Source organism: Rhizobium leguminosarum bv. viciae (assembly GCF_012276115.1).
Lineage (GTDB): Bacteria > Pseudomonadota > Alphaproteobacteria > Rhizobiales > Rhizobiaceae > Rhizobium > Rhizobium leguminosarum_T.
Genome location: NZ_WIEU01000007.1, coordinates 1 through 55468, shown reverse-complemented (window position 1 = coordinate 55468; position 55468 = coordinate 1). Strand labels below are relative to the sequence as shown.

Annotated in this window: 57 protein-coding genes and 1 pseudogene (1 of these 58 cut by a window edge); 20 read left to right on the top strand and 38 right to left on the bottom strand. The window is 60.3% G+C overall.

Features of this window, described 5'->3' with window-relative positions:
- The 8 genes from GFM02_RS14870 to GFM02_RS14835 form a co-directional block, all read right to left on the bottom strand.
- On the bottom strand, nucleotides 1–1294 hold the 5' portion of the coding sequence (locus tag GFM02_RS14870; protein WP_168322016.1) for a pyruvate dehydrogenase complex dihydrolipoamide acetyltransferase. The gene continues 71 nt to the left of window position 1, outside the view; the window shows 1294 of its 1365 coding nt (coding positions 1–1294); the start codon lies at nucleotides 1292–1294; the stop codon falls past the left edge of the window.
- A complete protein-coding gene (locus GFM02_RS14865; RefSeq protein ID WP_131663949.1) occupies nucleotides 1294–1596 on the bottom strand; it encodes a hypothetical protein in 303 nt (100 codons plus the stop codon). The genes GFM02_RS14870 and GFM02_RS14865 overlap by 1 nt, the downstream gene beginning before the upstream one ends.
- A gap of 10 nt (nucleotides 1597–1606) precedes the next feature.
- On the bottom strand, nucleotides 1607–2998 hold the full coding sequence (locus tag GFM02_RS14860) for a pyruvate dehydrogenase complex E1 component subunit beta (protein WP_168322015.1): 1392 nt from the start codon (nucleotides 2996–2998) through the stop codon (nucleotides 1607–1609).
- Nucleotides 2999–3013: 15 nt separating this feature from the next.
- Nucleotides 3014–4060 carry a pyruvate dehydrogenase (acetyl-transferring) E1 component subunit alpha gene (pdhA, locus tag GFM02_RS14855; protein ID WP_168322014.1) on the bottom strand — a complete coding sequence of 349 codons (1047 nt, stop codon included), beginning with the start codon at nucleotides 4058–4060 and terminating at the stop codon, nucleotides 3014–3016.
- Between the two features lie 145 nt (nucleotides 4061–4205).
- The gene (locus tag GFM02_RS14850) at nucleotides 4206–4526 is read right to left on the bottom strand and encodes an FtsB family cell division protein (protein WP_168322013.1); all 321 of its coding nucleotides are present in this window, start codon (nucleotides 4524–4526) and stop codon (nucleotides 4206–4208) included.
- A 137-nt stretch (nucleotides 4527–4663) separates the two neighbouring features.
- A complete protein-coding gene (eno, locus tag GFM02_RS14845; RefSeq protein ID WP_163876657.1) occupies nucleotides 4664–5938 on the bottom strand; it encodes a phosphopyruvate hydratase in 1275 nt (424 codons plus the stop codon).
- 244 nt (nucleotides 5939–6182) lie between these two features.
- On the bottom strand, nucleotides 6183–7028 hold the full coding sequence (kdsA, locus tag GFM02_RS14840) for a 3-deoxy-8-phosphooctulonate synthase (RefSeq protein ID WP_168265230.1): 846 nt from the start codon (nucleotides 7026–7028) through the stop codon (nucleotides 6183–6185).
- Nucleotides 7025–7921, bottom strand: a complete 897-nt coding sequence (locus GFM02_RS14835) for a VOC family protein (RefSeq protein ID WP_168322012.1) — start codon at nucleotides 7919–7921, stop codon at nucleotides 7025–7027. Before GFM02_RS14835 ends, kdsA begins: the two co-directional genes overlap by 4 nt.
- A gap of 199 nt (nucleotides 7922–8120) precedes the next feature.
- On the opposite strand from GFM02_RS14835, the gene lexA reads away from it, so the two are divergent.
- Nucleotides 8121–8840: a transcriptional repressor LexA gene (lexA, locus tag GFM02_RS14830; protein ID WP_017960289.1), complete on the top strand. Its 720-nt coding sequence runs from the start codon at nucleotides 8121–8123 to the stop codon at nucleotides 8838–8840.
- Here lexA and GFM02_RS14825 read toward each other — a convergent pair.
- Nucleotides 8821–11253, bottom strand: coding sequence for a ComEC/Rec2 family competence protein (locus tag GFM02_RS14825; RefSeq protein WP_168322011.1), 2433 nt, complete (start codon nucleotides 11251–11253; stop codon nucleotides 8821–8823). The genes lexA and GFM02_RS14825 overlap by 20 nt on opposite strands.
- A 290-nt stretch (nucleotides 11254–11543) precedes the next feature.
- On the opposite strand from GFM02_RS14825, the gene gltA reads away from it, so the two are divergent.
- Entirely contained in the window at nucleotides 11544–12833 is a 1290-nt protein-coding gene (gene gltA, locus GFM02_RS14820) for a citrate synthase (protein WP_003539304.1), read from the top strand.
- Between the two features lie 33 nt (nucleotides 12834–12866).
- On the opposite strand, the gene lpxB is transcribed toward gltA, so the two are convergent.
- The 18 genes from lpxB to GFM02_RS14730 form a co-directional block, all read right to left on the bottom strand.
- Nucleotides 12867–14045 (bottom strand): lipid-A-disaccharide synthase, encoded by a 1179-nt coding sequence (gene lpxB / locus GFM02_RS14815; protein WP_168322010.1) that lies wholly within the window; start codon nucleotides 14043–14045, stop codon nucleotides 12867–12869.
- A complete protein-coding gene (locus GFM02_RS14810; protein WP_168322009.1) occupies nucleotides 14042–14923 on the bottom strand; it encodes a UDP-2,3-diacylglucosamine diphosphatase LpxI domain-containing protein in 882 nt (293 codons plus the stop codon). The genes lpxB and GFM02_RS14810 overlap by 4 nt, the downstream gene beginning before the upstream one ends.
- Before the next feature lie 3 nt (nucleotides 14924–14926).
- Nucleotides 14927–15745, bottom strand: a complete 819-nt coding sequence (gene lpxA, locus GFM02_RS14805; protein WP_168322008.1) for an acyl-ACP--UDP-N-acetylglucosamine O-acyltransferase — start codon at nucleotides 15743–15745, stop codon at nucleotides 14927–14929.
- Nucleotides 15742–16209 carry a 3-hydroxyacyl-ACP dehydratase FabZ gene (fabZ, locus tag GFM02_RS14800; protein ID WP_003539296.1) on the bottom strand — a complete coding sequence of 156 codons (468 nt, stop codon included), beginning with the start codon at nucleotides 16207–16209 and terminating at the stop codon, nucleotides 15742–15744. Before fabZ ends, lpxA begins: the two co-directional genes overlap by 4 nt.
- Complete coding sequence (gene lpxD / locus GFM02_RS14795; RefSeq protein ID WP_168270867.1) at nucleotides 16202–17266, bottom strand: UDP-3-O-(3-hydroxymyristoyl)glucosamine N-acyltransferase; 1065 nt, start codon at nucleotides 17264–17266, stop codon at nucleotides 16202–16204. Before lpxD ends, fabZ begins: the two co-directional genes overlap by 8 nt.
- Before the next feature lie 50 nt (nucleotides 17267–17316).
- On the bottom strand, nucleotides 17317–19650 hold the full coding sequence (bamA, locus tag GFM02_RS14790; protein WP_020049778.1) for an outer membrane protein assembly factor BamA: 2334 nt from the start codon (nucleotides 19648–19650) through the stop codon (nucleotides 17317–17319).
- A 197-nt stretch (nucleotides 19651–19847) separates the two neighbouring features.
- Entirely contained in the window at nucleotides 19848–20981 is a 1134-nt protein-coding gene (gene rseP / locus GFM02_RS14785; protein ID WP_003539293.1) for an RIP metalloprotease RseP, read from the bottom strand.
- A gap of 28 nt (nucleotides 20982–21009) precedes the next feature.
- Complete coding sequence (locus tag GFM02_RS14780) at nucleotides 21010–21840, bottom strand: phosphatidate cytidylyltransferase (RefSeq protein WP_168270865.1); 831 nt, start codon at nucleotides 21838–21840, stop codon at nucleotides 21010–21012.
- Nucleotides 21840–22583 carry an isoprenyl transferase gene (locus GFM02_RS14775; RefSeq protein ID WP_020049776.1) on the bottom strand — a complete coding sequence of 248 codons (744 nt, stop codon included), beginning with the start codon at nucleotides 22581–22583 and terminating at the stop codon, nucleotides 21840–21842. The genes GFM02_RS14780 and GFM02_RS14775 overlap by 1 nt, the downstream gene beginning before the upstream one ends.
- A gap of 37 nt (nucleotides 22584–22620) precedes the next feature.
- Nucleotides 22621–23181 carry a ribosome recycling factor gene (gene frr / locus GFM02_RS14770; protein WP_018241888.1) on the bottom strand — a complete coding sequence of 187 codons (561 nt, stop codon included), beginning with the start codon at nucleotides 23179–23181 and terminating at the stop codon, nucleotides 22621–22623.
- A 52-nt stretch (nucleotides 23182–23233) separates the two neighbouring features.
- Entirely contained in the window at nucleotides 23234–23956 is a 723-nt protein-coding gene (gene pyrH, locus GFM02_RS14765) for a UMP kinase (protein ID WP_003539289.1), read from the bottom strand.
- A gap of 96 nt (nucleotides 23957–24052) precedes the next feature.
- On the bottom strand, nucleotides 24053–24979 hold the full coding sequence (gene tsf, locus GFM02_RS14760; protein ID WP_020049775.1) for a translation elongation factor Ts: 927 nt from the start codon (nucleotides 24977–24979) through the stop codon (nucleotides 24053–24055).
- Nucleotides 24980–25220: 241 nt separating this feature from the next.
- Nucleotides 25221–25988 (bottom strand): 30S ribosomal protein S2, encoded by a 768-nt coding sequence (rpsB, locus tag GFM02_RS14755; protein WP_003539287.1) that lies wholly within the window; start codon nucleotides 25986–25988, stop codon nucleotides 25221–25223.
- A gap of 181 nt (nucleotides 25989–26169) precedes the next feature.
- A complete protein-coding gene (locus GFM02_RS14750; protein ID WP_131629408.1) occupies nucleotides 26170–27276 on the bottom strand; it encodes a substrate-binding domain-containing protein in 1107 nt (368 codons plus the stop codon).
- Nucleotides 27276–27893, bottom strand: a complete 618-nt coding sequence (locus GFM02_RS14745) for a 5-bromo-4-chloroindolyl phosphate hydrolysis family protein (protein WP_017960276.1) — start codon at nucleotides 27891–27893, stop codon at nucleotides 27276–27278. Before GFM02_RS14745 ends, GFM02_RS14750 begins: the two co-directional genes overlap by 1 nt.
- Before the next feature lie 7 nt (nucleotides 27894–27900).
- Nucleotides 27901–29469: a substrate-binding domain-containing protein gene (locus GFM02_RS14740; RefSeq protein ID WP_168322124.1), complete on the bottom strand. Its 1569-nt coding sequence runs from the start codon at nucleotides 29467–29469 to the stop codon at nucleotides 27901–27903.
- 14 nt (nucleotides 29470–29483) lie between these two features.
- Nucleotides 29484–30560 (bottom strand): toxic anion resistance protein, encoded by a 1077-nt coding sequence (locus tag GFM02_RS14735; protein WP_168322007.1) that lies wholly within the window; start codon nucleotides 30558–30560, stop codon nucleotides 29484–29486.
- A 190-nt stretch (nucleotides 30561–30750) separates the two neighbouring features.
- Nucleotides 30751–31587, bottom strand: a complete 837-nt coding sequence (locus tag GFM02_RS14730) for a cell envelope integrity EipB family protein (RefSeq protein WP_131663936.1) — start codon at nucleotides 31585–31587, stop codon at nucleotides 30751–30753.
- Nucleotides 31588–31723: 136 nt separating this feature from the next.
- Here GFM02_RS14730 and GFM02_RS14725 point away from each other — a divergent pair, with 136 nt between their 5' ends.
- The 5 genes from GFM02_RS14725 (at nucleotide 31724) to GFM02_RS14705 (ending at nucleotide 35116) form a co-directional block, all read left to right on the top strand.
- Complete coding sequence (locus GFM02_RS14725) at nucleotides 31724–32194, top strand: RidA family protein (RefSeq protein ID WP_168322006.1); 471 nt, start codon at nucleotides 31724–31726, stop codon at nucleotides 32192–32194.
- Nucleotides 32191–32910 carry a glycerophosphodiester phosphodiesterase gene (locus GFM02_RS14720; protein WP_077981116.1) on the top strand — a complete coding sequence of 240 codons (720 nt, stop codon included), beginning with the start codon at nucleotides 32191–32193 and terminating at the stop codon, nucleotides 32908–32910. Before GFM02_RS14725 ends, GFM02_RS14720 begins: the two co-directional genes overlap by 4 nt.
- 180 nt (nucleotides 32911–33090) lie before the next feature.
- Nucleotides 33091–34281 (top strand): GNAT family N-acetyltransferase, encoded by a 1191-nt coding sequence (locus GFM02_RS14715; RefSeq protein WP_168322005.1) that lies wholly within the window; start codon nucleotides 33091–33093, stop codon nucleotides 34279–34281.
- A 55-nt stretch (nucleotides 34282–34336) separates the two neighbouring features.
- Nucleotides 34337–34768: an HIT family protein gene (locus GFM02_RS14710; RefSeq protein WP_020049766.1), complete on the top strand. Its 432-nt coding sequence runs from the start codon at nucleotides 34337–34339 to the stop codon at nucleotides 34766–34768.
- Nucleotides 34769–34825: 57 nt separating this feature from the next.
- Nucleotides 34826–35116: a Dabb family protein gene (locus GFM02_RS14705; RefSeq protein ID WP_168270858.1), complete on the top strand. Its 291-nt coding sequence runs from the start codon at nucleotides 34826–34828 to the stop codon at nucleotides 35114–35116.
- Nucleotides 35117–35187: 71 nt separating this feature from the next.
- Here GFM02_RS14705 and clpA read toward each other — a convergent pair whose 3' ends face one another.
- From clpA to GFM02_RS14675, 6 genes are all read right to left on the bottom strand, one after another.
- Nucleotides 35188–37680, bottom strand: a complete 2493-nt coding sequence (gene clpA / locus GFM02_RS14700; RefSeq protein ID WP_168270857.1) for an ATP-dependent Clp protease ATP-binding subunit ClpA — start codon at nucleotides 37678–37680, stop codon at nucleotides 35188–35190.
- A gap of 10 nt (nucleotides 37681–37690) precedes the next feature.
- A complete protein-coding gene (clpS, locus tag GFM02_RS14695; protein ID WP_017988219.1) occupies nucleotides 37691–38041 on the bottom strand; it encodes an ATP-dependent Clp protease adapter ClpS in 351 nt (116 codons plus the stop codon).
- A 276-nt stretch (nucleotides 38042–38317) separates the two neighbouring features.
- Nucleotides 38318–38689, bottom strand: coding sequence for a phasin family protein (locus GFM02_RS14690; RefSeq protein WP_020049761.1), 372 nt, complete (start codon nucleotides 38687–38689; stop codon nucleotides 38318–38320).
- A gap of 273 nt (nucleotides 38690–38962) precedes the next feature.
- Entirely contained in the window at nucleotides 38963–39166 is a 204-nt protein-coding gene (locus GFM02_RS35465) for a DUF3126 family protein (RefSeq protein ID WP_003539277.1), read from the bottom strand.
- 128 nt (nucleotides 39167–39294) lie between these two features.
- Complete coding sequence (cysE, locus tag GFM02_RS14680) at nucleotides 39295–40128, bottom strand: serine O-acetyltransferase (protein WP_020049760.1); 834 nt, start codon at nucleotides 40126–40128, stop codon at nucleotides 39295–39297.
- A 128-nt stretch (nucleotides 40129–40256) separates the two neighbouring features.
- Nucleotides 40257–41042, bottom strand: coding sequence for an alpha/beta fold hydrolase (locus GFM02_RS14675; protein WP_168322004.1), 786 nt, complete (start codon nucleotides 41040–41042; stop codon nucleotides 40257–40259).
- 166 nt (nucleotides 41043–41208) lie between these two features.
- Between GFM02_RS14675 and GFM02_RS14670 the strand changes: the two genes are divergently transcribed.
- The gene (locus GFM02_RS14670; RefSeq protein WP_003539274.1) at nucleotides 41209–41454 is read left to right on the top strand and encodes a zinc-finger domain-containing protein; all 246 of its coding nucleotides are present in this window, start codon (nucleotides 41209–41211) and stop codon (nucleotides 41452–41454) included.
- Between the two features lie 27 nt (nucleotides 41455–41481).
- A complete protein-coding gene (locus GFM02_RS14665; protein WP_168322003.1) occupies nucleotides 41482–42636 on the top strand; it encodes an FAD-dependent monooxygenase in 1155 nt (384 codons plus the stop codon).
- 31 nt (nucleotides 42637–42667) lie between these two features.
- On the opposite strand, the gene GFM02_RS14660 is transcribed toward GFM02_RS14665, so the two are convergent.
- On the bottom strand, nucleotides 42668–43858 hold the full coding sequence (locus GFM02_RS14660) for a cystathionine beta-lyase (protein ID WP_168322002.1): 1191 nt from the start codon (nucleotides 43856–43858) through the stop codon (nucleotides 42668–42670).
- Nucleotides 43859–44218: 360 nt separating this feature from the next.
- Here GFM02_RS14660 and GFM02_RS14655 point away from each other — a divergent pair, with 360 nt between their 5' ends.
- The 4 genes from GFM02_RS14655 to GFM02_RS14640 all read left to right on the top strand — a co-directional run bounded on the left by GFM02_RS14655 (nucleotide 44219) and on the right by GFM02_RS14640 (nucleotide 48514).
- A complete protein-coding gene (locus GFM02_RS14655; protein WP_020049756.1) occupies nucleotides 44219–45244 on the top strand; it encodes an amino acid ABC transporter substrate-binding protein in 1026 nt (341 codons plus the stop codon).
- A 102-nt stretch (nucleotides 45245–45346) separates the two neighbouring features.
- On the top strand, nucleotides 45347–46549 hold the full coding sequence (locus tag GFM02_RS14650) for an amino acid ABC transporter permease (protein ID WP_168322001.1): 1203 nt from the start codon (nucleotides 45347–45349) through the stop codon (nucleotides 46547–46549).
- A 1-nt stretch (nucleotide 46550) separates the two neighbouring features.
- The gene (locus GFM02_RS14645) at nucleotides 46551–47705 is read left to right on the top strand and encodes an amino acid ABC transporter permease (RefSeq protein ID WP_168322000.1); all 1155 of its coding nucleotides are present in this window, start codon (nucleotides 46551–46553) and stop codon (nucleotides 47703–47705) included.
- A gap of 35 nt (nucleotides 47706–47740) precedes the next feature.
- Entirely contained in the window at nucleotides 47741–48514 is a 774-nt protein-coding gene (locus GFM02_RS14640; protein WP_011651798.1) for an amino acid ABC transporter ATP-binding protein, read from the top strand.
- A 57-nt stretch (nucleotides 48515–48571) separates the two neighbouring features.
- On the opposite strand, the gene GFM02_RS14635 is transcribed toward GFM02_RS14640, so the two are convergent.
- The gene (locus tag GFM02_RS14635) at nucleotides 48572–48943 is read right to left on the bottom strand and encodes a hypothetical protein (protein ID WP_168321999.1); all 372 of its coding nucleotides are present in this window, start codon (nucleotides 48941–48943) and stop codon (nucleotides 48572–48574) included.
- 441 nt (nucleotides 48944–49384) lie between these two features.
- On the opposite strand from GFM02_RS14635, the gene GFM02_RS14630 reads away from it, so the two are divergent.
- Together GFM02_RS14630 and GFM02_RS14625 are read left to right on the top strand one after the other, a co-directional pair.
- On the top strand, nucleotides 49385–49819 hold the full coding sequence (locus tag GFM02_RS14630; RefSeq protein WP_168321998.1) for a DUF3597 domain-containing protein: 435 nt from the start codon (nucleotides 49385–49387) through the stop codon (nucleotides 49817–49819).
- A gap of 214 nt (nucleotides 49820–50033) precedes the next feature.
- Entirely contained in the window at nucleotides 50034–50345 is a 312-nt protein-coding gene (locus GFM02_RS14625; protein ID WP_131663988.1) for a hypothetical protein, read from the top strand.
- Nucleotides 50346–50533: 188 nt separating this feature from the next.
- Here the strand turns inward: GFM02_RS14625 and GFM02_RS14620 are convergent, their stop codons facing one another.
- Nucleotides 50534–50713, bottom strand: coding sequence for a hypothetical protein (locus tag GFM02_RS14620; protein WP_131663925.1), 180 nt, complete (start codon nucleotides 50711–50713; stop codon nucleotides 50534–50536).
- A 407-nt stretch (nucleotides 50714–51120) separates the two neighbouring features.
- On the opposite strand from GFM02_RS14620, the gene GFM02_RS14615 reads away from it, so the two are divergent.
- A complete protein-coding gene (locus GFM02_RS14615; protein WP_131663923.1) occupies nucleotides 51121–51411 on the top strand; it encodes a DUF982 domain-containing protein in 291 nt (96 codons plus the stop codon).
- A gap of 196 nt (nucleotides 51412–51607) precedes the next feature.
- Here the strand turns inward: GFM02_RS14615 and GFM02_RS14610 are convergent, their stop codons facing one another.
- Nucleotides 51608–52003: a hypothetical protein gene (locus GFM02_RS14610; RefSeq protein WP_168321997.1), complete on the bottom strand. Its 396-nt coding sequence runs from the start codon at nucleotides 52001–52003 to the stop codon at nucleotides 51608–51610.
- 238 nt (nucleotides 52004–52241) lie between these two features.
- On the opposite strand from GFM02_RS14610, the gene GFM02_RS14605 reads away from it, so the two are divergent.
- On the top strand, nucleotides 52242–52574 hold the full coding sequence (locus GFM02_RS14605) for a hypothetical protein (protein ID WP_077981129.1): 333 nt from the start codon (nucleotides 52242–52244) through the stop codon (nucleotides 52572–52574).
- Between the two features lie 380 nt (nucleotides 52575–52954).
- Nucleotides 52955–53194, top strand: a complete 240-nt coding sequence (locus GFM02_RS35105; protein WP_246792243.1) for a hypothetical protein — start codon at nucleotides 52955–52957, stop codon at nucleotides 53192–53194.
- 37 nt (nucleotides 53195–53231) lie between these two features.
- On the opposite strand, the pseudogene GFM02_RS14595 reads toward GFM02_RS35105, so the two are convergent.
- A pseudogene (locus GFM02_RS14595) lies at nucleotides 53232–53669 on the bottom strand (isocitrate lyase/phosphoenolpyruvate mutase family protein); the annotation flags it as partial.
- A gap of 124 nt (nucleotides 53670–53793) precedes the next feature.
- Here GFM02_RS14595 and GFM02_RS14590 point away from each other — a divergent pair.
- Both GFM02_RS14590 and GFM02_RS14585 read left to right on the top strand, forming a co-directional pair.
- Nucleotides 53794–54690 carry a hypothetical protein gene (locus GFM02_RS14590; protein ID WP_168321996.1) on the top strand — a complete coding sequence of 299 codons (897 nt, stop codon included), beginning with the start codon at nucleotides 53794–53796 and terminating at the stop codon, nucleotides 54688–54690.
- 75 nt (nucleotides 54691–54765) lie between these two features.
- A complete protein-coding gene (locus GFM02_RS14585; RefSeq protein ID WP_168321995.1) occupies nucleotides 54766–55080 on the top strand; it encodes a hypothetical protein in 315 nt (104 codons plus the stop codon).
- Nucleotides 55081–55468: the final 388 nt, after the last annotated feature.

Genomic DNA, 55468 nt, shown 5'->3' with positions numbered 1-55468 from the left:
CATCGACGCAGCGATGGTCGGTCGAGAGCGTGACGGACATCACGGTGGCAATCGCCATTTCGCCCTTCTTGACGACAACCCGCTGTTCGCCGGCGCCGACCGCGAGGATCGTCGCATGCGGCGGGTTGATGACGGCTGAAAACACCCTGACGCCCATCATGCCCATGTTCGAGACCGAGCTGGTGCCGCCCTGATATTCCTCGGGCTTCAACTTGCGGTCCTTGGCCCGCTTGCCGAGATCGCGCATCTCGTTGGAGATCACCGACAGCGTCTTTTGCTCGGCCTTGCGGATGATCGGGGTAATCAGGCCGCCGGGGATCGAGACCGCGACGCCGACATCGGCATGCTTGTGCTTGACCATGTTGTTGTCGGTCCAGGAGACGTTGGCATCCGGAACGTCGCGCAGCGACAGCGCCATGGCCTTGATGACCATGTCGTTGACCGAGAGCTTGTAGGCCGGAGCGCCACCATCCTTGCGCGGGGCCGCATCGTTGAGCTGGGCGCGCAGCGCCAGCAGCGCATCGAGCTCGCAATCGACGCTGACGTAGAAATGCGGGATCGTCTGCTTGGATTCGACCAGGCGCTTGGCAATCGTCTTGCGCATGCCGTCATGCGGCACGAGTTCGTAGGAGCCCGGTTCGAAGAGCTTGAGCACGGCCTCCTCGGAAGCGCCCTTCGGTGCAGCAGCGGCCGGCGCCGGCGCGGCAGCCTGCGGGGTGGCAGCGGGTGCAGGCGCAGCGGCAGCCTTGGCGCCACCACCGGCAACGGCGGCCTCGATGTCGCTCTTGACGACGCGACCGTGCGGGCCGGAGCCGGCGACAGCCGAAAGGTCGATACCGGCTTCCTTGGCCAGACGGCGGGCAAGCGGCGAAGAGAAGGTGCGGTTGCCATCAGCCGAAACCGATGCGGGTACAGCGGCGGGTGCTGGTGCTGCAGCCGGAGCGGACTGGGCCGGAGCCGGTGCAGCCTCGGCCTTCGGCGCGGCCGCACCGTCTGCCTTCGGTGCCGGAGCGGCGGAAGCCGCACCGCTTGCGGCAGCGGAAACATCCTCGCCATCGGCAGCGAGAACCGCGATCAGCGCATTGACCTTGACGCCTTCGGTGCCAGCGGCAACGACGAGCTTGGCGACCGTGCCTTCATCGACGGCTTCGACTTCCATCGTCGCCTTGTCGGTCTCGATCTCGGCGATCACATCGCCGGACTTGACCTTGTCGCCTTCCTTGACCAGCCATTTGGAAAGGTTGCCTTCCTCCATGGTCGGAGAGAGGGCGGGCATCGTGATATTGATCGGCATTAGTGACCCTCCCTGAGCGAAGTGGCATCGGCGAGTTCAAGCTGCCGCCCACCAATCGACTTTCCAATTGTTCGTGCCAAAATAAAATTGAAGACCCAAAATCCCGCAATCAGACCGGCAACGGCGCCACCCCATTGAAGGAATGGACTCAACGTGTCCCACGGCACGCCGGCGACCCCACCAATAAATCCGAATACGAATCCGAAAGCTGCGCCAGCGACAAAACCGACTACGACACCAAATAAAGTCGACTTCCAGTAGATCGACCAGGCAATGCGCCTGACATCTTTCATGATGGCCATCGCACGCCCCTTATTTGTAGCAAACAGCCTTCACCGCATCGACCACTTCGCCGACGTTCGGAAGGGCGAGCTTTTCGAGATTGGCGGCGTAAGGCATCGGAACGTCCTTGCCTGCGATCGTCAGGATCGGCGCGTCGAGATAGTCGAAGGCCTGCTGCATGACGCGGGTGGCGATTTCGGTGCCGACGGAGGACTGCGGATAACCTTCCTCGACGGTGACCAGACGGCCGGTCTTCTTCACCGATTCGATGACAGTCGGCAGGTCCATCGGGCGGATGGTGCGAAGGTCGATCAGTTCGACGTCGATGCCGATCTTTTCGAGTTCGGCGACAGCCTTGGTCGCATAACTCATGCCGATGCCGAAGGAGACGACGGTGACGTCCTTGCCCGGACGATGGATGCGGGCCTTGCCGATCGGCAGGACGAAATTGTCGAGCTTCGGCACATCGAAGTGCTGGCCGTAGAGAATTTCGTTTTCCAGGAAGATGACCGGGTTCGGATCGCGGATCGCCGCCTTCAGCAGACCCTTGGCGTCGGATGCCGTGTAGGGCATGACGACCTTCAGACCGGGAATGGCGCTGTACCAGGCTGCATAATCCTGGCTGTGCTGGGCGCCGACGCGGGCCGCTGCACCATTCGGGCCGCGGAAGACGATCGGAGCACCCATCTGGCCGCCGGACATATAAAGCGTCTTGGCGGCAGAGTTGATGATCTGGTCGATCGCCTGCATGGCGAAGTTGAAGGTCATGAATTCGACGATCGGGCGAAGGCCGGCCATGGCTGCACCGACGCCGACGCCGGCAAAGCCATGCTCGGTGATCGGCGTATCGACGACGCGGCGGGCGCCGAATTCCTGCAGCAGCCCCTGCGTGACCTTGTAGGCGCCCTGGTATTCGGCGACTTCTTCGCCCATGACGAAGACGTTTTCGTCGGCGCGCATTTCCTCGGCCATGGCGTCGCGGAGCGCTTCGCGCACGGTCGTCGACACCATTTCGGTGCCGGCCGGGATTTCCGGATCGTTCTGCACCTGAGCTTTCGGCTCGGCCGGAACAGGTGCGGATGCCGGAGTTGCGGCAGCCGGCTTTTCCTCCAGCGCGGCCTGCGGTGCAGCAGCCGGCGCTGCTGCCGGAGCGGACGCAGACATGTCGGATGCGGATTCACCGTCCTGCAGGAGAACGGCGATCTTGGCGTTCACCTTGACGCCTTCGGTTCCGGCAGGAACCAGAAGCTTGCCGATGACGCCTTCGTCGACGGCTTCGACTTCCATCGTCGCCTTGTCGGTTTCGATTTCGGCGATGACGTCGCCAGAGGTGACCTTGTCACCTTCCTGCTTCAGCCATTTGGACAGCGTGCCTTCTTCCATCGTCGGAGAGAGGGCGGGCATGAGGATATCGATAGGCATGGGTTCCCTCCCCGATTACAGCAGAATGTCGGTATAGAGCTCGGATGCATCCGGCTCCGGATCGGCCTGGGCGAAGTCGGCGCTGTCGGCGACGATGTCGCGAACATCCTTGTCGATCGCCTTCAGATCGTCTTCGGAAGCCCAGCCCTTTTCGACGAGGCGTGCCTTCACCTGTTCGATCGGGTCATGCTCGGAGCGCATCTTCTGCACTTCGTCCTTGGAGCGATACTTCGCCGGGTCGGACATGGAGTGACCGCGATACCGATAGGTCAGCATTTCGAGAATGATCGGGCCCTTGCCGGAACGGCAATGTTCGAGCGCCTCGTCGGCTGCGGCCTTGACGGCGCGGACGTCCATGCCATCGACCTGAATGCCGGGGATGCCGAAGCCGGATCCGCGAAGCGAATAGTTCGACTGCGCGGTGGCGCGGGCGGTCGAGGTGCCCATGGCGTAACGGTTGTTCTCGACGATATAGACGATCGGCAGCTTCCAGAGAGCCGCCATGTTAAAGCTCTCGTAGACCTGGCCCTGGTTGGCAGCGCCGTCGCCGAAATAGGCGATGGAGACATTGTCATTGCCGCGGTAGCGGTTTGCAAAGGCAAGACCCGTTCCGAGCGAGACCTGGGCACCGACGATGCCGTGACCGCCGTAGAAATGCTTCTCTTTCGAGAACATGTGCATCGAGCCGCCCTTGCCATGGGAATAGCCGCTGCGACGCCCGGTCAGTTCCGCCATGACGCCGCGCGCTTCCATGCCGGTTGCCAGCATATGGCCGTGGTCGCGATAAGCGGTGATGACCTGGTCGCCTTCCTTCTGCGCCATCTGCATGCCGACGACGACAGCTTCCTGACCGATGTAGAGGTGGCAAAAGCCGCCGATGAAGCCCATGCCGTAAAGCTGACCGGCCTTCTCCTCGAAGCGGCGGATCAACAGCATCTCGCGATAAGCCTTGAGCTCTTCATTGCGATCGAAGTCGGCTACCGGGCCTCCATTCGATGCTCTGGCTGCCGGTTTTGCTGCAGTTTTGCGGCTGGAAACGGTCGCGGTCTTTCGCGGCGCCATTCAACCCTCCCTATGGGTTTGTCGTTTCTTGATGGCGCGTACCATAGGGAAGAAATATGACCACAGCAATGCCATAATTGCATGGCTCGTATTCGGTGCTAAATTATTGGAAAAGCATTGAAAATTCCAATTAACCTGTTTTCGGTTAATTAGAATAGTGGCTGAATACGACGATCTCGTCGGCGCGCGACATGTTGAGCTGATAACGCGCTTTTTCGTCCAACATATCCTTGTCGAGCGAGCCGTCACTCAAGAGCGCGACCTGGTTTTCCAGATGTTCGCGCTTCGCCTTCAAGACCGCAAGCTCTTTTTCACGGGCGACACGCTGACGCTCGAACGTCTCCGTTGCGCGCAGGCCGTAATCGCCATGAATGCAATGATAACCGAAATAGGAGAGGAAGGCGACCGTCATGGCCGGAATGACGAAGCGACCGATCTTTCTCTTCTTATGATGCTTTGTCCACATACACGCATGCTCTTGAACGCATTACCGATTCATTCAATCTAGCGCGCAGAGATTAACCGTTCGTTGACTCTAAAAAGCGGGCAAGAAAAAACCCGCGCCGGGAAGGCGCGGGTCGAGCCGTTGAAGATCAGATCCGATCAGCCGCGAATGATCGAGCGGCCGGCATACTGGGCCTGGGGGCCGAGGCCTTCTTCGATGCGGATCAGCTGGTTGTACTTGGCAAGACGGTCGGAGCGCGACAGCGAGCCAGTCTTGATCTGGCCGCAGTTGGTGGCGACCGCGAGATCGGCGATGGTCGAATCTTCGGTCTCGCCGGAGCGGTGGGACATGACGGCGGTATAGGCCGCCTTGTGCGCCGTGTTGACGGCATCGAGCGTTTCCGTCAGCGTGCCGATCTGGTTGACCTTCACGAGGATCGAGTTGGCGACGCCCATGCGGATGCCGTCGCGAAGACGGGCGGAGTTGGTGACGAAGAGGTCGTCGCCGACGAGCTGGGTCTTCTTGCCGGCCAGGTCGGTCAGCGTCTTCCAGCCGTCCCAGTCATCTTCGGCCATGCCGTCCTCGATCGAGATGATCGGATAGTTGGCGGCGAGCTCGGCCAGATATTCAGCCATGGCGCCCGATTCCAGCGTGCGGCCTTCACCTTCGAGAACGTATTTGCCGTCCTTGAAGAATTCCGTCGAGGCGCAGTCGAGGCCGAGGCACATGTCGTCGCCCGGCTTGTAGCCGGCTTTCTCGATCGACTTCATGATGAAGTCGAGGGCCTCAGGCGCGCTCTTCAGGCCCGGTGCGAAACCGCCTTCGTCGCCGACGTTGGTGTTGTGGCCCTGGCTCGCAAGTTCCTTGCGTAGCGTATGGAAGACTTCCGAACCCATGCGCACGGCTTCGGCGATCGAATCGGCGCCGACCGGCAGGATCATGAATTCCTGAAAATCGATCGGGTTATCGGCATGGGCGCCACCATTGATGATGTTCATCATCGGCACCGGCAGCAGGCTGGCGGAAGCGCCGCCGACATAACGGTAAAGCGGCAGGCCGGACGCCTGGGCAGCAGCCTTGGCGACGGCGAGCGACACTCCGAGGATGGCGTTGGCGCCAAGACGAGACTTGTTCGGCGTGCCGTCCAGCTCGATCATGATGTTGTCGATCTGGATCTGGTTTTCGGCGTCGATGCCGCCGATCGCGTCGAAGATCTCGGTGTTGGCGGCTTCGACCGCCTTTTCGACGCCCTTGCCCAGATAGCGCTTGCCGCCGTCACGCAGTTCGACCGCCTCATGCGCGCCCGTCGAGGCGCCTGAGGGAACGGCCGCGCGGCCCATGCTGCCATCTTCGAGATAGACATCGACTTCGACGGTGGGGTTGCCACGGCTATCGAGAATCTCGCGGGCGATGATATCGGTGATTGCAGTCATGGGTTCTTCCTGCTCGGTGGGTGATAAGTCGGTTCGAAACCTGTCTTAGTCGAAGGCGTGCAAATTACAATGCTGCAGTTTCCAGCCTTCGAACCGTGTTCGGATCTCGCCTAAAGCGCGTCGCGATCTTTCAGATTCGCTTGCCACGCTTTAGGTCTTTGGCTTTCCGCATGTCGTTGTCGCAAAACCGCTGCACACTTTTGCGCGACATGCCTATAGCACGATCATGTCAGGCTGTTGAACGTCAAGCCTTGGCGACCGCATCGAAGGCGAGCAGCTTTTCAAGCAGCCGCGGCATGTCCTTGAGATAGACCATGTTCGGGCCGTCGGAAGGTGCGTTATCGGGGTCCTGATGGGTTTCGACGAAGACACCGGCAATACCGGCAGCCACTGCGGCCCGCGCCAGCGTTTCCACGAATTCCCGCTGACCGCCGGAGGATTCGCCCTGCCCGCCCGGCTGCGCCACGGAATGGGTCGCATCGAAGATAACCGGTGCGCCCATCGCCGCCATGATCGGCAGCGAACGCATGTCGGAGACCAGCGTATTGTAGCCGAACGAGGCGCCGCGCTCGCACAGCAGCACGTTCGGATTGCCGCTGGCGTTGAGCTTCTTCAGGACGTTCTTCATATCCCAGGGGGCGAGGAATTGGCCTTTCTTGACATTGACGACGCGGCCGGTCTTGGCGGCGGCAATAAGAAGGTCGGTCTGGCGGCAAAGGAAGGCTGGGATCTGCAGGACGTCGACGATCTTTGCCACCTCCCCGCATTGCTCGGCGGTATGAACGTCGGTCAGGACGGGAAAGCCGAATTCCTTCTTGAGGTCGGCAAAGACCTCCATGCCCTTTTCGATCCCGATACCGCGTTCAGCCGACAGCGAGGTGCGGTTCGCCTTGTCGAATGAGCTCTTGTAGACGAGGCCGATGCCGAGCTTTCCGCAAAGCTCTTTCAGCGTGCCGGCAACCATGAAGGCGTGGTCGCGGCTCTCCATCTGGCAGGGACCGGCAATCAGCGACAGGCGGCCGGTATTGGAGAAAGTGACCTGGCCTTGGCCTTCGCCGATCCTGACTTCGGAATTCGTATCAGTGCTCATCGTGTTTCCTCGAAGGCGAAGAGCGTGCCCTGCCCGGGCGCGGGCTTCACCAGAATGCGATTGTTCTTGCGCGTATATGTCACCCCGTTAGCAGCCAAATGCGCTTCTGTCACGGCAAGATCGGCGACAGCGAAGAGGATTGCACGGCCGCGCAGGCCGCGATCTGCGGATGAGCCGGCGATGTCGAAATAGGCCTCCAGCCCTTCCGGCGTCATCAGGCTGATTTTCGCATTCGATGCCGCGATATCGACGCCGAAACCGGTTTTCTCGACTGCCGATTGCGCCACGGCAAGGCTGACGAAGGCAGTGAAGGCGGCCGGCTCTGGCGTGCAAAGCGCGATCTCAACTATGCCGGTGACGCCATTGGCATGCGTCTCCAGCGCGGCGCGGTCGGCCGGTAGCGGATTGACGCGCTCGACGGTGAAAAACAGGAGATCAGGCGCGCGCAGGTCGCCGGCGAAAGCCAGCTTAAAGCCGGCAATCGTCTCGGAACCGTCCGGCATCGTCATCGGCCGGGTGAACTGCAGCATCTCGCCGGCGCTCGATCCGTTGCCGACGAAATCCTGATGATCGATGCCGGCATCCTTGCTGCCGAAAGCCAGCCCCGAGAGCCCCTCCTCGCCACAGCGGAAACGGAAGGCCTGGTTGCGGGCAGTGAAGACATTGCCTTGGCGCGCAGATGCGTTGCTCTCCTCGACGTTCGCAATCCCGAGCGGCTCCAGATAGGTCTTGTCGGCGAAGAAGACGCAAGCATTCTCCGTTCCGAAGGGATGGCGCGCATCGGCGGCAACGGTGAAGCCGAGCTTGCCGAGCCTCTCGCGCGCCAGATCGATATTGACGACCGGCAACACGGCATGATCCAGCGGGTGCGGTTTGGCGGAATGCTCGTTCATGATATCCCTCCTGGAAAACGGCAAGAGATGTGCGACGGCGCGCCCCTCAATGCAAGAGATGTGTCCCAATCCGGCGAATGAAAATAAAAATCTCAACGAGTTGGCACCAAGTTTTACGGAAATTTAGCTACTTGCGGAACACATATGGAACATATAGTGTATGTTCTGGATTTGTTTCAATCACGAGGTCACAACGTCGATGCTCACGCGCAAACAACAGGAGCTTCTCCTTTTCATTCATGAGCGCATGAAGGAATCCGGCGTTCCGCCATCTTTCGACGAAATGAAGGATGCCCTGGACCTCGCCTCCAAGTCCGGGATTCATCGCTTGATTACGGCGCTTGAGGAGCGAGGCTTCATTCGCCGCCTACCGAACCGCGCCCGCGCGATCGAGGTCATCAAGCTTCCGGAGGCCTACAGCCCCAGCATTCAGCCCCGGCGCGGCTTTTCGCCGAGCGTCATCGAGGGCAGCCTCGGCAAGCCGCAGCCGGTCGCCACTCCTGCTCCCGCAAAACCCGTCGCCGACAACGGCAACTCGGTCTCGGTGCCGGTCATGGGCCGAATCGCTGCCGGTGTGCCGATCTCGGCGATCCAGAACAATACCCACGACATCGTCGTTCCGGCCGACATGCTCGGCTCCGGTGAACATTATGCGCTCGAGGTCAAGGGCGATTCGATGATCGACGCCGGCATCTTCGACGGCGACACCGTGATCATCCGCAACGGCAGCACCGCAAGTCCTGGCGACATCGTCGTTGCTCTGGTCGACGACGAAGAAGCGACACTCAAACGCTTCCGCCGCAAGGGCGCCTCGATCGCACTGGAAGCGGCCAACCCGGCCTACGAGACCCGGATTTTCGGGCCGGACCGTGTCAAGGTTCAGGGCAAACTCGTCGGTCTCATTCGCCGCTATCACTGACATTGGCGAGGCCGGATTCGGTAAAACTGTTGCTGCGCCAGTCATAGGCGCGATGGCGCATCCATGGCCGCGACAATGAATCGAAGGCGGTTGCCACCTCCGGGCCGGCGTCCGTGAAGCGCAACTCGACGGATCCGGTCCTGCGCAGCGTCTCGCCGGTGAAGAGCGTTGCACCTGAGCGGCAGTTGTTGAAGCGCAGGCGGACCGACGTCACGATGATATCGGCCGCGTCGCATGCCGGGCCGAGATAGGCGGCATTGTCGATGACGGTTACCACTTGACCATTGCCAAGCCTTGATGTGCACCAGGCCTTCTTGACGCAGGAAAAGCGGCCTGCTTCACCGCCCGCTGCGGCGGCTCGCATTGCGGTCCTCGCTTCATTCTGCTGATCGCGGGATAGCCTGACGCGGCGGTCTTCTCCCTCAGGCGGGATAGCAGAACCATCCAGCATCTTCGGCGGATCATGCCCCGGCAGGACCAGCGCTCTCTGCCACTGGTCGAAGATGAAGTCCGGCGGTCTTTCACGGTTGGAAGCCATTGCCGCCGCCGCGACGACCGCGACGAGACTGCCATCCTCCGAAATCACCAGATCGGGCGGCCGGGGAACCGGCAGAAGCAGCAGGATGAGTGTTGCGACCGCGATGATCGCTGTGCCGACATGGCGCAACCGGGTGCGGAGCAGCGTCAGCAGCAGAAAGCCTGCCACGGCGACGGCGAAATACCAGGCGGGCAAGCGGCCGACGTCGATATTGCCACCCCAGCCGGACACCGTCTTTGCGACCGCGATCACCAGATCGAGGCCGAATCCGACGATCTTCCAAGCCCAAACATCCAGACCGAAAGGCATGAGCAGCATCGCCAGCAGACCTGCCGGCATGATGATGAAGGAGATGATCGGCATTGTCGCGAGGTTTGCCGGCAGGCCGTAGGCGGTCAGGCGATGAAAATGCTCGATCGAAAACAGCGCGGTTGAAAAACCGCCGATCAGCGAGGTCAGGAAGACGCCGCCGAAGAAACCGGCAACCGTAACGAACGGCTGGATGATCGGCAGCTTCAGAAAGGCGTTTTCGCGGACGCGCCGGTCCTTCCACAGCTGATAGCCCGAGACCAGCGCCAATGTCGCGGCAAAGGACATCTGGAAGCTCGGACCCAAAACCTCGGACGGCGAAATGACGATGATGACGAGCGCTGAGAGCGCGACATTGCGCAGGCTGATCGACGGCCGGTCGAAGAAGACCGCAATCAACATGATGGCCATCATGATGAAGGCGCGTTCTGCAGAGACCGCAAAGCCCGAGATCAGGAAATAGGCGGTGACGGCGATGAGCGCGCCGGCGGCAGCGATCTTCTTCGTCGGGTAGGCCTCAGCGATGCCGGGAAAGAGGCTGAGCAGCATCCGGAAACCGACGAAGAAGATGCCGGCCGACAGCGCCATGTTGAGACCGGAGATGGCGATGATATGAGCCAGACCGGACTGGCGCAGCGCCTCCGTCGTCGCATCCGAAATGGCGCGCCGCTCGTCCGTCACCAGAGCAGCGGCAAAAGCACCGGTGTCGCCGGGCAGGATCGACCTTATGCGGTCGCCAATGCCGCTGCGCAGCCGGTAGAGACCTTCGAGCAGCGCTTCCGCTGTCGATCTTGCAGCCTGGGGACCTGCCTGCGCATCGACCTTCGTCGGTGCACCGTAGAAGAAACCGTTGGCGCCGATGCCGTCGAAATAGGCACTGAAGGAGAAGTCGTTGAGCTCGGGAAGCGCTGGGCCCGCCGGCGGCGTCAGCCGCGCCCTGCCGGTGATGATATCGCCGATCTCGAAGGCCGCGTCCGCGCCGCGGGCGATCGCGGTGATACGTTCCGGCGGCCGCTTCACCTGGGGCGCCTCAGTGCCGGTGACGGCAAGAATGTAGCGCCACCGCCCGCGACCGTCGCCTTCGCGCCGCTCGACGCGGCCGGTCACCGTCGTCGTCACGGCGGAATCGAGGATCACGGTGGAAGCCCGCCGGCTCTCGAACTGCGCCGTGACCATGCCGCAGGCTACGAGCGAAAGCGCCAGCAGCGTTGCCCGCACCGCGGCCCGGCTGCGGCTGGCAATGAGAACCGCCACGGTCAGCGCCAACAGGCAGAGCAGCGATGCAATGAGAGGAAAATCCGATGCCGCGAGAAACCAGACGGCTGACCCGGCACCGAGGAAGACCGGCGAGAACAGCAGCAGGCGGCCATGGTCCGCCTCCTCGCCCAGCATGCGCATGCCGGCACGCAGCAATTGCGAGACTGCGGCCGGCAGCCGGTGGCGCAATGGTGTCGCCGACTGCGTCCGTGTCGGTCGCGTCACCACGACAGGTGGTGAAAAACTGGAGGAGTCGGCAAGGCCCTCGCCTGCTTCCGGCCGCAATTCGACTGTCGTCAACTCCTGCATGAACCGCCCAAGCCCGGCTGCGAAGGCGGCCAGAATGCAACCTCCAATCAAATCCGGCAAGAATAATCGATTGAAATATGAGGGAAAATCGCGAGGGCCAAAAGACCAGTCGAATCATCGGCTTCCGATATGCGTGCGGCTCATCGCTGCAGTGCCTAAAAGGTGATACCGCAATGCACAAAATGCCATCACGGTAACTTGGCATTAGCTTCGCGATCATATAGCTATCGGTGAGGACGCTTAACCCCTATGGCGCTTTTATGGCGCCACCGCCATTTCGGAGGATCAGCATGACGGATCAAAGCGCTACAATAAAAATCGGTGACAAGTCTGTCGACCTTGCTGTCAAAAGCGGCACGATCGGCCCGAGCGTCATCGATATCGGTGCCCTCTACAAGAACACGGCTTCCTTCACCTACGATCCGGGTTTTACCTCGACCGCATCCTGTGAATCGAAAATCACCTACATCGACGGCGACGAAGGTGTCCTGCTGCATCGCGGCTATCCGATCGAGCAGCTCGCCGAGCACGGCGACTTCCTTGAAGTCTGCTACCTCCTGCTTTACGGCGAACTGCCGACCACCGTGCAGAAGAAGGATTTCGATTACCGCGTCACGCACCACACCATGGTGCACGAGCAGATGAGCCGCTTCTTCACCGGCTTCCGCCGCGATGCGCATCCGATGGCCGTTATGTGCGGCTGCGTCGGCGCGCTGTCGGCCTTCTATCACGACTCCACCGACATCACCGATCCGCACCAGCGCATGGTCGCCAGCCTGCGCATGATCGCCAAGATGCCGACGCTTGCCGCCATGGCCTACAAATACCATATCGGCCAGCCCTTCGTTTATCCGAAGAACGACCTCGACTATGCCTCGAACTTCCTGCGCATGTGCTTTGCCGTGCCTTGCGAGGAATATGTAGTCAATCCGGTGCTTGCCCGCGCCATGGACCGCATCTTCATCCTGCATGCCGATCACGAGCAGAACGCCTCGACCTCGACCGTCCGTCTCGCCGGTTCGTCGGGCGCCAACCCGTTCGCCTGCATCGCCGCCGGCATTGCCTGCCTCTGGGGGCCTGCTCACGGCGGCGCCAACGAAGCAGCGCTCAACATGCTGAACGAAATCGGCACGGTCGACCGCATTCCGGAATATGTCGCCCGCGCCAAGGACAAGAACGATCCGTTCCGCCTGATGGGCTTCGGTCACCGCGTCTACAAGAACTACGATCCGCGCGCCAAGATCATGCAGAAGACGACGCATGAAGTGCTCGGCGAACTCGGCATCAAGGACGATCCGTTGCTCGAAGTGGCGATGGAGCTGGAGCGCATCGCGCTCACCGACGAATATTTCATCGAGAAGAAGCTCTATCCGAACATCGACTTCTATTCTGGCATCACGCTGAAGGCGCTGGGCTTCCCCACGACCATGTTCACCGTGCTCTTCGCGCTCGCCCGCACCGTCGGCTGGATCGCGCAGTGGAACGAGATGATCGAGGACCCGGAACAGCGCATCGGCCGTCCGCGCCAGCTCTATGTCGGCGAACCGAAGCGCGATTACATCCCGGTTTCGAAGCGCTGATCGCTTTTTAAAAGAACCCAAAAGAAAACCCGGTCAGAAATGACCGGGTTTTTTCTTTTTCAAGACGTCGAGAAGGATCTCGGCGGCGTGCTCGCCGGGCGGCGTTTCGGTCTGCATGCGTTGCCAGACGAGATCGTAACCCTCGTTCATCGCCTTCAGTTCGAACGTGTCGGCCGACAGCCGCTCCATCCAGCGCGCCAGGCTGGCGCCGCGGACGATCTCGTTCAGATATTCCGGCACAATGGCATAATCGGCGATGATATTGGGCAATGCGCCCGTCCACACCTTAATGCGCGGGGCGAGCAGGCGGATGATCCAATCCGTCTTGTAGACGGATACCGTCGGCACGCCGGCAAGAGCGAGTTCGAGGATCACCGTGCCGGAGGCTGCCATCGCCGCATCCGCTTCGGCAAAGGCCTTCCATTTCTGCGCCGGCCCGACCGCCACCTCCGGCGGCGTGGCCCAGCCGGCGACGAGCCCCTTCACCAGCGCTTCGTTGTGCGGCACGGTCGGCAGCAGGAACCGAATCGGGCCGTTGCGGGCGACGAGTTCCTTGGCCGCGTCCTCGAAGAACGGCAGGAGCTTGGCGATTTCGGAGGATCTTGACCCCGGAAGCATCAGGATCGCCTTGCCCGCTTGCCCGACAGGTGCGCGCCCGGCGCGCAGCCGCCGCGCTTCGAGCAGCGCCGGATCGGCGATCAGACGATGGCCGACATAGGTGGTCTCAGGCCCGCCGAGTTCGCGCATTGTTGCCGGCTCGAAGGGCAGGACGGCGAGCACATGATCGACATAGGCGAGCATGCGCGTGGCGCGATATTCCTTCCAGGCCCAGACGCTCGGACAGACGTAATTGACAACAGGCAGATCGGGCAGCGCGGTGCGGACACGCTTGGCGACGCGATGGGTGAAATCCGGGCTGTCGATGATGAGAAGAATATCAGGCCTTGCGGCGATGATCGCAGCCGTCGTCTGGCGGATCAGGGTATAGAGTTTCGGCAGCCGGCTCAGCACCTGGGTGATGCCCATGATCGACAGGTCGGAGAAATCGAACAGGGATTTCAAGCCTTCGGCCTGGAGCCCCTCGCCGCCGACGCCGACGAGTTCCACCGGTCCGCTATGAATCCGCTTCAGGGCGGCGATAAGATCGGCACCAAGCAGATCACCTGACACCTCGCCGGCAATGACGGCGATCTTCAGCGGCGCCCCGTTCATTCGAGCCCCCATGCCGGCAGGCCGCGATCGATGCCGCAGACGAAAAGCCCGGCCTCATCGGCGGCTTTGATGACGGCGGCGCGATCGAGCACCAGCGAGCGGCCGGCCTCGACGGCGACGCCGGCAAGGCCGGCTTTCCTCGCGTTCAGGACCGTGGAAACGCCGATCGCCGGCAAGTCGGCGCGAATATCCTGCTGCGGCTTGCAGAGCTTGACCAGCGCGCCGCGGCGGCGCGGCGAGATACGTCCTGCGGCTCTAAGACCCGCGACACGCTCCAGCATCTCGTCCGTGCCCTCAAGACCCTCCAGCGCGACGATACGCCCGCCGATGGCGACGGCGCCCTGCCCGACATCGAGCCGGCCGAGCATTTCGGCGGCTTCCGCCGCGCGGTTGATATCGCGCCGGTCTTCTTCGCCCGGTATCGCCGTGCCGAGCGGGCCGACGGCGGCAAGAAGGTCGGGGGCGATCTCATGGGCACCGACGACACGCCGGCCGTTTCCCTCGATCAGCCGGATCACCATCTGCAGCACCGTATCGTCGCCGCCGGACAGCAAGGTGCGGATCGCGGCCGGCATCTTCATGAGAGTGCGCAGCGTCGGCCGCACCTCGCGCCATTCCGGCCGGCGCCGCACGCTGCCGGACATGACGACACGGCCGATGCCGTAGCGGTTCAAGAGGCTCTCGAGAGCTGCAAAATCGCCAATGCCGATGACGGCATGGTCATACCCTTCCCAACGCCGGTCGCTTTCGTCCTTCAGCGCGACGATGACGGGGTTTTCGCCCGCCGCGCGCGCAGCTTCGGCGACATAGGAAGGCAGAAAGCCGCCGCCGGCGATGATCGCCAGCCGGCCCGCAGCGATGTCGCCGGAAAAAGTCACGGACTAGCCCTTCTGCCCCCGGGTCGGCGAGGACAAGGCGCGGTCGCTGTCGGCGGCGATGAAATCGAGGATGTGGACCGCCTGCTCGCAATCGGCATATTCTTCGCGGATGGCGGCGGCGTTTTCGCGGACGGAGCCTGTTCCTTCGAAGATCGACTTGTAGGCGCGGCGCACCCTGTGAATGACGGCGCGGTCAACGCCGGCGCGCGTCATGCCGACGACGTTGAGGCCGCTCAGCAGCCCGGGATTGCCGTTCAGCATGCCGTAGGGAATGACGTCGTAGCTCACTGCCGAGAGCCCGCCGACGAAGGCATGCCGGCCGACGCGGGTGAACTGGTGAACGGCCGAGCCGCCGCCCAGGATGACGCGATCTTCGATGACGACATGGCCGGCGAGCATGACGTTGTTCGACATGATCACGTGATTGCCGACCCTGCAGTCGTGCGCGACATGGGAATTGGCAAGGAAGAGGTTGTTGTCGCCGATGATCGTCTGGCCGCCGAAATCGGCCGTGCCGGTGTTCATGGTCACGCCTTCGCGGATCGTGCAGTTGGCGCCGACCGCGAGCGTCGTCTCCTCGCCGCCGTGATGCACGCTCTGCGGATCGCCGCCGACGACCGCCATCGGGAAGATACGCGTGCCCTTGCCGATCACGGTGCGGCCGGTGACGACCGCATGCGACAAAAGCTCGACATTCGCATGCAGGACGACGTGCGGCCCGACATGGCAGAAGGGACCGATCCTGACGCCCTCACCGATGGTCGCGCCGTCTTCGACGACAGCCATCGGATGAATGCGGGCGCTTTCGGCGATAGTGCTCATGCCTGATCCTTACGAACGATCATCGCGCCGATATCGGCTTCGGCGACAAGCGCGCCGTCAACCTTGGCATCGCAATGGAATTTCCAGATATTGCCGCGCTGCTTGTGCTTCCTGACATGGAATTCAACACGATCGCCGGGGACGACGGGCTTGCGGAAGCGCGCATTCTCGATGGTCATGAAATAGACGAGGTTGCCTGGCTGGCCATCCTTCTTGGCACAGATCGCACCCGCGGTCTGTGCCATGCCCTCAATCAAGAGAACGCCGGGCATGATCGGAGATTCCGGAAAATGACCGGTGAAATGCGGTTCGTTCACCGTGACGTTCTTGATGCCGATCGCCGTGTTGTCGCCGTCGATCTCGATGATCTTGTCGACCATGAGAAACGGGTAGCGATGCGGCAGCAGTTTCATGATCTCGATGATGTCAGCCGAAGAAAGCGTTGTCGTGGCTTCCTCAGTCATTTTGCTCGCCTCCAGGTTTCTTCCCGCGCAGCTTCGTCTTGGACATCTGTTGCGCGACATCTCTCAGATAGTCATTCAGCGGGCGCGCAGGTGTGCCACCATATTGTCCGCCGGCGGCAAGATCGGTCATGATACCGCTTTTGGCGGCGATCTGCACGCCGTCGCCGATCGTCACATGCCCCTTAATGCCGACCTGGCCGCCGATCTGCACGCCATTGCCGATCTTCGCGCTGCCGGCGATGCCGACCTGCGCGACGATGGCACAATGGCGGCCGATCTGAACGTTGTGGCCGATCTGTACCTGGTTGTCGATCTTGGTGCCTTCGCCGATCACCGTATCGTCCATGGCGCCTCGGTCGATCGTGGTGTTGGCGCCGATCTCGACATTATCCTGGATGATCACCCGGCCGATCTGGACGATCTTGATCATGCCGCGCGGACCCGGCGCATAACCGAAACCATCCTGGCCGATGCGGGCGCCGTTGTGGATGATGACGCCATTGCCGAGCAGCGCGCAGAGGATGCTCGCGCCGGCCGCAATCGAACAATCCCGGCCAATCTTGACATTCGGGCCGATGATGCTGTGCGCGCCGATGCGCGTCCCTTCGCCGATCTCGGCATGCGCCCCGATAACGGCCATCGGCTCGACGATCACGCCCTTTTCAAGCTTGGCGCTCGGATCGATCACCGCGCTTGGCGCGATCTCGCTTTCACCGGAAAAGACGACCGGGCGCAATGCCGCGGGATAGAACAGGCCGCCCGCCATCGCGAAAGCCGCATGCGGATTGGACGACAGGATGACCGGGATGTGTGGGGGTACGAGATCGGCGAGCGCCTTGTCGCAGATCACCGCCGAGGCTTCGCATGTCGCCAGCTCATCGCGGCTGCGGCGCGACAGGATATAACAGACATCGCCTGCCCGTGCCCGGCTGATGGGGGCAACAGACCTGACGATAACATCGGCATAGTCGGAATTGACAAGTTCCGCCCCAAGAAACTCTGCCAGCTCAGCGAGCTTCAGACCTTCATGGGGCAGAAAGAAAACGTTTTGCTCCATCGGCAATGCTCCAGAACGGAATTGAGTCTTACAGTTCCGGACTGCCGATATCAGAATTGGTTGTTGATGCCAAACTTGAAGTTCTGCGTCTTGTCGAAGTCTTCCTTGAGGACCGGGATCGCGTAATCCAGACGCAATGCACCGAAGGGAGACTGCCAGACGACGCCGACACCGACGGAAGCGCGCAGCGAAGCGCTGGTGCCCTCGGCCTGATCGGACCCGAGAAGCTCGACATCATTGCCAAACAGCGTGCCGGCATCGGCAAAGACTGCGCCTCGCAGATTGAAGTCACGCGGGAAGCCCGGCATTGGGAAGGTCGCTTCCGCAGACGCCGTGAAATAGGTCGTGCCACCGAGCGGGTCATCGTGGTCCCCGGTGATGCGCGGGCCGATACCCTTGTTCTCGAAACCGCGAATATCGCTGTTGGTCAGGGTGAACTGGTCGAAGACGTTCAGATGGTCACCCAAGGGGACGACATAACCAGCCGAAGCCGAGACCGAGCCGATGATATCGGCATCGTCGGCAAGCAGATGATAATAACGGGCCTTGCCGTAGATCTTGTAGAACTGCGAGTCGCCGCCGAGGCCGGCAAGTTCCTGCGTCGCCGTTGCATAGATGCCTTCGCGCGGCAGGACGGTGTCGTCGAGCGTGTTGTAGGTCAGCGTCTGCGAGACGGAAGACTTCGTCCACGGGCTCTCGTCGACCAGATTGGCGTAGGTCGCTGACAGGTCAGAGGTATCCCCGTCGTAATTCATCTGCTTGTAGTTATAACGGAAGGTCGTCGCCAGATCTTCGGTGATCGGCGCCGTGACGCGCAGGACGACGCTGGTTTCCTCGTAGTCGTAGTCGTCGTTGCTCGACGTTTCGCTGCGGTTGACGTCGAAGCCTGCCGCCAGACGGTAGCCGAGGAAATAGGGTTCGGTGAAGCTGACGCCGTAGGCGCGCGAGCCTTCCTGGCCGCCGCCGGCCGAGATGCGGATGTACTGGCCGCGGCCGAGGAAGTTCTTTTCCTCGATCGATGCTTCGAGCAGCAGACCGTCGCCGCCGGCGGCATAACCCGCGCCGATACCGAACGAACCGGTCGACTGATCCTGCACGTCGACGACCACCACGACACGGTCCGCGGAACTGCCCGGCTGGGTGGAGATGTTGACCGAGGAGAAGTAACCGAGCGCTTCGAGGCGACGCTTGGCCCTGGTGATCATCTGCTGGTTGAAGGCGTCGCCTTCGCTCATGTCGAATTCGCGGCGGATGACGTAGTCGCGCGTGCGGCTGTTGCCGCGGATCTCGATGCGCTCGACATAGGCGCGCTCGCCCTGGTCGACCAGATATTCGACACCGATCGTGTTGTTGTTGAGGTCGCGGTTGCCGCGCGGCGTGACGCGTGCAAAGGGATAGCCCGCAGACGCCACCTGATCGGAGATCGCCTCGATCGACTTCTGCACTTCCTTGGCGTTGTAGACTTGGCCTTCGCGGGTGCGCACCAGCGGCTGCAGCTGCTCTGAGCCGACGCCTTCGACGGTCGACTGGACGGTCACCGGTCCGAAGTCGTAGCGCTGGCCTTCCTCGATGTTGAAGGTGAGCGTGTATTTGTTGGTCGCGTCGTCGAAGGTGGCATCGGAAGAGACGATGCGCATGTCGGCATAGCCGCGATTGTAATAGAACTGGCGCAGCGCTTCTTCGTCGGCGTGGAGCTTGTCTTCGTTGTAGACGTCCTTGCGGGTCAGGAACGACAGGAAGTTCGAACGCTTGGTGGCGATGACGGCAGCTAGGCGGCCGGCGCTGTAGGCATTGTTGCCGACGAAGTTGATCGAATCGATCTTGGTGCGGTCACCCTCGTTGATGACGAAGGCAAGGTTGACGCGGCCTTCGCCGAGCGGCACCACCTGCGTCGTGACTTCGACCTCGCTGCGGCCGGTGGCAGCATAAGCTTCCTTGATCGACTGGATGTCGGCCTGGATCTGGGTGTCGCTATAGGGGCCCGCAGCGTGGGTCTGGACGATCGTCGCGAGCTTGTCGTCCTTGATCTTGCGGTTGCCGTTGAAGACGACCTGATTGACCAGCTGGGCTTCCTGAACATTGACGACCAGCGTGCTGCCGGAGACCGAGATCTTCACGTCGGAGAAATAACCCGTCCCGTAGAGCTGCTTGACCGAGGCATCGATATCGCTGTTCGAAAAACTCTTTCCAGGAGCGATGGTGAGGTTTGACCGGACGGCTTCCGCGCCGACACGGCTTGCGCCGCGCACATCGATGCGCTGGATGACCGCGGCCTCAGCGGCCGTAGCGGAAACGAACGTCACAGCACCTGCGCCCGAAGCAACAACACCAGCAGACAGCGCAACCGCCGATACTGCGTTCAAAAACTTTGAACCAGCCTTCATTTCACCTATTACCTTTGTTTCCCTCGTCCCCGGCCCCAGGAAAACCCGATTCCGGTCACGTGTGTCGTTTTACCCGCTTTTGACATACAAGCAAGGCAGGTCGTTAATTTCTGTTTACTTCATTTGTAAGCGTGACCCATTCGCCACTACAGCCTTGAAACATCGTAAATAAATAGTAATTAGCTCGCCTTGCTCGTTTACCCTCTCAACGAGCCAATGTCGTTCCAGGTCGTGAAAACCATCAATGTCAGTATCATCGCCAGGCCGATGCGAAATGCAATTTCTTGGGCCGAAGAGCCGAGCGGTTTCCCCCTCACCGCTTCCACCGCATAGAACATCAGGTGGCCGCCATCAAGTACCGGAACCGGCATCAGGTTAAGCAATCCTATCGACACGGAAAGCACCGCCGCCAGCTGCAACACTGCGCCTATTCCAAGCGACGCCATCTGGCCCGAAGCTTGCGCCACGCGGATCGGCCCGCCCAACTGATCGGCGCGCATCGTTCCGCTGAAGATGTTGCCGATATATTTGAAGGTGCCGGTGACAATGTCGCGGGTCTCGATCACAGCCTCGCGCAGCGACTGCAGCGGCGTATAGGTCTTCAGGCGGAAGTTCCCGGCCTCCCGGCTGGTGACGATGCCGATCTGGCCGAGTTCGACCTTGTTGCCGAACTGGTCGGTCTGGTCTACGCGCTGCGGCACCATCGGCACATCGAGTTTCTGGCCGGCGCGCTCGATCGTCACGACGATCTTCTGGCTCGGGCGGATGCCGACATAGCGGCGCACGTCGTCGAAGGTCTCGACCTTGCCGCCGTCGATGGCGACCAGCAGATCGCCTGGAAGGATGCCGGCGGCAGCGGCTGCGCCGTCGGGCTTGACCTCGGCAACGACAGGATCGGCGATCGTGCGGCCATAGACCGAGAAAAGAATGGTGAAGATGGCGATTGCCAGCAGAAAATTGGCGATCGGGCCAGCCGCGACTGTTGCAGCACGTTTCCACAGCTTGGCGCCGGCAAAGGAGCGCGCTCTGTCCTCCTCGGACATGGCGGCGATCTTGTCGGTGTCGGGCTTGCTCGATGCATCTTCGTCGCCGAAGAACCGGACGTAGCCGCCAAGCGGGATCACCGAGATCTTCCAGCGCGTTCCGTGGCGGTCGGTGAATCCGAAGATCTCCGGACCGAAACCGACGGAAAAGGCAAGGATGCGAATGCCGCTCCAGCGCCCGACGAGGTAATGGCCCATCTCATGCACGAAGACGAGCAGTGACAGCACGAGGATGAAGGTAACGATGTTCCCCATCAGAAATGCGTATATGCCGCTCATCGTTTCCATGAGTCCTTTCCGTCAGACTGCCGTGTTGTCAGAGCCCGAACAATGCCGCGCCAAGCGACGTCATTCCGGTCCCCTTTATCAGGGAAAAACCCCCAGCAAGCAAGAACGCCGAAAAACAGGCGAAAATCAGTCCGTCGACACGGTCCATGACGCCGCCATGGCCCGGAATGAGACGGCTCGAATCCTTGACGCCGAATTTTCGCTTGATGAACGATTCGAAAAGATCGCCCAACTGGCTGCAAACCGAGAGAACGAACGCCACGCCGGCGGCGATGATTTCAGCGCCCGGAATGAGAAAATGGATGAGAACGACGCCGGCTGCGACCGCCGAAATGGCGCCGCCGATTGCACCCGACCAGGTCTTTCCGGGCGAGATCGAAGGGGCAAGCTTCGGTCCGCCAAGCGCCCTGCCGACGAAATAGGCAAGGATATCGGTTGCCCAGACGACCGCAAAGACGAAGAGCATGGCGTAAAGGCCAAGCCGGTCATCGCCTCTGATAGCGGCAAGCGCCAGGCCGGTGGCGCCCGCATAAAACAGGCCCACTGGCAACCAGCGGCTCGTGCCCTGCAGGATGATCAGGGCGATGCCGACGGCGGTGACGCCGGCCAGCATGCCGGCGGCGAATTCGAAATTGCCGACAAGCACCAGGAAGGCAATCGCCGCCTCGCCGATCCAGCCGACGGCATTGGCGACCCAATCCCGCGCGATGCCTGTCATTTTCGACCATTCATAATAGATCAGCAGGCCGATCACGACCGCCAGGATACGGAAGGCAAGGCCGCCATACCAGGTGGCGGCAAGAACGATGGCCGCGAGAATCAGTCCTGAAACGATACGGAGCTTCAATTCCTGCTGCATCAGGTGCCGACCGCGGCCGCCTGCGACGACAAGCCCCCGAAGCGCCGGTCGCGAGAGGCGAATGTCTCGAGCGCCGAACGGAAGATCTCGGGGCTGAAATCCGGCCAGTATTCCGGAAGGAAGATGAATTCCGAATAGGCTGCCTGCCAGAGAAGGAAATTGGAAAGCCGCTCTTCGCCGCTGGTGCGGATAATGAGATCCGGATCGGGAATGCCGGCCGTGTCAAGACGGGCGTTGATCAGCGCCGGTGTTATATCCTGCGCTCTCAGCCGGCCGGCCTCGACGTCGCGGGCGAGACTGACGACGGCGCGGGCGATCTCGTCGCGCGAACCATAGTTGAAGGCGATGACGAGCGTCAGTGACGTGTTGTCCTTGGTCGTCTCCTCCGCCTCCAGCAACAGGCTCAGAATATCGCTGCGCAGGCTGTGGCGGTCGCCGATCACCTTGATCCGCACGTTCTGGCGATGGAGCTCGGCGAGGTCGCGCCGGATGAAAGCCTTGAGCAGGCCGAGCAGATCGGACACCTCGGCTTCGGGCCGGCGCCAGTTCTCCGAGGAGAAGGCAAAGAGGGTCAGATATTTTATGCCGGCCGCACCGGCGGCGCGGACTGTCTCGCGCACCGCCTCGACGCCCTTGCGATGGCCCATCGTGCGCGGCAGGCCACGCTGCTTGGCCCAACGGCCATTGCCATCCATGATGATGGCAACATGCTCTGGCACAGTCACAAATACAGATTCCGACATTTCCCGTCCGGTCTTTCCAGGCAAAGGCACAGATCCACTAGACCTGCATGATTTCCTTTTCCTTCTCGCCAAGCAAGCGGTCGATTTCGGAAATCGTCTCGTCCGTCATCTTCTGTACACGTTCCGACTGCGCCCGGCTCTCGTCCTGGCCGATGACGCCGTCTTTTTCGGCTTTCTTAAGGCCGTCCATGCCGTCGCGGCGAACATGGCGAATCGCCACCTTGCTCTTTTCGGCATAGTCGTGCGCCACCTTGACGAGCGACTTGCGGCGCTCCTCGTTCAGCTCCGGCAGCGGAATGCGCAGGTTCTGGCCATCGACGATCGGGTTGAGGCCGAGATTGGATTCGCGAATGCCGCGCTCGACGGCGCTGACCATCGACTTGTCCCAGACGGAAACCGACAGCATGCGCGGCTCGGGCACGGTGATGTTGGCAACCTGGTTCAGCGGCATGCGCGAACCATAGGCCTCGATCGTCACCGGGTCGAGGATGTTGGCCGAAGCACGGCCGGTGCGCAGCGATGCGATGTCGCTCTTGAATGCGGAAATCGCGCCGTCCATGCGGCGCTTCAGTTCCTTGATGTCGATACCTTCACTCATATGGATGCTCCCGTCTGGCGAGGGCTGCGCCGAAACCGCGGCGCAGCTTATATCAGTTGTCGGAGACGATGGTCTTGAGACCACCGCCCGTCAAGATTTCAGCAAAACCACCCTTCTCGTGGATCGAGAAGACGATGATCGGAATGGAATTCTCCCTGGCGAGCGCTACGGCGGCAACGTCCATCACCGCAAGCCCCCTGTCCAGCACTTCCTGGTGCGTCAGCCGGTCGAGGCGGGTCGCATCGGGATATTTCTTCGGGTCGGCGGTATAGATGCCGTCCACCTGGGTGCCCTTGAAGATCGCTTCCGCACCCATTTCGGCGGCGCGGAGTGCTGCGGCGGAATCGGTGGTGAAAAAGGGGTTGCCGGTGCCGCCGGCAAAGATCACCACACGTCCCATCGACAGATGATAAAGGGTTGCGCGCTGCGAAAAGCTCTCGCAGATCTCGGGCATGGAGATGGCCGAAAGCACCACCGTATCGATGTTCAGCTTGCGCAGCGAGGTCGCCAGCGCCAGCGCGTTGATGATGGTGCCGAGCATGCCCATATGGTCGCCGGTCACCCGGTCGCCGCCCTTGGACGCTACCGCGACACCGCGGAAGATATTGCCGCCACCGACGACGACGCCGACTTCCACGCCCATATGCCGTGCCTCGGCGATATCGGATGCAATGCGGTCCGCCACCGTCACATCGATCCCGAAACCCTGGCCACCCATGAGCGCTTCGCCGGAAGCCTTGAGTAGAACACGTTTATAGACAGGCTCTAAAGACATCTTGGCTCCTCGTAAATTGCCGTGAATGCCCGATACACGAAGGGCACCGCGTTGTCACGCGATGCCCTTCGTGTTTTCCCAATTATGGCTGGAAGATCAACCCTTGACGGCAGCCGCGACTTCGGCCGCGAAGTCGGTTTCTTCCTTCTCGACGCCTTCGCCGAGCAGCAGACGGGCCATGCCGGCAACCTCGATCGGCGCGCCGACGGCCTTTTCAGCTTCCTTGATGGCGGCTGCGACCGTCAGATCCGGATTGATGACGAAAGCCTGCGAGAGAAGGGCGACTTCCTCGAAGAACTTGCGCATGCGGCCTTCGACCATCTTTTCGATGATGTTGTCCGGCTTGCCGGAGGCGCGCGACTGTTCGATGAAGACGTTGCGCTCGCGCTCGGCGACGGCGGCATCGACTTCTTCCGGGCGGATCGCCAGCGGCGCGGTCGCGGCGATGTGCATGGCGACCTGGCGGCCGATGGCGTTCAGGGCTTCCTTGTCGCCGGTCGACTTCAGCGCAACGAGAACGCCGAGCTTGCCGAGGCCGTCGGAAACAGCATTGTGGATATAGGTGGCGACGACGCCGTCCTCGACCGAGAGAGCGACCGAACGGCGCAGGTTCATGTTCTCGCCGATCGTTGCGATCGCATCCTTGATCGTGTCGGACACGGACTTGCCGGATGCCGGGTAGTTAGCAGCGGCAACGGCATCGACGGTGCCGTCGGTCGAGACGGCAACCTTGGCGATACCGCGAACGAGTTCCTGGAAGGCATCGTTACGGGCGACGAAGTCGGTTTCGGAATTGACTTCGACGACGACGGCCTTGGTGCCCTGGCTCGAAACGCCGATAAGGCCTTCGGCAGCGGTGCGGCCGGACTTCTTGTCGGCCTTGGCGATGCCCTTGGCACGCAGCCAGTCGATCGCCGCTTCCATGTCGCCAGCGGTTTCAGCAAGAGCCTTCTTGCAGTCCATCATGCCTGCGCCGGTCTTTTCGCGCAGTTCCTTCACCATTGCAGCCGTAATCTCGCTCATTAGCTTCCTCTTGTCGGTTCATACGGTGGACCGCAAAGCGCGGCTCGGCACCGGATTGAGGCACGAAATGTACCTGTATGTATGACAGCGTGATGAAGACGCGTCATAACGAAACTTATCGGACGGAGAGCCTGACGCCCTCCCCTTGAAACGGGCAAGGCCGCCGAACTTCGATGAGTCGCGAGCGGCCTTTCCCAGTCTCTGCAAGCATTGGCGGACCTTTTCGATCCGCCCGCCTTCATCAGCCTTCGGCTGCTTCCTCGAGAGCCGGTTCGACCGGAACTTCGGAGGATGCGCCGAGATCGCGGCCGGAAGAGCCCTGCTGACGCGCGATGCCGTCGATGGCGGCGCGGGAGATCAGCTCGCAGTAAAGAGCGATCGCGCGCGATGCGTCGTCGTTACCCGGGATCGGATAGTCGATCAGGTCCGGATCGCAGTTCGAGTCGATGATGGCGACAACCGGGATGCCGAGGCGCTTGGCTTCGTCGATCGCGATCTTTTCCTTGTTGGTGTCGATGATGAACATCAGGTCGGGCGTGCCGCCCATATCGCGGATACCGCCAAGAGCCTTGTCGAGCTTTTCGCGCTCGCGCTCGAGGTTCAGGCGTTCCTTCTTGGTAAAGCCCTGGGCTTCGCCGTTCAGGATCTCGTCGAGCTTGCGCAGGCGCTGGATCGAGTTGGAGATCGTCTTCCAGTTCGTCATCATGCCGCCGAGCCAGCGCGAGTTGACGTAGTACTGGGCCGAGCGCTTGGCGCTGTCGGCAATGATCTCAGACGCCTGGCGCTTGGTGCCGACGAAGAGAACGCGGCCGCCGCGGGCAACGGTGTCGCTGACGACCTGAAGGGCGCGCGACAGCATCGGAACGGTCTGGGCCAGATCGATGATGTGAATGTTGTTGCGATCGCCGAAGATGTACGGTTTCATCTTCGGGTTCCAGCGATGCGTCTGGTGGCCGAAGTGGACGCCTGCTTCAAGCAGCTGACGCATAGAAAAATCAGGCAATGCCATGCCTTGTTACTCCTTTTCCGGTTGAACCTCCGCAAGGCGAACAGCACCCTCTTCGAGGATGCCACCGGGCGGAACAGTCCGGATTTCTCCCGGACGATCCCATGCCTTACGTGTGGAATGCCGGTGCCCATACATTCGATTTGGCGCAAAAGCAAGGCTTATGCCGAAAAAACCTGGCGGCTCAGCTTGCCAGCGTCGGCAGCAGCGACAGCATGACGCCTGCGTCGGGCATCGGCAGGATGGCATCGACCTCGGCTGGCAGCAGAGTGCCGATCGCGCTGTCGGCGTTGCCGGTGGCGGTCCCCAGCGGACCGCGGAAGCCGTGTCTCGTCCAGGCAAGCTCCTGGAGCTTCGGGCTCACCAGCGCTTCGATCAGTCGGTTGGCATTCTCGTCGACGACGATCAGCGGATGCGCTGAATAGACGGTCGGGCGCGGATAGAGCACCACCGGCTTTGCGCCGGCACTCGCCTTGATGCGCTCCCAGCGTGCGGGATCGGCAAGGATCCATTCGACCAACTGGTTCTCATAGCCGACGATCATCGGCTCGCCGCCGAGGCCGCCTGCGAGATACTGGTCGAAAAGTTTGCCTGAGGACGGCGACTTGAAGCCCATGTTGCGGAAGATCGCCTGCACCTTGCCGCCAAACGTAGCAAGGTCGCCAGATGTCGCGACATTGCCGCTGAACAGGCTGAGCACCAGGCCTGCGAACATGAAGCCGGAATTGGAGCGGTTGGGATCGGTCGAGACGATGCGGGCGCGGCCGTAGAGCGAATTGACGCCGAGCTTCGACCAGTCGGATCCGGCCAGAATCGCATCCAGCAAAGCCTTGAGATCGAGCTGATGATGGCCTTCGTTCGTCACCGTCACCAATCCCGCTTTCATCAGTCCGTCGACGACGGGCTGCCAGGAATAGACGACGATCGGCGTGTTCAGCACGACGCGGTCGTTGCGGATAGAAATGCCGTTCTGCCTGGCGATATCGACCATGATCGAGGAGGACGGCCAGAGGAATTGCGGATGCTGCGACAGCAGCGCCTGTTCGCGGACCATCTCGACGGAGCCGGCGACACGGCTGCCCACCGTCAATCCGTATCCGCCGAGCGCCTTGATGACGTCGGGATCGGCCAGGAAGGCCTCCTTCTCGCCGCCGACGAAGCCGAACAGCGTCGTGCGGCTGCCGAGCAGGCCCTGCAATTCCGGCCGATCACGGACGGCGAAATAACCGCCGGTGCCGACGACGCCGGCTCCGAGCAGTCCCACTCCAAAGGCGCGACGAGAAAGGGCCATCAGCGTCCGATATCCTCTTTGAGCGATGCTTGGATGAGGCGCAGATCGGTGTCGAGCGTGCCGAGTTCCTCATCAACCAGGCTGTCGGCATAATGGACGAAGGCCTCTTCGAGCTTGACCAGCACGCCGCGCACCTCCTCCAACTGCTTGGGGTCTGGAACGCGCTTGGCCTCGATCACGGCAAAACCTTCCGCCACCTCGGCGGCACGCGGCAGATAATAGGAGAGGAACCGCCGTACCGCATTGGCGCTCTCGGGCTTGGCCTCGACCTTGCGAAAGACATCGGCGGCAATTTCGGCGAGATGCCGGACTGCGGCTGCCATCTGACGATCGCTTATCGTGTCGGCGGCAGTCTCCAGCCTCTGTGCAAAGGGAACGGCGGCCTCTAGCAGGTCGCGGGCAAAGGCGACGCGCCCGCTGCCGATGCTCTTGATATCGAGGCCTTCGAACAGCCGGCGCGGCGCGAGCAGAATGACGAGGCCGGCAAAGACCAGAAGGGCGATGATGGCGGCGATCCAGAAGGGCATGCCGGCGGCAAAGCTCAAGAGCGGCACGGTGATTGCCGCAGCCAGTCCCGCCACGATCCAGTTGCCGTCATTGCCGAGCCAGTTGCGCATGCCTGTCCTAATTGTAGCCTCGCGCGGTGCGGAAGGCGGTGGCGAGATCCGAACCGCCGTCGAATACGCGCGCCGAGGTCAGCTTGGCGAGACTGTCGAGTTGGGTCTTGTCGGCATCGCCGAATGTGATGCCGAAGATCGGCACATGCGGCTCCATCGCCTTCCATTCTCTGGTGAAGGCCTGGCTTTGATCATCGGACTTGCCGTCGGTCATGATGACGATGGCAGGCAGATAAGTCGAGAGCCCGTCGGTTCGGGCAATCTGTTGCAGAGCCCGTTCGGCGCAGGCATACATGTTCGTGCCGCCATTGGCCTTCTGCCGGGAAATCTCGTTCAGCAGCCCCTCCTGCTCCAGCGGATTTCCACTCGCCATGAAAGTGTTGCGCACGCTGCCGTCGAAGGGAATGACGATGATCTGATCGGCGGGCGACCATTGCACCAGCACCTTGCTCGCCTCGTCGGGCGTCAACAGGAAACGCATCGCCTTCTGCAGCTGATCCTCGCCGTCACCCTGCATCGAGCCGGAAAAATCGAGGCAGAGCGCGGTCAGGGACGGTTTGCGCAGCGCGGCCTGATAAAGGTTGAGCGCCTGGCGGATGACGCCCGCCTCCGGCATGCGGATCGCCGTCACCAGCCGGGCGGGATCGAAATTCCAGCTTGGCTCCGGCTTTGCGGCAACGCCGGTCAAGGGAATGCGCCGGCCGGTATCGGCGATGCGCTGCTGCACGGGGGCCGAGCTCAGATAGGCGAGCAGATCGTTGAAGAAGGTCTGGACTTCCGGCCCGCGGCCATGATCGACGAAACCGATAGTCGAATCCGCCATGGCCACACCATCGGCCGGATAGATCGCGTAAAGCGGTTCCTGAGACAGGGCAGCCAGCTTGTCGTTGGTTTCCTTCAGCACCGCCTCGTAATTCCACATCGCATCATAGATCGTGCCCTTGCCGGCGGATTCGACATAGAGATCGGCAAGCCAGCCGGAAGAGCCGGAAGAGCGCACGACACCTGACAGCAGCGACCGGACGCTCTCCTGGACGTGTCTGTCGTCGAGATCGCCGGGCTCGATCACCGGCTTGTTGGCGAGCGCGCTCGACAGCATGGCGAGATAGGCGCTGGCGCCGGAATTGGATTGGGTCGCCGAGGTCATCAGGAATTTCAGCGATCCGCTCTCGACCGCAGCGAGAATGTCCTTCATGAAGACGTCCTTGCCGATCCAGCCGAGCTGCTCGGCCTTCGACCTGCGCACGCCCAAGACCACCGGCGTCTGGGCGATCGAAGTGAGGCTCTTGACGCGGCGCTTGGTGTCGAACATGTCGACCCAGACGCTGGAGGCCGGCCAGACCGCATCCTGCGCGACGCCCTGGTCACTCTGCAGCGCCAGGCCGATATCGAGCGTGCCTTCATATTTGAAGGTGCAGGTGGCGTTCTTCTGCTTGCAGAATTCTTCGACGATCGGCTGCAGAACGGTGTTCTCCGATCCCGATACGATCGAGAAATCCGGTCCCTGGCCAAAGGGATTGCAGCCGGCAAGAGGCAGAACGGCAAGGCATGCCAGGCCTGAAAGCAGTGCTCGCATCGTCATCTTGCCGATCACGCCTTGGTCATCGCCCTCTTGAGTTCGATCGTCATCTGCTCCATTTGCTGTTCGGCAAGCGCCCGCTTCCGGCGCCCCTCCTCCTGAACCTGCAGCACGCCTGATATCGTGTCGATCAGATCCCCGTTCGCCTTGGCGAGCGTGTCGATATCGACGATGCCGCGCTGCGACTGCTGCTCGATTGATATCGCCTGGTCTTTCATCATTTCGGACGCCTGGCGGATCATATCGTTGGTGGCGTCGGTCACCGCCTTCTGCAGGTCGAGCGCCGATTTCTGCCGCGTCAGGCCGAGCAGGATCACTATCTTCTGCTTCCAGGCCGGCACCGTCAGCGCCGAAGTCGCCTGCAGATTCTCGATCAGCGTTTCGTCTCCCGCCTGAACGATGCGGATCTGCGGCAATTGCTGGATGCCGAGCTGGCGGGCCTGCTGCAGGTAGAACACCCGCTTTTCCAGCCGGTCGAGCGCCTGCAGGCTGTCCTGATAGGTCTGTGCCTCCAGCATGCCGCCGCCGGGGCCGGTCGCTGCCGCCTCGGCTTGCGCCTTCAGCCTCGGCAGCTCGACGCTACGAAAACGCTCGGCGAAAGTCTTGCCGGCCTGAACATAGGCCTCGAGCCGCATGATCGATTGCCTGGTTTCCTCATGCAGGTCGTCGAGCAGCGCAATGTCGCGCCTCAGCGTATCCTTATGGCGGTCGAGTTCCAGGCCGATCCGGTCGATCTGGCCGGCCACGTCTTCGAACTCCGCCTTGAAGCGTTCGAGCCGGGCCTTGGCCGAGAGAAACATGCGGCCGAGGAAACCCTTATCCTTCAACGATGCCGGATCGAGGCTTTTCGATTTGAGGATGATGTCGGTCAGCAGGCGGCCGACATCGCCGAGGTCCTTGTTGCGGACTTCGCGCAGGATCCTGTCGGCATAGTCGCTGACCGCCTGCTGGGCGCGGTCGCCATAGACCGAGATGCCGGCACGGTCGGTGATGTTGATGCTATCGGAAATGCGGGCAATTTCCGCCGGATCGGCGACGACAACCGGCAGGGCGGCATTCTGAACAGTCGCGAGATCGGTGTCGGCCATGGTTCGGGCTTTCAAGCTTGCGATGCGTAATGGCTACGCGGTCTAGCAGATAGACGTCATCGCAATGGCTTGGCCGCCAGGATCGCACCGACCCGAAAAGCAGGACGACAGACGGCGACTCAGTCATCGCTGATTGCCGAACCATAGTGAATTTTATGATACAGTTTTATGACAGCCGAGATCTCGTCGCCTACTTGCAAACCTCGGCCTTGCGGTCGAGCAATTCCAGCTTGGCAAGCTTGCCGGTCAGGACGAAATCGCCATAATCCATCGTCAGGTCGCGGGTGATGCCGTTCTCATAGAGCTTGAAGGACATGCGGTAGACCGGCACAGCATCCGATTTCGCATTCTCGTTGAAATAGGCGATCGTCACCGGCCAGAAGGCAGTCTTGGAAAAGGCGCCGGCATTGCCGGCATCGGCTTCCTCGGCGATCGGCGTCTGCTGCTTGCCGACGATCGTCGTCGTCGCCAGCGACTTGTCGCCGTCGTCTGAACCGTCGAAGACGCGCGCCTCGAAGAAGCGCTTGCCGTCCTTGGCGTGCTGGATCACATCGAGCATATGTTCTGTGGGAAAGCGGCTTTCTAACAGCTGCAGCTCGCGGCTCGCCGGCTGCTTGAGATCGACCTTGACACCATCGGGCTGGTCCTGAGCCGCACCGTTGACCTCCTTATCGAGCTGGTCGTCGGTGAAGGATTTGGTGTCGAAGGTGAACTTGCCGTCCTTCAGGTTCTCGAAGGTCTTGGTCTGCTGGTCGCTGACACGCACGCTGTCGTCGGTCTCGATCTGCGTCACGAAGCGGAAGTTGGTGGTGAAGCCCTGGCAGTAGCTGCCGTCGAACTCATAGACCATGCGACCGTACATGCCGGCGATGCCGGAGCGGTCCGAAGCGTCCTTCAGTTCCAGATCGTAGACCGCGCGATGGGCGACGAGGCCGGTCGCGATCGCAGCGCTAACCGCGGGCGCAGCCGCCCATGCATTGGCGGAAACGCTGGCGAGAAGCAGAGCGACAAGACTCGATCGGAACATTCATTAACTCCTGTTGGACTCGGTCGCGATGTTATAAGAACGCTTTCGGCCAAATCGAGGCTCGAAACTGTCATATTGAAGAATCTAGTCTTGATGCATAATTTTTGAAGAATTGACAACAAAAGCGGAGACGAAAATGCCCTATGAAATTGCGGCTCGCCTGATTGAGATGGGGATAACCCTTCCCGAAGCCGCAGCACCTGCTGCAAATTACGTTCCCTATGTCATCAGCGGCAATCTTCTCTACATCTCCGGCCAGTTGCCGCTCGAAGGCGGCAAGGTCACTGTCTCGGGCCATCTCGGCACGACAGTCGACGTTGCAACGGGCCAGCGCGGCGCCGAACTCTGCGCCATCAACATCCTTGCCCAGGCAAAGGCCGCACTTGGCGGCGATCTCGGCCGCATCCGGCGCGTTATCAAGCTCAACGGCTTCGTCGCCTCGGCGCCCGACTTCGTCGAGCAGCATCTCGTCATCAACGGCGCTTCGAACCTGATTGCCGGCGTGCTTGGCGAAGCCGGCAAACATGCGCGTGCCGCCGTCGGCATGGCGGCCTTGCCGCTGAATGCCGCCGTCGAGATAGACGCTATCATGGAAATCGCAAAATGACCAATGTTGCCTGGATCAGGGAACTGCCGGTCGCCCACCGCGGCTATCACGACCTCAACACGCATGTCTGGGAAAACACGCTTTCGGCCTTCTCGCGCGCTGTCGAAGCGGGCTTTGCGATCGAATGCGACCTGCATTACGCCTCCGACGGCGTGCCGGTCATCTTTCACGACGAGGACCTGCAGCGCCTGTGCAATCTCAACGGCGACATCCGCGAGCGCACCTCCCGGGAACTCGGACTGATCGCCGTTGGCGGCACGAGCGACAAGGTGCCGACGCTGCGCCAGCTTCTCGATCTCGTCGAAGGCAAGGTGCCACTGGTGCTGGAACTCAAGGGGCGCGAGGCCGATGACGAAGGTTTCGCCGAAGCTGTGCTCGAGGTCCTCGAAGGCTATGAGGGCAAGGTGGCGCTGATGAGCTTCGACCACTGGCTGCTGCGCGACCTGAAGGCGCTTGGCTCACCCTACCCGCTCGGGCTGACCGCCAACGGCAACACGCCGGAAGAGTTCAAGACGCATGAAAAGGCGATGGAGATCGGTCTCGATTTCATCTCTTATTATTATGACGACCTGCCGAATGCCTTCATCACCGGCGAACGCGAAAAGGGCATTCCCGTCATCACCTGGACGGTGCGTGACGAAGAGGCGCGCCGACGCACATTCGCCAATGCAGACCAGATGACCTTCGAGGGCTTCGATCCGCGTGCGACTGCTTGACGCTCGCTTTTTGGCCAAGATCATGCGCAGACTGCTGCATAACTCCTTAAATCGGATCCATTTGAGGATAAATTATGCAGCAACTCAAAGTGTTACAGCGTCCTTTGCGTGTCTGAAAAAGACGCGCGGCGCTGTAAGGCAGAGCCGAGACTATCCTCCCACAGGCTTCGCATTTGTCCCATGACTGATGAATTATCCATTCGCGTAGAACGCTCCTTTACCGCGATTTCCCCGGAGAGTTGGTCCAGGCTTTCCGGGGCGTCGAAGACCTGCGCTGCGATTGCCTACAACCCTTTCGTTTCGCACGCCTTTTTATCGTCGCTGGAGGAATCCGGCTCCGCCGACGCCGAGACCGGATGGCTCGGCCACCATCTGCTGCTCGAGACCGGGCGCGGCGAACTGATCGGTGCCCTGCCCGGCTATCTCAAGAACCACAGCCAGGGCGAATATGTCTTCGACCATGGCTGGGCCGACGCATTCGAGCGGGCCGGCGGGCGCTATTATCCCAAACTTCAGTGCTCGATCCCGTTCACCCCGGCGACAGGCCCGCGGCTTCTTGTCGCCGAGGGGCTGCAGCGGCTGCCGATCCAGAGCGCGATCGCCGAAAGCCTGAAGGAGGTGGTGCGCCGGCTCGGCATCTCCTCGGCCCATATCACCTTCGTGCCGGACGAAGAGATCGGCGTCTTCGAGATGGACGGCTATCTGCACCGCACCGACCAGCAGTTCCATTTCATCAATGACGGCTATGCCAATCACGAGGATTTTCTCGAAACGCTTGCCTCGCGCAAACGCAAGGCGTTGCGCAAGGAGCGCCGCGCCGCCCTCGAAAACGGTATCAGCATCGACTGGCTGACCGGCCGCGACCTGACGGAACGCATCTGGGACCAGTTCTTCAAGTTTTACATGGATACCGGCGGGCGCAAGTGGGGCCGGCCCTACCTCACCCGTAAGTTCTATTCGCTGATCGGCGAACGCATGGCCGACGATATCCTGCTCGTCATGGCCAAACACGACGGGCGCTATATCGCCGGCGCGATCAATTTCATCGGCGGCGATACGCTCTACGGCCGTCACTGGGGCTGCATCGAGGATCATCCCTTCCTGCATTTCGAGGTCTGCTATCACCAGGCGATCGACTTCGCCCTTTCGAAAGGGCTGAAAAGGGTCGAGGCTGGAGCGCAGGGCGAACACAAGCTCGCCCGCGGTTACCTGCCGGTGACGACGCATTCCGCCCATTATGTCGCGCATGCCGGCCTTCGCCGGGCGATCGGCGACTATCTCGCCCGCGAGCGCGCCGATGTCGAACAGATGAGCGAGTTGCTGACCGAGCACAGCCCGTTCCGCAAGGGCGAGCGCCAGCAGGAGGATTGACGCCGCCGCACCGGCCGCGCTACCCGAATAATCTGGAAACGAGGAGATTTTCGCGATGACCAACCCTGCCGCTTATGACGACAACAACATCTTCGCCAAGATCCTGCGCGGCGAAATCCCCTCGCACCGGATCTACGAGGACGAGTATACCGTCGCCTTCATGGATGTGATGCCGCAGGCGCCGGGCCACGTGCTCGTCGTTCCGAAGGCGGGGTCGCGCAACATTCTCGATGCCGATCCAGCCACCCTCACCCAAGCGATCACCGTGGTCCAGAAGGTCGCCAAGGCGGTCAAGGACGTCTTCGACGCCGACGGTGTGTTCATCGCCCAATTCAACGAACCGGCCGCCGGGCAAACGGTGTTCCATCTGCATTTCCACGTCATCCCGCGCCATGAGGGCACCGCCCTCAAGCCGCATTCCGGCAAGATGGAGGATGGCGCCGTGCTGGCCGCCAATGCCGACAAGATCAGGGCAGCGCTGGCGTAAGGTCAACACCCGTCGATTTGAGAGAATTCAATCCAGGCAATTATTTGGAACAAGATCATGATCCGCCATACTGTCGCGTTCCGCCTGAAGCACGAAGCCGGCTCGGCTGAAGAAACGTCGTTCCTCGCTGACGCGCTGGTGCTTGCCAAGATCCCGCGCGTGAGGAATTTCGAGCAGCTTCGGCAGACGAGTCCAAAGAATGATTTTACCTTCGGCTTTTCGATGGAATTCGACGATCAGGCTGGCTACGACACGTACAACCTCCATCCGCTGCACGTTGCCTTCGTGCGCGACCGCTGGGTGCCCGAGGTCGCCGACTTTCTCGAGATCGACTACACCAGGCTCTGAAAAGGCGCATGTAGATCCGGACACGAAAAAGGCCGCAGTGACGCGGCCTTTTTCAATTCGGTGACGGCATCTTACTTCTTGCGTGGAACCTTCGGAACCGCGCTTCCCTTCTTCGGGGCGTCGCGGACCTCAGGCTCGGCCTGCGGTATCGCCTTGGCGCGTGTCTTGCGGGCTGCCTTCGTCTTCAGCTCGCCGTCATCCCCATCCTCGGCTTCAGGATGCACGACCTCGGCTTCGGGCTTCGGCTTGATCGGCGCCGTTTCCGAGATGGCTTCGAGCACGATGCCGGGCTTGCCGTCTTCCTTCGGGCCGACGGTGACATTGACGACGCCGCCCTTCTTCAGCTTGCCGAAGAGGATCTCGTTGGCAAGCGGCTTCTTGATCGTATCCTGAATGACGCGAGCAAGCGGGCGGGCGCCCATCTTCTCGTCGTAACCCTTTTCCGCCAGCCAGGCGATCGCATCCTCGTGCAGGTCGAAGGTGACGTTCCTTTCGGAAAGCTGGGCCTCCAGCTGCATGATGAACTTCTGTACGACCTTGTGGATGACGGCCGTCGGCAACGCCGCGAAAGGAATGATCGCGTCGAGGCGGTTGCGGAATTCCGGCGTGAACAGACGGGTCAGCGCCTCCTCGTCCTCGCCGGTGCGCTTGGACGAGCCGAAGCCGATCGCCGCCTTGGCCATTTCCGACGCACCCGCATTGGTCGTCATGATCAGAATGACGTTGCGGAAGTCGATCTTCTTGCCGTTATGGTCGGTCAGCGTGCCGTGGTCCATGACCTGCAAGAGGATATTGTAGATGTCGGGATGCGCCTTCTCGATTTCGTCGAGCAGGACCACGCAATGCGGGTGCTGGTCGACACCATCAGTCAGAAGACCGCCCTGGTCGAAGCCGACATAGCCGGGAGGTGCACCGAGCAGACGCGAAACGGTGTGCCGCTCCATATATTCCGACATGTCGAAGCGCAGCAGTTCGACGCCGAGCGACGATGCCAGCTGCTTTGCCACCTCGGTCTTGCCGACGCCGGTCGGACCGGAGAAGACATAGGCGCCGATCGGCTTGTTCGGCTCGCGAAGACCGGCACGTGCCAGCTTGATCGAGGTCGAAAGGGCTTCGATCGCGATATCCTGGCCGTAGACCACCGAACGCAGTTCCTGCTCGAGATTGGCGAGCACAGCTTCGTCGTCCTTGGAGACGGTCTTCGGCGGAATGCGCGCCATCGTGGCGACCGTTGCCTCGATCTCCTTTTCGGTGATCAGCTTGCGGCGCTTCGACGGCGGCAGCAGCATCTGGGCGGCACCGGTTTCGTCGATCACGTCGATCGCCTTGTCGGGCAGCTTGCGGTCGGAGATGTAACGGGCCGACAATTCGACGGCCGACTTGATGGCATCGTTCGAATAACGCAGGTGGTGATACTCTTCAAAATAGGGCTTCAGGCCCTTCATGATCTCGATCGCATCGTCGATCGACGGTTCGCTGACGTCGATCTTCTGGAAGCGGCGGACCAGCGCCCGGTCCTTCTCGAAGAACTGGCGGTATTCCTTGTAGGTGGTCGAACCGATGCAGCGAATCGCGCCCGATGACAAGGCCGGCTTCAGCAGGTTCGATGCATCCATCGCGCCGCCCGAAGTGGCGCCGGCGCCGATCACCGTGTGGATCTCGTCGATGAAGAGCACGGCGCCCGGATATTCTTCCAGTTCCTTGACGACCTGTTTCAGCCGCTCTTCGAAGTCGCCGCGGTAGCGCGTGCCTGCCAAGAGCGTGCCCATGTCGAGCGAGAAGATCGTCGCATCGGCGAGCGCTTCGGGAACCTTGCCTTCGACGATGCGCTTGGCAAGGCCTTCGGCGATCGCCGTTTTGCCGACGCCGGGATCACCGACATAGAGCGGATTGTTCTTCGAACGGCGGCAAAGGATCTGGATCGTGCGGCTGACCTCGGCGTGACGGCCGATCAGCGGATCGATCTTGCCGCCCTTGGCCTTCTCGTTGAGATTGACGCAATAGGCCTTGAGCGCATCCTGCTGCTTCTTCGGGCCGCCTTCTTCCTCGCCGCCGCGCGCCGTCGGCTTGCTGCTTTCGGCTTCGTCCTCAGCACCACGAGGGGGACGCACATCCGAAGCGCCCGGCCGCTTGCCGATGCCGTGGGAGATATAGTTGACGGCATCGTAGCGGGTCATCTCCTGCTCCTGCAGGAAATAAGCGGCGTGGCTTTCGCGCTCGGCGAAGATCGCGACGAGCACGTTGGCACCGGTCACCTCCTCGCGGCCGGATGATTGCACGTGGATGACGGCACGCTGGATGACGCGCTGGAAGCCGGAGGTCGGCTTCGAATCCTCGTCATAACCGGTGATCAGGTTGGAAAGTTCGTTATCGACATATTCGACGAGCGTCTTGCGCAAGGTGTCAAGATCGACATTGCAGGCCCCCATGACCGCGGCCGCATCGGCATCGTCGATCAGGGCGAGCAGCAGATGCTCGAGCGTTGCATATTCGTGGTGCCGCTCGTTGGCAAAGGTCAGTGCCTGATGGAGCGCCTTCTCTAAACTAGGCGAAAATGTTGGCACGTTCAGTTCCTCACTTCTTTTCCATGACGCATTGCAGCGGATGCTGGTGCTGCCGGGCGAAGTCCATCACCTGGCTGACCTTCGTTTCCGCTACCTCGTATGTGAATATTCCGCATTCGCCGACGCCGTGGTTATGGACATGGAGCATGATGCGGGTGGCACTTTCACGATCCTTCTGAAAAAAACGCTCCAGAATATGGATGACGAATTCCATGGGAGTGTAGTCGTCATTCAAAAGCAGCACACGATAGAGGTTGGGCTTCTTGGTCTTCGGCTTGGTGCGTGTGATGACCGAGGTTCGATTTGCGTTGTCCCCGTTCCTTTCGCTGTCGTTCTGCATCCGGATCGGCTTTGCGATCATTGTCATTCATTCCTCAAGCAATCCGGCGGAGCATGGGAGGGTGCTTTTCCCGCCGAATATCTGAAACACTAACTTAGTTCATAATAGGCTGATTTTAAGCCCCCTGTCAGGCACTGCAATCAAGAAATGGCCGGCATGCACGGGAAAGACCAAAAAAGTCCCTGGTCGATCCCATACGGGCGCTGCAGCGAAAGCGGAAACAAAAAGACCGGCCACAGATGCGTAGCCGGTCCTCGTTTTTCAATATGTAGCGCAGGTTGCGCCGTCAAAATCAGTTCATGCGGCAGCAGGCGTTGCCGACGGCGCCGACTTGGCGGTCTTGACGACGGCAGCGGCGGTGGGCGCTTCATAGGGCTTATAGGCTGATTTGGCGAGATCGGCATACATCTCACTGAGCTTCGTCGTCTCGGAGACAACGCCTTCAAAATACGCCTTGACGTAGTTCGTCTGCAGTTCGAAAGCGGCCTCGAAGCTCTTGACGCCGGCCAGCGTTTCGAAATGCGTCACCGCGTCCTGAAAGGATTTCTTCGAATATTCAGTAGCTTCAGCGGCGATCGCCTGAAAGCCCTTGGTCGTGTCGGAATAGGTTTTCAGGGCCGTGTCGACGGCTTCCTTGCTCTTCTTGTTAGCATCGTCAAAGTTGAACATGAGCCATCCTCCGTTGGGCTGTTGGTGGCGGCAGGGTAGCCGCAATGCACAAATAGTCAAGTAGTCTTGTGCATTGCAAAACATCCAATGGTTGCATGACAATAATAAAACAAAGCCGGCGCGCCGGGGCACGTACGTCTTTAATTGATTTTGCTAAAATATATCAGAATGCCGCAACCGGAAGCTTCAAAGAAAATCCTGCTGCGAATCGAAAAAACAAAAAAAGACCGAACGGATCGCGCCGTTCGGTCCCTTTGAAGCTTTCGAGCGCGATCAGAGATCGACGTCGAGGATCGCCATCGAAAAGTTGTAGGAGCGGTCGCCGTCCTCGTCATCGATATAGACGACACCCAGAAATTCTTCGCCGAGATAGACTTCCGCAGAATCATCCTTGCGCGGACGCGCCTTGACGATCATCTGCGGGTTGAACATGCGCTTGAAATAGGCGTCGAGCTTCTTGATTTCTTCTGGCTTCACTCTGTCATCTCCGTAAGCGGTCTTGATTGGCCGCTTCTTGCACAGGAAATGCAGCGGTGTAAAGGCAAGGTTGCCGTTTGCTCATGGCCCTCCCCGCTCGGATCCCTATCCTTGTTTCCAATGGGCGCTCAGATATCGGCGCCGATCACCTGGTCCATGTTGCGCGACGGCTCGGAACAACCGGCCTCGCCGACGACCTTGGCCGGCACGCCCGCCACCGTCTTCTTGGGCGGCACAGCCTTCAATACGACGGAGCCGGCGGCGACGCGTGAGCAGTAGCCGATCTCGATATTGCCGAGGATCTTGGCGCCGGCGCCGATCATGACGCCGGAGCCGATCTTCGGATGGCGGTCGGCGCCCTCCTTGCCGGTGCCGCCGAGTGTGACGCCGTGCAGGATCGAAACGTTGTCGCCGATGACGGCCGTCTCGCCGACGACGAGGCCGGTGGCGTGATCGAGGAAGATGCCTTTGCCGATACGGGCGGCCGGATTGATGTCGGTCTGGAAGACGCTGGAGGAGCGGCTCTGCAGATAGAGCGCAAAATCACGCCGGCCGCGGTTCAGCAGCCAATGGGCGAGACGATGTGTCTGCAGCGCGTGGAAGCCCTTGAAATAAAGCACCGCCTCCATGAAGCGCAGGCAGGCGGGGTCGCGGTCGTAGATCGCCTGGATATCGACGCGCAGGATAGAGCTCCAGTCCGGCCAGTCGAGGAGCATTTCTTCGAAGGTCTGGCGAAGCAGGTTCGCCTGCATGTCGGGGTGATCGAGACGTTCGCAGATGCGGTGGATGACGCATTCCTCGAGCGAATGGTAGTTGATCACGGTCGAATAGAGGAAGGCGGCGAGAACCGGGTCCCGTTCGGCGGCGACCCGGGCTTCCTCGCGCAGACTGTCCCAGATGGGATCCATCACCTTCACCGGATGGCCTGTGTCAAAAGCACGGATGTCAGTCTTTGCGACCATCGCCGCTCTCCTCATTGCCGGAAGGAATGCCGTTTTCGGAATGCCAATATATAGAGGAAAACGCCAATAACATAAATGGGTGCCGTCGCTATGGTTTTTTAGCATGATTTTTCGGCATCACGATATTGTCAGCGATGGGCGACCCTTGCGTAGAAGGCCAGCACCGCCTGCTTGAAAACCCTGTCGCCGACGGCGAGCATATGATCGCGGCCCGGAATATCGAGCGCTTCGGCATTTTGCATCAGCGCCGCCAACTCCTGCGGCGAGCCGGCGATATCATCCTTGGTGCCGACGCCGATCAGCGTCGGCATGTCGAGCTTGGCCATATCGGAGCGGGCGACCAGATCGCGCGAGCCGCGGATGCAGTCGGCAAGGGCGATGCGGTCGCTCTTCGTCTGCTCGGCGAAGGCGCGGAACATGCGGCCGCGGGCATGCGTCACCGCATCGAGCGAAGGAGCCAGCAGCGCATCGGCAATCGGGTCCCAGTCGCCGACGCCGTCGGTCATGCCGATGCCGAGGCCGCCGAGCACCAGCGAATGGACGCGATGCGGATTGGCAAGCGCGGCGAAGACGGAAATGCGCGCGCCCATCGAATAGCCCATAACATTGGCTTCCGGGATGCCGAGATGATCGAGCAAGGCGATCGCATCGCCGGCCATGACCCATGGACGATAGGCTTCGGCATCGTGCGGCTTGTCGCTTGCGCCGTGGCCGCGATTGTCGATGGCAATCACCCGGTAGCCGGCATCGCCGAGCGTCTTCAGCCAGCCAGGATGCACCCAATTGACGTTTGCGGTCGAGGCAAAGCCGTGGATCAACAACACGGGGACGCCGGCCGGATCGCCCTCATCGAAGAAGGCGAGCTGCAATCCGTCATGGGTGAAGCTCGAAAATGTGGGCGTATTCAGGTTCATCGCATCTATCTTCCGGGCCTTTTTGGCGCGACCATAATCGAGCCGCCTCTCGGCGTGAAGCCAAAACTATGGCTAAAAACTGTGCCTGGCGCGGCGCTTTGGCTCTACACATTTGCGGCGAAGGCTTATAAGGTTCGGGCACATTGCAAAGCATTCGGAGAGCGACATGGCCGGCCACAACATTCCCCACTTCCAGAACGACGGCGGTCACCGCGTTATCGAAGTCGGCGTCAAGGAATTCATGTGCACCGGCGCTTCGGCTCCCTTCGATCATCCGCATATCTTCATCGACATGGGCGACGACAACGAGAAGGTCTGTTCCTACTGCTCGACGCTCTATCGTTTCAATTCCGCGCTCAAGCCCAGCCAGACCAATCCGGCCGGTTGCGTTTTCCACGTGAAGGCGGCGTAGTCGGTCCAGATCCGGACCGGACGGACAATGCCGATCGAACATGCCGCCATCATCGGGGCCGGGATATCAGGGCTGACCGCTGCCCTTGCGCTTTCGCGCCGGGGTATCAGCTCGGAGATCTTCGAGCAGGCGGGCGAACTCACCGACATCGGCGCCGGATTGCAGGTTTCGCCGAACGCCTCCCGCATCCTTGCCGAACTCGGTATCCTTGAAGGCCTGTCAAAGGTCTGGCTCGAGCCGGACGCGATCCGGCTGATATCGGGTGGGTCGCTCCGCCAGCTCGCGGCGGTGCCGGCCGGCAAATTCGCGCGAGAACGCTGGGGAGCTCCCTATGGCGTCCTGCACCGCACCACATTGCAGAAAGCCCTTTTGGCTGCGGTTGCGGCCGATCCGGCCTGCCGGCTTCGCCTCGGCGTGCGGATGGACTCGACCCTACCGCTTTTCGAACGGGCGGCCGATGTCGTCATCGGCGCCGACGGCGTCTGGTCGAAGCTTCGGCAATCCGTGCCGGGCAGCCCCTCGCCGCGCTTTTCCGGCAATATCGCCTACCGTTTTACGATTGCCGAAACGGAGGCGCCCGCTTTCCTCGACCGGGCAAGCGTTTCGGCTTTTCTCGGCGGTTCGGTGCATCTCGTCTGCTATCCGCTGAGGGAAAGCGGCAGCTTCAACATGGTGGCGATCACCGCCGGCAATATCGCGCCGCAGGCCTGGCAAAGCGAAGCGACGGCCGAGCAGCGGGCGCAGCTGCGGGCGCGCCTTTCCGGCTGGAACACCGCGATCGTCTCGCTGCTCGACAGAAATAGGAAGCTGACGTTCTGGCCGCTGTTCGAAACCACCGCAGGCTCCTGGCAGGACGGCCGAAAGACGGTTCTGATCGGCGACGCCGCGCATGCGATGATGCCTTTTGCCGCCCAGGGAGCGGCGATGGCGATCGAAGACGCCTACGAACTCGCCACGTTTCTTTCGAACAGCCCCGTGGCGGAAGCGCTGGCGCTATTCGAAAGACATCGGGCGCCACGCATTGCGAGGCTTCGCCAGCGCGGCGCCTTCAACCGGTTTGCCTATCATGCGAAAGGGCCGATCCGGATCGGCCGCGATCTTGTGCTCGGCCTCAAGCCGCCGCTAAGCCTCGCGGCAGATCTCGACTGGATCTACGGCTATCGGGCTGTCGATCTGCCTTGAGGCGCGACCAGCGGCGATAAAGCGTGTCTGGTCAGACGGCGCTTGCCGCCGCAAAACCCCGTTCGATATCGGCCTTCAGGTCGGCCACGTCCTCGATGCCGATCTGCAGGCGGATGACCGGACCCTCCGTCGGCGCCTTGGCGATCTTGCGATCGTTGAGATTGGCATGCAAAGCGAGGCTTTCAAAGCCACCCCAGGAATAGCCGAGACCGAAAATCCTGAGCGCGTCGAGGAAGGCATGCGCCTTTGCTCTGGACTTCTCGGGACCATCGGCGGCAAGCACGAAGGAAAAGATGCCGCTGGCGCCTTTGAAATCCCGCTTCCAGAGATGGTGCGAGGGAAAACTCGGCAGGGCCGGATGCAGCACGCGGGCGACATCCTCCCTGCCCTCCAGCCATTCCGCGATATCAAGAGCGCTTTCACAATGCCGCTCGAGGCGCAGGCCCATGGTGCGCAATCCGCGCAGGATCTGATAGGCATCATCGGGTGCGCCGCAGATCCCGAGCACACCGTTTGCTTCCTTCAGCCGCTCCCAGTGCTCGGCATTGGCCGAAACCGTTCCGAGCAGGATGTCGGAATGGCCGGACGGATATTTCGTCGATGCGTGGATGGAGATGTCGACGCCGTGATCGAGCGGCCTGAAATAGACCGGCGTCGCCCAGGTATTGTCCATCATGACGACGGCGCCATGGCGGTGCGCAACTGCCGAGATCGCCGGAATATCCTGCATCTCGAAGGTGTTGGAGCCGGGAGCCTCGGTGTGGACGAGCTTCGTGTTCGGCCGGAACAGCGTCTCGATGCCGGCGCCGATCTCCGGATGGTAATATTCCACCTCGACGCCGAGGCGCTTCAGCATCGTGTCGCAGAAATGGCGCGTCGGGCCATAGACCGAATCGACCACCAGCGCATGATCGCCGGCAGCGACGAAACCCAGAAACGGGATGGTGACGGCCGCAAGGCCCGACGGCACAAGGATCGTTCCGGCCGAGCCTTCGAGCGCGTCGATCGCCTCGCAGAGCGCATCCGTCGTCGGTGTGCCGCGCGTCCCGTAAGTGTATTTCTGCGTGCGCGTCTCCATCGCCCGCGCATTCGGAAACAGCACCGTCGAGGCATGCACGACCGGCGGATTGATGAAGCCGTGATAGTCGAAAGGGTCGTTGCCGATATGGGTCAGGCGGGTGTTGATGCCGGCATTCTGCAGCAAGCTGTCTTTGTCTTTCATGTCGGGAATAGCCTTTGGCGAAGGGTCGCGAAACCAGACTTTTGGACGCCCGGCCGTTTCGGGTCAACCCCTTGAAGATCGGTTGCGGCGACGATCCGAAATGATGGAAACTTCGATTTTCGCGTTATTTTTCCGCAACCGGACGCCTATTTCCTAATCAACCGCCCATGAATGCAGCGCTATCTGCCAAAATGTTGCATTTCGCCGCAATTATTGAGCGCGACACTTGACCATAGTGACATTTGCGACTGTGATAGACCCACTCGCGCCGGGAGGGTGTCGAGACAATGGGGAGGCGGCACGGATTGTCGGCACGCACTCCCCACAAGAAAAGATAAGACAACGGAAAAGGTTGGGAAAATGAAAAATAAGCTCCTGTCCGCCGCCATCGGCGCAGCAGTTTTGGCAGTTGGCGCCTCGGCCGCCTCCGCCACCACTCTGTCAGACGTCAAGGCAAAGGGTTTCGTTCAGTGCGGCGTCAATACCGGCCTTACCGGCTTTGCCGCACCTGACGCTTCCGGCAATTGGGCCGGCTTCGACGTTGACTTCTGCAAGGCCGTCGCTTCGGCGGTGTTCGGCGACCCCACCAAGGTCAAGTACACGCCGACAAATGCGAAGGAACGTTTCACCGCTCTGCAGTCCGGCGAAATCGACGTTCTCTCGCGCAATACGACCTGGACGATCAACCGCGACACGGCACTCGGCTTCAACTTCCGTCCCGTCACCTATTATGACGGCCAGGGCTTCATGGTGCGCAAGGGCCTGAACGTGAAGTCGGCTCTCGAACTCTCCGGCGCCGCAGTCTGCGTACAGTCGGGCACGACGACCGAACTGAACCTCGCCGATTACTTCAAGACGAACAATCTGCAATACAATCCGGTCGTCTTCGAAAACCTTCCTGAGGTCAACGCGGCCTATGACGCTGGTCGTTGCGACGTTTACACGACCGACCAATCCGGTCTCTATTCGTTGCGTCTGACGCTGAAGAATCCCGACGAACACGTCATCCTTCCTGAGATCATCTCCAAGGAGCCGCTTGGCCCGGCCGTCCGTCAGGGTGATGATCAGTGGTTCGACATCGTTTCCTGGACGGCTTATGCGCTGATCAATGCCGAAGAGTTCGGCATCACGCAGGCAAATGTCGACGAGATGAAGAACTCGCCGAACCCGGATATCAAGCGCTTCCTCGGCAGCGAGACCGACACCAAGATCGGCACCGATCTCGGCCTGACCAATGATTGGGCCGCCAACGTCATCAAGGGCGTCGGCAATTATGGTGAAATCTTCGAGCGCAATATCGGCGAGGGCAGCCCCCTCAAGATCGCACGCGGCTTGAATGCTCTGTGGAACAAGGGCGGCATCCAGTACGCACCGCCGGTTCGTTAATCGAGCACTGGCAATGACATACCGGGAAGGCGGCAAAGCCGCCTTCCCACTCCAAAAAGTAAAAAGAAAGCCCGAAAACGGGCACAAGGGGATTGGCGCGGCATGACGCATGAGGCTGTGGATACGACACCTTTGCATGGCACCGGCTGGAGTTTCCGGTCGGCAATGTACGACCCGAAATACCGGAGCATATTTTACCAGGTCCTAACAATCGTTGTTCTCGTGGGCTTTGTGTGGTGGGTGGCCCACAACACGGCCGTGAACCTTGCCCGCAGCAATACGGCATCGGGTTTCGGCTTTCTTCGCGGTCGCGCCGGTTTCGAAATCGGCCAGTCGCTGATCGGCTTTTCGAGCGACTCGACTTATGCGCGCGCACTTCTCGTCGGCATTCTGAATACCTTGCTGGTGGCGGTGACCGGTATCTTCACGGCGACCATCATCGGCTTCCTGATTGGGATCGGCCGGTTGTCGCACAATTGGCTGATTGCCAAGCTCTGCACGGTCTATGTCGAGGTTTTCCGTAACATTCCGCCGCTGCTCGTCATCTTTTTCTGGTATCTCGGCGTTCTCTCCGTCTTGCCGCAGCCGCGCGAATCGGTGGGCCTGCCGTTCAGCATGTACCTCAACAACAGAGGACTAGCCTTCCCGAAGCCGATCTTCGAGACAGGCATGATAGCGGTCGGCATCGCCCTGCTGATTGCGATTGCCGCCACCATCATCATCACGCGCTGGGCCCACAAACGCCAAGCCGCAACCGGCCAGCCGTTCCACACCGTGTGGACGGCGATCGGGCTGATCGTCGGCTTGCCATTGCTGGCCTTCGTTGTATCCGGCTTTCCGCTCACCTTCGACGTTCCGGTTGCCGGAAAATTCAATCTCACGGGCGGCTCCGTCGTCGGCCCCGAATTCATGTCGCTGTTTCTCGCTCTGTCCTTCTATACCGCCTCGTTCATCGCCGAGATCGTTCGCGGCGGCATTCGCGGCGTTGCAAAAGGACAATCCGAAGCAGCCGGCGCGCTGGGGCTGCATCCGTCGAGCGTGACGAGACTTGTCGTGGTGCCGCAGGCGCTGCGCATCATCATCCCGCCGTTGACGAGCCAGTACCTGAACCTGACCAAGAACTCCTCACTCGCCATCGCGATCGGTTTCTCGGATCTCGTTGCCGTCGGTGGCACGATCCTCAATCAGAGCGGTCAAGCGATCGAGATCGTCTGCATCTGGGGTATCGTCTATCTCAGCTTGAGCATTCTCACGTCGCTGTTCATGAATTGGTTCAACGCCAAGATGGCACTGGTGGAGAGATAAGATGTCGGTCGCCGATAAACCCTTTGTCAGAACGTCCATCCTTGCCGCCGAACCGCCGCCTCCCGGCGAGAGGGGAGCCGTCGCCTGGATACGCCGCAATCTCCTGGCAACTCCGAAGGACGTGATCCTGACGATCCTGGCTCTTGCGCTCATCGCATGGGCCGTGCCGCAGCTCGTCAACTGGTTGTTCATCCAGGCCGTGTGGTCCGGGCCGGACCGCACATTCTGCGCGACGACGCTCCAGGGCGGCATCCAGCCTGACGGCTGGAGTGGTGCATGCTGGGCCTTCATCAGCGCCAAATACGATCAGTTTATATTCGGCCGCTATCCGCTCGGTGAGCGTTGGCGGCCGGCGATCGTCGGGATCCTGTTCATTCTGCTGCTGGTTCCGATGTTGATCCCGTCGGCGCCGCGCAAGGGCCTGAACGCCATTCTTCTGTTCGCCGTCCTGCCGGTCATCGCCTTCTGGCTTCTTCACGGCGGCTTCGGCCTCGAAGTGGTGGAAACTCCACTCTGGGGCGGGTTGATGGTGACGCTCGTCCTGTCCTTTGTCGGTATTGCCGTCTCTCTACCCGTCGGCATTCTGCTTGCGCTGGGACGCCGCTCGAAGATGCCCATCATCCGGATGCTCTGCGTTACCTTCATCGAGGTCATTCGAGGCGTTCCGCTGATCACCGTTCTGTTCATGGCAAGTGTCATGCTGCCGCTCTTCCTTCCCACAGGCTGGAACGTGGACAAATTGCTTCGGGCGCTGATCGGTGTGTCGATCTTCACGTCGGCCTATATGGCTGAAGTGATCCGCGGCGGCCTTCAGGCGATCCCGAAGGGACAGTTTGAAGGCGCCGATTCACTCGGCCTCGGCTATTGGCAGAAGACCCGGCTGATTATCATGCCGCAGGCCATCAAGCTGGTGATCCCGAGCATCGTGAACACCTTCATCGGAACGTTCAAGGACACGTCGCTGGTCACCATTATCGGCATGTTCGATCTGCTTGGCATCGTCAAGTTGAACTTCTCCGATGCCAACTGGGCAAGCGCCGTCACGCCGATCACGGGTCTGATCTTCGCGGGCTTCATCTTCTGGCTGTTCTGCTTCGGCATGTCGCGCTATTCAGGCTTCATGGAACGCCATCTCGATACCGGCCACAAACGATAAGAACGCTACAACGATAAGAATGAGGGAAAATAGTCATGGCTGAAGCTCCAGCGAAAAAGCTCACCGTTTCCGCAACGGAAGTGGCGGTCGAGATCGTCAACATGAACAAGTGGTACGGTGATTTCCACGTGCTGCGCGACATCAACCTGAAGGTCATGCGCGGCGAGCGCATCGTCATTGCCGGCCCGTCGGGCTCGGGCAAGTCGACGATGATCCGCTGCATCAACCGCCTGGAAGAGCATCAGAAAGGCAAGATCGTCGTCGACGGCACCGAGCTCACCAATGATCTGAAGAAGATCGACGAGGTGCGGCGCGAAGTCGGCATGGTGTTCCAGCACTTCAACCTCTTCCCGCATCTGACGATCCTGGAAAACTGCACGTTGGCACCAATTTGGGTCCGCAAAATGCCGAAGAAGCAGGCCGAAGAAGTGGCCATGCACTTCCTGAAGCGGGTCAAGATCCCGGAGCAGGCCAACAAATATCCGGGCCAGCTCTCTGGCGGCCAGCAGCAGCGCGTGGCGATCGCGCGTTCGCTGTGCATGAACCCGAAGATCATGCTGTTCGACGAGCCGACCTCGGCGCTCGATCCCGAAATGATCAAGGAAGTGCTCGACACCATGGTGGGTCTTGCCGAGGAAGGCATGACCATGCTCTGCGTCACGCATGAAATGGGCTTTGCCCGCCAGGTGGCCAACCGGGTCATCTTCATGGACCAGGGCCAAATCGTCGAACAGAACGAACCGGCCGCCTTCTTCGATAACCCGCAGCACGAACGCACCAAGCTGTTCCTCAGCCAGATCCTGCATTAGATCGAAGCGTCCCTTGAAAAACCCGCCGCACCTTCCGATTCGGCGGGTCTTTCGCGTTCAGCGGGAGGCGGTCGCCTGCAGCAGACGGCAGAGACCGGCAAGACCGGAATCACCGCCGGAGGCGGAGATATCGGCGCAACGGACGAGCATCTTGCGCTGCTCGACAGGCCCATCGGCGTCGATGCCCCGGCCACCGCCGGCATTGGCGGTCGCATCGGCATTGACACCGTTCGATCCGCCGACGGAAGCATTGGCATCGGCGCTGATGCCGCTCCCGCCGCCAATCGAAACCCCGACATCGGCGCTGACGGCATTGCCTGCATTCACCGACACACCGACATCGATCGCACGCGCATCGCTTGCCGGCATGGCAAGGAGGGCGCACGATGCGAGCACTGCCAAGGAGAGTCTATTGTGGTTATGGGTCATGTCTGCCCGGCAGTCGAAAATCGAGGAACGCGCGTACCTTCGATCGATCGGACGCCTGCAACTATAGGACGTCCATGGCAAGGCAACGTGAAGAGATGACGAATGTTTCACGACAGGGCGCGGCAAGTCGGTTCGGCGGCGTATAATGATGTTTCGCGGTTATTGAATTCCGAATCGCCCGACTGACTGTGCCAAAAGCGGGCATGTCGACTGACAGTCGGAGGGCTGCTGAAGTATTCCTTCCGATGGCGCCAGCAATCTTCGGCTGGCGGCGAATAATCCGATCGCAGCTTTTCCCTGAGATCGACCACAGCTCCCGCGGGCATCGGCTTTTCCACCAGCGATTGAACATGCTAAAAATAACTCCCATTCCGCCTGGATATATCAAGCGGGAAGTCCATGTTTCAGCATGTTCTCATCTGATGGAACTGGAGGTTTAGAATGGGCATTTTCGATAAGATCAAACATGCAATCTTCGGAGAAGCGAAAGCAGCCGAACCCGTTGCTGCCGGCGCGCCGAAGACAGAGCCGGCGCCAGCGCCTGCCTCACCGTCGGCAGCGCCCAGTCCGACGCCTGCGGCCCCTGCCCCGCAAAGCAAGCCGGCCACCTCTACAGCCACAGTCGATATCGTCCCGATCCTCGACGCGGCTGTGAAGAAGAACGGCCAGAAACTCGATTGGCGTCACTCGATCGTGGACCTGATGAAGGCTGTCGGGATGGATGCAAGCCTAGCTGAGCGCAAGGAACTCGCCACAGAACTCGGCTATACCGGCGACAACAACGATTCCGCAAAAATGAATATGTGGCTGCACAAGGCGCTGATGAAGCGGCTTTCGGAAAATGGCGGCAAGGTACCGGCCGATCTCTTGGATTGATCGGTACAAAATAGCTGCCGCCATCCTGTGGCGGCAGCTCTCAGGCCGCCGGCGCGCTTCGCCATACGATCTCGCTCATTTCTCGCGGTCGGCCATCCAGAAGATCACGCCGCCGATGTAGACGCCGGAACAAGCGGGCTCTTGCCCGCAGGCACTGGAACTAATATCGTTCCGCTCGATACTCCGATAATCGGTCAGGGGGGAATTAAATCCGATGAGATTGATGGCAGTCGTTGGTGTTGCACTTGGCCTGGGCTGTATATCGGCCGCAGAATCTCCTTCAAACTATCAATCCTACAGCGGCATTCGGGTCGATACTGACCCGGCGCTGCTGGCTCGGTACGATAAAGCGCTTCAGCGGTGCGTGCCGGAGGCAGCCTCATGGCAACGCGGCTCAACGGACCCGCACAGCCTCTATTACAACGCGGCTCTCAGAAGTTGCCTCTATAGGTACAGCTTCGTCGACAGGGGCGTCTACGCCTACCCCATCCCCCAGGTCTACTTCGATCATTTCCTGGATCGCTGAGAAGAGCCCGAGCCCTTCAGAGGTCTGTCAAACAGAAACCCCGCCATTTTGGCGGGGCTGTCCTCAATCGCGATGCTGCTTCTCCTGCAGAATTCCTTAAATCGGAATCGATTTAAGGATAAAATGATGCAGCAGTTCAAAGTGCTGCAGCGTCCTTTGCGTGTCTCAAAAGACGTGCGGCGCTGTCGTCAGCGTTTGCCGCCAGTTGGTGGCCGGCCCTTGCCTGCCGGGCGGTTGCCGCTTCCGGACGCAGTCTTGGCGTCATTGCCCTGACCGAAATTGGTGCCGCCGAGATGGCCGCCGCCGCTGGTATTGGCAACCTGGCGCTGCGCTTTGCGCAACAGTGCCTCTGCATTGGTCTTGCTCATGAAATTCTCCTCAATGGCTGGAAAACCCAGCCGGAATGCCGGCACTGACACCCGCGGTCAGAGACCGAAGGCATATCAGACAGCGACGATGGTGTTGGGGGAGGCTTGCGTCGATCAAAGACTTGCCTGCGTTCATGACGATTCCCCCTCAACCGGCATGACAATCACCCTCCGGCGGCTGCCGGACGGCGCAGAAATCGATTTTGAAAGGAAAGATCAGCTGGGACGCCAAGGGCGCAAACCAAGCTCGACAAGCAATTTCGATAGATGAATCAATATGACGGCAATGTGTTTAAAACAAGTTCCCGGCTTCCTGGCTGGAGAGGCGTTGCCGACTGCTTTTGCCGATTCATAGAGGATAATCATCCTGCAGCGCCGGTTGGAACACTTCTTGCAAAGTTACTAATATGTTTATGATGCAAGGACAAAATGTCATGAATCGGTACACATCGCATCAGTTTCCCGCACTGAGGATCCTCATGAGCGGCCAGGAAAAATACAGCGTCATCAGGACCCTCGGCGACGCCGCCACCATGCTCATTTCTGCATGGCCCGGCGATGACGGCGAGGAGTATGTCGTGGCGGTGAGGACATGCCTCGACGCCATCCGCGGAACCACGCCCCCGGACGCCGCGCGGGAAGCGTTGATCAGAGCGGCAGATGAAGCCGGCATCCGCTACCTCTCGGTCGTTCACTGAGATCACCGCTTGGTTCCGGCAGGACGCAATAAGCGCGCCGCCGACGCTGATCGCCGAGGCCGTATACAGGGCCTTGTACGAATGGCGGAAAGCTGCGCATGCCCTCCTCTAAGGGCTGCGGGAGTGCGGGAAAGTACCGGGTTCTATGAACTCTCCAGATCGAGCCGCGGCCATGAGCGCGGAGAGATCCCCGGCCTCAGCCGACAGTCGAGACTGCATGGACCTTCATGTCATCTCGAACTTCGTAGAACTTGTCGCCGTCTATATAGATAAAGTGGCAGTTCGGCTTTTCGCCTTTGCCGTTGGAGCAAGCTTTATCGCCCTTGAAGGTGAGTTTGGTTTTCACGTCGATCATCTTGCCGCCGACATCGGCCTTCCCGGTAATGGTGCCCTTCTTCCAACTCCATACGAGATCGGCGCTCACGGGCTTTTCCAGATCGACAATCTCCACCTTCACATGCTTGCCGTCAGCAAAGGCTTTGAACTCTTCCATCGTGACCTTCTTGGCCCCTGCCGGAAGATCGACGGCATAGGCATTCACGGCCAACAGCAAGAATGCTGCGGCACCAATGCTCGAAAGGATCTCTCTCATGTTCAGGCCCCCTAAGGATTGGCGGCCAAACTACAACCCATCGGGCGAAACGACATCCCACCTATTGTGATTAGCTGAAATACGATGCTGGCTGAACCTCGTCAGAAGCATGCAATACTTGAATGCTGGAGCGGCTAGGCCCTGAATGACCCTCGCAATTTCGCGTCTTTCCCGCGTCACACGAATCGAAATAAACATCAGACGCCGATCATTGGGTCATTAAGGGAATAATATAATAATGCGCGCTGGTATCTTAACAGTATTGATTGCCATGGGATTGCTTACGGCCTGCACGCCGACGCGTCAGGACTATGATGCTCTCGTCACATTGCTGCAGGGCAGCTCGAGAGCGAGAAATGAAGCCGTCAAAGAATGCGTGAGGGGCTTCGACGGAAGGACCACTCGCAACTTCGGCCTTTTGACAAACACCTCGGACAAAGACGCTGCGCGCGTTGGCTGCAATCGATTTGTCGCAGCGATCGCTTCCGGTCGCGCCACCTATGACGACGTCGTAGACATCAAACGCCACCGGCCCACTCCAAAGCTGATCAAAATTTTTCAAGGTCGCTAAATAGAATGCGGCGCCGGCTTGCGGTGTCAGGCTCGCAAGCCGGCGACAACTCATTTGGGACGAATCCGCCGCCCAGCAGGCGGCGGACATGGTGCATTCAGAGCCGATTGCCAATTCATCTGAGATGGCTATCGTGTGGCATCACCAGCCGACGTGTGAGGTGAGATGACCTACGAGAAGATACCCGGAGGTCCGGAACTTCTGGCGTGGTTCGGCCAAAAGCCGACCTTTCATGACGCGGAAATTTTGAGTCTCGCTCTCAATCGCACTGGCATAAGCGAGCTAAGATTCACGGCTGGATTGGCACCGACGCTGTTGATGAAGATGGCTATCGCGTCCTTGACAAGCACGCAGTCGTCACTTTCACCTTCGAAGATATCATGGACCTGCAGCTGGACGGCTTCAGCCGCCAGAACGTCATCAATGGTCTCGTCCTCCGCTATGTAACTGATCGCGGTCGAGCAAGCTACTATGCCCTGCCAAAAGGACCAGAAGACATCGAAATCGAACTCCGACCTTGTTACGGGTTGGATGGTTTCATCCGCGCGAAGAAAGTCACCGTGACGTTCCGTCCGGGTCGTCCTGATGACGACAAACTAACTGCCGGAGCGGTCCCTTGAAGCAATCCTTGCTTCGCGACTTTGGTTTCTGTCCAGCTCATAGCCTGTCCTGGCGTTTCTCCCGTGACATCAGTTGGCTAACCATTGCAGCAGAGAGCGCGTCGTCGGCATATCCAAACGTACCTGCTGTTTTCACCTCCATAGCGGCGCGCATCAACGCCCCCAGCGCGGCCCGCGCGAAAGAGCCGCCGACACTCACGCGGCGCACTCCGACGCTCGACAGTTCGGCAACAGAGTATTTTCGCCCTTTCAAACCCATGACCACGTTGACTGGCTTGTCCACGGCCGCGCAAACGGCTCTGATTGCCTCGATATCAGGCAAGCCGGGTGCGTAAAGTACATCTGCCCCAGCGGCCGAAAATGCTTGCAGCCTTTCGATGGTATCGTCCAGATCGGATCTCTCCCAAAGATAGTTCTCCGCCCGCGCCGTGAGAAGGAAAGGCAGACCCCGTGCAGCCTCTGCTGCAGCATGGATGGAAACTTGTTCTCATCGATAGCTCTCTTGATAGTTCTTTTCGGGGGATCAAAGCGTCGCGGGATCATTAGCGATCTACGAATCAGTTACAACTTCACCGCGCGAAGGTGAGGAACATCCGACCATGTCAGATGATGTACTGGTGAAAGAAAAATCGACCCCTGACGTTCAGTGGTATGAGGACGTCATTGAAATTCGCGGGTGCCATCTGAGCCTGCCGCAAATTAAAGCAGCATATCGCGAGCTCTCTGCCCTGAATCGAAAGGAGGGCGAGCAGATAGTCAATGCTTTGATCAAGCCCGAAGGCTCATCCGATGAAGACTGGTCGATAAGGGCCGCCTTCTTAAAGGACGACGCGTTCCGCTTGACTGTGTCGGTGATGGGCTTCGACGGCGAGACGACCTATGGTGAGACAGAAAGCATCTTTGACTCCAAGAACTTGCCTTTCCCTATTCGCACCGTTTTCTTCACCAACACGACGGCCTTCAAACGCAACGCGAATGAAATTGAACCAAGAGATCGATTCTCCCTGTGGGTCAGCTTCGACAAACCACCTCTATTCGATGCAAGTGCCGTGCTCTCGGAGCCGACAATTAATGATAGCCGAATGGAAATCCGTTCCGGAGATGTGACATTTTTTAGAGCAATTCAAACGATTGTATCGAACAAGATACTATCGAAGAAGAAATGGGACAGCTTCATACATTGGAAATTTACCTACGATGTCGGTCTTTGGTTCGTTGCTTTCCCTTATGCCCTTTACTGGGTAACCATCTACTGTGACTTCCTACTCCCACCCACCAGTCCCCATTCTAGCTTTCGCATTGCCTTTTATATCTACGGCTTGGTCTTATCTCTGATCGCGTACCGCGCTCTATTCGGTTATCTGAAATGGGCGTTTCCGGTGAATGTGCTGGAGGAAAACAAGGACCGTGCAACGCGTCACCGGCTTCTGTTGGGCGGCATTGTCACCAGCCTTGTTGTATCGGGAGCGAAATCCATTTTCTCGACTGTTTTCTAGGTCTGTGATCAGATCACAATGCCTGACTGTTCGTAGCTTGCCCGCGTGGCACCTTTAGATCTCGGAGTGGGTGGAATGCGTTTGACGATCCTCGCGACGTGCCTGCTTGCGGTCGCTTGCCCTGCTCTTGCGAAACAGGAATCCGTCTGGGTCGAGAAAGTGGCGGTGCTAGCCGTAGGCCAAGGGACGTGCGGCGTGCCGATGAACAATGATGCCATGCAGATCGCAATTGGCTCAGCAATGATCCAGGTGGCAATTCGAAAGGACGCGGTGATAGAGCGGGCGCGAAAGCGTGCCCACCAGATCGTCGCAAATCTCCAGAAACAGGAGACGCAGAACACCTTCTGCCAGGCGTTCAAATATTACCTGGATAATGGCTATCCCAGGTGATGCGCGTCTCGCTCTTCCTGCGTACTGTACCATCTCCTCATACTCGGTTTCGGACACTGGTAAGCCGCAGCGTCAATGTGTCGAACACTGCGGCAAGATCGGTCTTCGTCACAAGCTCGGCCATGATGAAATCCCTTTGCGGCTTCCGCTCGTCCAAAAGCCCTTTTTGAGCAAGGCTTTGCGTGAGGGTCTTACAGCGCTCGCTCGCGATCTTCGCGCGGCGCGATCCCCATTGCTTGACGTTGACCGTCAGAAGCCAGTTAGCCCGCTTTTCTCACAGCGCCTCTGTTATTGATTGAGCGCTGTCGGCTGGCGTGGCGTCCACAGCGAAGACGCGCGCGGTCGTCGCCGCGATGTGGGGCGTTTTGTCTGGGCCGGTGATGTATCC

Excerpts from the sequence above, each read along its gene's own strand:
- GFM02_RS14865 (WP_131663949.1), bottom strand. The coding sequence starts at position 1,596 with ATGGCCATCATGAAAGATGTCAGGCGCATTGCCTGGTCGATCTACTGG.
- GFM02_RS14860 (WP_168322015.1), bottom strand. The coding sequence starts at position 2,998 with ATGCCTATCGATATCCTCATGCCCGCCCTCTCTCCGACGATGGAAGAA.
- pdhA (WP_168322014.1), bottom strand. The coding sequence starts at position 4,060 with ATGGCGCCGCGAAAGACCGCGACCGTTTCCAGCCGCAAAACTGCAGCA.
- GFM02_RS14850 (WP_168322013.1), bottom strand. The coding sequence starts at position 4,526 with ATGTGGACAAAGCATCATAAGAAGAGAAAGATCGGTCGCTTCGTCATT.
- eno (WP_163876657.1), bottom strand. The coding sequence starts at position 5,938 with ATGACTGCAATCACCGATATCATCGCCCGCGAGATTCTCGATAGCCGT.
- kdsA (WP_168265230.1), bottom strand. The coding sequence starts at position 7,028 with ATGAGCACTGATACGAATTCCGAAGTCAGGATCGGCGAAGGCCAAGGC.
- GFM02_RS14835 (WP_168322012.1), bottom strand. The coding sequence starts at position 7,921 with ATGAACGAGCATTCCGCCAAACCGCACCCGCTGGATCATGCCGTGTTG.
- lexA (WP_017960289.1), top strand. The coding sequence starts at position 8,121 with ATGCTCACGCGCAAACAACAGGAGCTTCTCCTTTTCATTCATGAGCGC.
- GFM02_RS14825 (WP_168322011.1), bottom strand. The coding sequence starts at position 11,253 with ATGCAGGAGTTGACGACAGTCGAATTGCGGCCGGAAGCAGGCGAGGGC.
- gltA (WP_003539304.1), top strand. The coding sequence starts at position 11,544 with ATGACGGATCAAAGCGCTACAATAAAAATCGGTGACAAGTCTGTCGAC.
- lpxB (WP_168322010.1), bottom strand. The coding sequence starts at position 14,045 with ATGAACGGGGCGCCGCTGAAGATCGCCGTCATTGCCGGCGAGGTGTCA.
- lpxA (WP_168322008.1), bottom strand. The coding sequence starts at position 15,745 with ATGAGCACTATCGCCGAAAGCGCCCGCATTCATCCGATGGCTGTCGTC.
- fabZ (WP_003539296.1), bottom strand. The coding sequence starts at position 16,209 with ATGACTGAGGAAGCCACGACAACGCTTTCTTCGGCTGACATCATCGAG.
- lpxD (WP_168270867.1), bottom strand. The coding sequence starts at position 17,266 with ATGGAGCAAAACGTTTTCTTTCTGCCCCATGAAGGTCTGAAGCTCGCT.
- bamA (WP_020049778.1), bottom strand. The coding sequence starts at position 19,650 with ATGAAGGCTGGTTCAAAGTTTTTGAACGCAGTATCGGCGGTTGCGCTG.
- rseP (WP_003539293.1), bottom strand. The coding sequence starts at position 20,981 with ATGGAAACGATGAGCGGCATATACGCATTTCTGATGGGGAACATCGTT.
- GFM02_RS14780 (WP_168270865.1), bottom strand. The coding sequence starts at position 21,840 with ATGCAGCAGGAATTGAAGCTCCGTATCGTTTCAGGACTGATTCTCGCG.
- GFM02_RS14775 (WP_020049776.1), bottom strand. The coding sequence starts at position 22,583 with ATGTCGGAATCTGTATTTGTGACTGTGCCAGAGCATGTTGCCATCATC.
- frr (WP_018241888.1), bottom strand. The coding sequence starts at position 23,181 with ATGAGTGAAGGTATCGACATCAAGGAACTGAAGCGCCGCATGGACGGC.
- pyrH (WP_003539289.1), bottom strand. The coding sequence starts at position 23,956 with ATGTCTTTAGAGCCTGTCTATAAACGTGTTCTACTCAAGGCTTCCGGC.
- tsf (WP_020049775.1), bottom strand. The coding sequence starts at position 24,979 with ATGAGCGAGATTACGGCTGCAATGGTGAAGGAACTGCGCGAAAAGACC.
- rpsB (WP_003539287.1), bottom strand. The coding sequence starts at position 25,988 with ATGGCATTGCCTGATTTTTCTATGCGTCAGCTGCTTGAAGCAGGCGTC.
- GFM02_RS14750 (WP_131629408.1), bottom strand. The coding sequence starts at position 27,276 with ATGGCCCTTTCTCGTCGCGCCTTTGGAGTGGGACTGCTCGGAGCCGGC.
- GFM02_RS14745 (WP_017960276.1), bottom strand. The coding sequence starts at position 27,893 with ATGCGCAACTGGCTCGGCAATGACGGCAACTGGATCGTGGCGGGACTG.
- GFM02_RS14740 (WP_168322124.1), bottom strand. The coding sequence starts at position 29,469 with ATGCGAGCACTGCTTTCAGGCCTGGCATGCCTTGCCGTTCTGCCTCTT.
- GFM02_RS14735 (WP_168322007.1), bottom strand. The coding sequence starts at position 30,560 with ATGGCCGACACCGATCTCGCGACTGTTCAGAATGCCGCCCTGCCGGTT.
- GFM02_RS14730 (WP_131663936.1), bottom strand. The coding sequence starts at position 31,587 with ATGTTCCGATCGAGTCTTGTCGCTCTGCTTCTCGCCAGCGTTTCCGCC.
- GFM02_RS14725 (WP_168322006.1), top strand. The coding sequence starts at position 31,724 with ATGCCCTATGAAATTGCGGCTCGCCTGATTGAGATGGGGATAACCCTT.
- GFM02_RS14720 (WP_077981116.1), top strand. The coding sequence starts at position 32,191 with ATGACCAATGTTGCCTGGATCAGGGAACTGCCGGTCGCCCACCGCGGC.
- GFM02_RS14715 (WP_168322005.1), top strand. The coding sequence starts at position 33,091 with ATGACTGATGAATTATCCATTCGCGTAGAACGCTCCTTTACCGCGATT.
- GFM02_RS14710 (WP_020049766.1), top strand. The coding sequence starts at position 34,337 with ATGACCAACCCTGCCGCTTATGACGACAACAACATCTTCGCCAAGATC.
- GFM02_RS14705 (WP_168270858.1), top strand. The coding sequence starts at position 34,826 with ATGATCCGCCATACTGTCGCGTTCCGCCTGAAGCACGAAGCCGGCTCG.
- clpS (WP_017988219.1), bottom strand. The coding sequence starts at position 38,041 with ATGATCGCAAAGCCGATCCGGATGCAGAACGACAGCGAAAGGAACGGG.
- GFM02_RS14690 (WP_020049761.1), bottom strand. The coding sequence starts at position 38,689 with ATGTTCAACTTTGACGATGCTAACAAGAAGAGCAAGGAAGCCGTCGAC.
- cysE (WP_020049760.1), bottom strand. The coding sequence starts at position 40,128 with ATGGTCGCAAAGACTGACATCCGTGCTTTTGACACAGGCCATCCGGTG.
- GFM02_RS14675 (WP_168322004.1), bottom strand. The coding sequence starts at position 41,042 with ATGAACCTGAATACGCCCACATTTTCGAGCTTCACCCATGACGGATTG.
- GFM02_RS14670 (WP_003539274.1), top strand. The coding sequence starts at position 41,209 with ATGGCCGGCCACAACATTCCCCACTTCCAGAACGACGGCGGTCACCGC.
- GFM02_RS14665 (WP_168322003.1), top strand. The coding sequence starts at position 41,482 with ATGCCGATCGAACATGCCGCCATCATCGGGGCCGGGATATCAGGGCTG.
- GFM02_RS14660 (WP_168322002.1), bottom strand. The coding sequence starts at position 43,858 with ATGAAAGACAAAGACAGCTTGCTGCAGAATGCCGGCATCAACACCCGC.
- GFM02_RS14655 (WP_020049756.1), top strand. The coding sequence starts at position 44,219 with ATGAAAAATAAGCTCCTGTCCGCCGCCATCGGCGCAGCAGTTTTGGCA.
- GFM02_RS14650 (WP_168322001.1), top strand. The coding sequence starts at position 45,347 with ATGACGCATGAGGCTGTGGATACGACACCTTTGCATGGCACCGGCTGG.
- GFM02_RS14645 (WP_168322000.1), top strand. The coding sequence starts at position 46,551 with ATGTCGGTCGCCGATAAACCCTTTGTCAGAACGTCCATCCTTGCCGCC.
- GFM02_RS14640 (WP_011651798.1), top strand. The coding sequence starts at position 47,741 with ATGGCTGAAGCTCCAGCGAAAAAGCTCACCGTTTCCGCAACGGAAGTG.
- GFM02_RS14635 (WP_168321999.1), bottom strand. The coding sequence starts at position 48,943 with ATGACCCATAACCACAATAGACTCTCCTTGGCAGTGCTCGCATCGTGC.
- GFM02_RS14630 (WP_168321998.1), top strand. The coding sequence starts at position 49,385 with ATGGGCATTTTCGATAAGATCAAACATGCAATCTTCGGAGAAGCGAAA.
- GFM02_RS14625 (WP_131663988.1), top strand. The coding sequence starts at position 50,034 with ATGAGATTGATGGCAGTCGTTGGTGTTGCACTTGGCCTGGGCTGTATA.
- GFM02_RS14620 (WP_131663925.1), bottom strand. The coding sequence starts at position 50,713 with ATGAGCAAGACCAATGCAGAGGCACTGTTGCGCAAAGCGCAGCGCCAG.
- GFM02_RS14615 (WP_131663923.1), top strand. The coding sequence starts at position 51,121 with ATGTTTATGATGCAAGGACAAAATGTCATGAATCGGTACACATCGCAT.
- GFM02_RS14610 (WP_168321997.1), bottom strand. The coding sequence starts at position 52,003 with ATGAGAGAGATCCTTTCGAGCATTGGTGCCGCAGCATTCTTGCTGTTG.
- GFM02_RS14605 (WP_077981129.1), top strand. The coding sequence starts at position 52,242 with ATGCGCGCTGGTATCTTAACAGTATTGATTGCCATGGGATTGCTTACG.
- GFM02_RS35105 (WP_246792243.1), top strand. The coding sequence starts at position 52,955 with ATGGACCTGCAGCTGGACGGCTTCAGCCGCCAGAACGTCATCAATGGT.
- GFM02_RS14590 (WP_168321996.1), top strand. The coding sequence starts at position 53,794 with ATGTCAGATGATGTACTGGTGAAAGAAAAATCGACCCCTGACGTTCAG.
- GFM02_RS14585 (WP_168321995.1), top strand. The coding sequence starts at position 54,766 with ATGCGTTTGACGATCCTCGCGACGTGCCTGCTTGCGGTCGCTTGCCCT.